This is a genomic window from Paenibacillus taihuensis (genome assembly GCF_003386535.1).
GTDB classification, from domain to species: domain Bacteria; phylum Bacillota; class Bacilli; order Paenibacillales; family Paenibacillaceae; genus Paenibacillus_Z; species Paenibacillus_Z taihuensis.
Genome location: NZ_QTTN01000047.1, coordinates 1 through 48,815, shown reverse-complemented (window position 1 = coordinate 48,815; position 48,815 = coordinate 1). Strand labels below are relative to the sequence as shown.

Annotated in this window: 48 protein-coding genes and 1 riboswitch; of the genes, 11 read left to right on the top strand and 37 right to left on the bottom strand. The window is 50.6% G+C overall.

What is annotated here, in order from left to right:
- Positions 1 to 140: 140 nt before the first annotated feature.
- The 12 genes from A8990_RS27025 to A8990_RS26965 form a co-directional block, all read right to left on the bottom strand.
- Complete coding sequence (locus tag A8990_RS27025) at positions 141 to 524, bottom strand: DUF302 domain-containing protein (RefSeq protein WP_116192143.1); 384 nt, start codon at positions 522 to 524, stop codon at positions 141 to 143.
- Between the two features lie 346 nt (positions 525 to 870).
- A complete protein-coding gene (locus tag A8990_RS27015; protein WP_116192141.1) occupies positions 871 to 1,131 on the bottom strand; it encodes a metal-sensitive transcriptional regulator in 261 nt (86 codons plus the stop codon).
- A 51-nt stretch (positions 1,132 to 1,182) separates the two neighbouring features.
- Positions 1,183 to 1,665 (bottom strand): DsrE/DsrF/DrsH-like family protein, encoded by a 483-nt coding sequence (locus A8990_RS27010; protein ID WP_116192140.1) that lies wholly within the window; start codon positions 1,663 to 1,665, stop codon positions 1,183 to 1,185.
- Between the two features lie 68 nt (positions 1,666 to 1,733).
- Entirely contained in the window at positions 1,734 to 1,961 is a 228-nt protein-coding gene (locus A8990_RS27005; protein WP_116192139.1) for a sulfurtransferase TusA family protein, read from the bottom strand.
- Between the two features lie 12 nt (positions 1,962 to 1,973).
- Positions 1,974 to 3,110 (bottom strand): MBL fold metallo-hydrolase, encoded by a 1,137-nt coding sequence (locus A8990_RS27000; RefSeq protein WP_116192147.1) that lies wholly within the window; start codon positions 3,108 to 3,110, stop codon positions 1,974 to 1,976.
- 19 nt (positions 3,111 to 3,129) lie between these two features.
- Positions 3,130 to 3,711: a sulfurtransferase TusA family protein gene (locus A8990_RS26995; RefSeq protein WP_116192138.1), complete on the bottom strand. Its 582-nt coding sequence runs from the start codon at positions 3,709 to 3,711 to the stop codon at positions 3,130 to 3,132.
- A 12-nt stretch (positions 3,712 to 3,723) separates the two neighbouring features.
- Positions 3,724 to 4,503 carry a sulfite exporter TauE/SafE family protein gene (locus A8990_RS26990; protein WP_116192137.1) on the bottom strand — a complete coding sequence of 260 codons (780 nt, stop codon included), beginning with the start codon at positions 4,501 to 4,503 and terminating at the stop codon, positions 3,724 to 3,726.
- A gap of 272 nt (positions 4,504 to 4,775) precedes the next feature.
- A complete protein-coding gene (locus A8990_RS26985; protein ID WP_220376846.1) occupies positions 4,776 to 5,480 on the bottom strand; it encodes a VIT1/CCC1 transporter family protein in 705 nt (234 codons plus the stop codon).
- A gap of 88 nt (positions 5,481 to 5,568) precedes the next feature.
- On the bottom strand, positions 5,569 to 5,943 hold the full coding sequence (locus tag A8990_RS32360; RefSeq protein WP_245996250.1) for a hypothetical protein: 375 nt from the start codon (positions 5,941 to 5,943) through the stop codon (positions 5,569 to 5,571).
- Between the two features lie 290 nt (positions 5,944 to 6,233).
- On the bottom strand, positions 6,234 to 7,079 hold the full coding sequence (locus tag A8990_RS26975; RefSeq protein WP_116192135.1) for an RnfABCDGE type electron transport complex subunit D: 846 nt from the start codon (positions 7,077 to 7,079) through the stop codon (positions 6,234 to 6,236).
- Between the two features lies 1 nt (position 7,080).
- A complete protein-coding gene (locus A8990_RS26970; protein WP_245996249.1) occupies positions 7,081 to 7,947 on the bottom strand; it encodes an FAD:protein FMN transferase in 867 nt (288 codons plus the stop codon).
- Positions 7,948 to 7,978: 31 nt separating this feature from the next.
- Positions 7,979 to 8,443: an FMN-binding protein gene (locus tag A8990_RS26965; protein ID WP_116192133.1), complete on the bottom strand. Its 465-nt coding sequence runs from the start codon at positions 8,441 to 8,443 to the stop codon at positions 7,979 to 7,981.
- A gap of 144 nt (positions 8,444 to 8,587) precedes the next feature.
- On the opposite strand from A8990_RS26965, the gene A8990_RS26960 reads away from it, so the two are divergent.
- Complete coding sequence (locus A8990_RS26960) at positions 8,588 to 9,271, top strand: response regulator transcription factor (RefSeq protein WP_116192132.1); 684 nt, start codon at positions 8,588 to 8,590, stop codon at positions 9,269 to 9,271.
- Entirely contained in the window at positions 9,264 to 10,523 is a 1,260-nt protein-coding gene (locus A8990_RS26955) for a sensor histidine kinase (RefSeq protein WP_116192131.1), read from the top strand. Before A8990_RS26960 ends, A8990_RS26955 begins: the two co-directional genes overlap by 8 nt.
- 141 nt (positions 10,524 to 10,664) lie before the next feature.
- Here A8990_RS26955 and nasC read toward each other — a convergent pair whose 3' ends face one another.
- The 11 genes from nasC to A8990_RS26900 form a co-directional block, all read right to left on the bottom strand.
- The gene (gene nasC, locus A8990_RS26950) at positions 10,665 to 12,803 is read right to left on the bottom strand and encodes an assimilatory nitrate reductase catalytic subunit NasC (RefSeq protein WP_425463935.1); all 2,139 of its coding nucleotides are present in this window, start codon (positions 12,801 to 12,803) and stop codon (positions 10,665 to 10,667) included.
- A 43-nt stretch (positions 12,804 to 12,846) separates the two neighbouring features.
- On the bottom strand, positions 12,847 to 15,234 hold the full coding sequence (gene nirB, locus A8990_RS26945; RefSeq protein ID WP_116192130.1) for a nitrite reductase large subunit NirB: 2,388 nt from the start codon (positions 15,232 to 15,234) through the stop codon (positions 12,847 to 12,849).
- A gap of 89 nt (positions 15,235 to 15,323) precedes the next feature.
- On the bottom strand, positions 15,324 to 16,505 hold the full coding sequence (locus tag A8990_RS26940; protein ID WP_147306881.1) for a nitrate/nitrite transporter: 1,182 nt from the start codon (positions 16,503 to 16,505) through the stop codon (positions 15,324 to 15,326).
- Between the two features lie 34 nt (positions 16,506 to 16,539).
- The gene (gene nirD, locus A8990_RS26935; protein WP_116192129.1) at positions 16,540 to 16,875 is read right to left on the bottom strand and encodes a nitrite reductase small subunit NirD; all 336 of its coding nucleotides are present in this window, start codon (positions 16,873 to 16,875) and stop codon (positions 16,540 to 16,542) included.
- Positions 16,876 to 16,898: 23 nt separating this feature from the next.
- A complete protein-coding gene (nirB, locus tag A8990_RS26930; protein WP_116192128.1) occupies positions 16,899 to 19,331 on the bottom strand; it encodes a nitrite reductase large subunit NirB in 2,433 nt (810 codons plus the stop codon).
- 767 nt (positions 19,332 to 20,098) lie between these two features.
- Positions 20,099 to 20,686, bottom strand: coding sequence for an MMPL family transporter (locus A8990_RS26925; protein WP_116192127.1), 588 nt, complete (start codon positions 20,684 to 20,686; stop codon positions 20,099 to 20,101).
- Positions 20,687 to 20,713: 27 nt separating this feature from the next.
- A complete protein-coding gene (locus tag A8990_RS26920) occupies positions 20,714 to 21,127 on the bottom strand; it encodes a hypothetical protein (protein ID WP_147306880.1) in 414 nt (137 codons plus the stop codon).
- Positions 21,120 to 21,341 carry a hypothetical protein gene (locus tag A8990_RS32355; RefSeq protein WP_245996246.1) on the bottom strand — a complete coding sequence of 74 codons (222 nt, stop codon included), beginning with the start codon at positions 21,339 to 21,341 and terminating at the stop codon, positions 21,120 to 21,122. The genes A8990_RS26920 and A8990_RS32355 overlap by 8 nt, the downstream gene beginning before the upstream one ends.
- 23 nt (positions 21,342 to 21,364) lie before the next feature.
- The gene (locus A8990_RS26910) at positions 21,365 to 22,198 is read right to left on the bottom strand and encodes an SDR family oxidoreductase (protein ID WP_116192125.1); all 834 of its coding nucleotides are present in this window, start codon (positions 22,196 to 22,198) and stop codon (positions 21,365 to 21,367) included.
- A gap of 111 nt (positions 22,199 to 22,309) precedes the next feature.
- The gene (locus tag A8990_RS26905; RefSeq protein ID WP_116192124.1) at positions 22,310 to 22,843 is read right to left on the bottom strand and encodes an NAD(P)H-dependent oxidoreductase; all 534 of its coding nucleotides are present in this window, start codon (positions 22,841 to 22,843) and stop codon (positions 22,310 to 22,312) included.
- A 106-nt stretch (positions 22,844 to 22,949) separates the two neighbouring features.
- Entirely contained in the window at positions 22,950 to 23,507 is a 558-nt protein-coding gene (locus A8990_RS26900; RefSeq protein ID WP_116192123.1) for an NAD(P)H-dependent oxidoreductase, read from the bottom strand.
- A 242-nt stretch (positions 23,508 to 23,749) separates the two neighbouring features.
- On the opposite strand from A8990_RS26900, the gene A8990_RS26895 reads away from it, so the two are divergent.
- The 6 genes from A8990_RS26895 (at position 23,750) to A8990_RS31730 (ending at position 27,535) form a co-directional block, all read left to right on the top strand.
- Positions 23,750 to 24,172, top strand: a complete 423-nt coding sequence (locus A8990_RS26895; RefSeq protein ID WP_116192122.1) for a MarR family winged helix-turn-helix transcriptional regulator — start codon at positions 23,750 to 23,752, stop codon at positions 24,170 to 24,172.
- 437 nt (positions 24,173 to 24,609) lie between these two features.
- Positions 24,610 to 24,750, top strand: a complete 141-nt coding sequence (locus tag A8990_RS31735; protein ID WP_181909800.1) for a hypothetical protein — start codon at positions 24,610 to 24,612, stop codon at positions 24,748 to 24,750.
- Between the two features lie 59 nt (positions 24,751 to 24,809).
- Positions 24,810 to 26,171: a cytochrome ubiquinol oxidase subunit I gene (locus tag A8990_RS26890; RefSeq protein ID WP_116192121.1), complete on the top strand. Its 1,362-nt coding sequence runs from the start codon at positions 24,810 to 24,812 to the stop codon at positions 26,169 to 26,171.
- Entirely contained in the window at positions 26,168 to 27,193 is a 1,026-nt protein-coding gene (locus tag A8990_RS26885; protein WP_116192120.1) for a cytochrome d ubiquinol oxidase subunit II, read from the top strand. The genes A8990_RS26890 and A8990_RS26885 overlap by 4 nt, the downstream gene beginning before the upstream one ends.
- 21 nt (positions 27,194 to 27,214) lie before the next feature.
- Positions 27,215 to 27,316 carry a cytochrome bd oxidase small subunit CydS family protein gene (cydS, locus tag A8990_RS32845; protein WP_425463934.1) on the top strand — a complete coding sequence of 34 codons (102 nt, stop codon included), beginning with the start codon at positions 27,215 to 27,217 and terminating at the stop codon, positions 27,314 to 27,316.
- 72 nt (positions 27,317 to 27,388) lie between these two features.
- Positions 27,389 to 27,535 (top strand): DUF6254 family protein, encoded by a 147-nt coding sequence (locus tag A8990_RS31730; RefSeq protein ID WP_181909799.1) that lies wholly within the window; start codon positions 27,389 to 27,391, stop codon positions 27,533 to 27,535.
- Positions 27,536 to 28,102: 567 nt separating this feature from the next.
- Here the strand turns inward: A8990_RS31730 and A8990_RS26880 are convergent.
- The 6 genes from A8990_RS26880 to A8990_RS26855 form a co-directional block, all read right to left on the bottom strand.
- Positions 28,103 to 30,886 carry a bifunctional diguanylate cyclase/phosphodiesterase gene (locus A8990_RS26880; RefSeq protein WP_181909798.1) on the bottom strand — a complete coding sequence of 928 codons (2,784 nt, stop codon included), beginning with the start codon at positions 30,884 to 30,886 and terminating at the stop codon, positions 28,103 to 28,105.
- Positions 30,876 to 31,043 (bottom strand): ATP-binding protein, encoded by a 168-nt coding sequence (locus A8990_RS32840; RefSeq protein WP_425463936.1) that lies wholly within the window; start codon positions 31,041 to 31,043, stop codon positions 30,876 to 30,878. The genes A8990_RS26880 and A8990_RS32840 overlap by 11 nt, the downstream gene beginning before the upstream one ends.
- 17 nt (positions 31,044 to 31,060) lie before the next feature.
- Positions 31,061 to 31,168, bottom strand: coding sequence for a histidine kinase dimerization/phospho-acceptor domain-containing protein (locus tag A8990_RS26870; protein ID WP_116192117.1), 108 nt, complete (start codon positions 31,166 to 31,168; stop codon positions 31,061 to 31,063).
- A 109-nt stretch (positions 31,169 to 31,277) separates the two neighbouring features.
- Positions 31,278 to 31,379: riboswitch (cyclic di-GMP riboswitch) on the bottom strand.
- Positions 31,380 to 31,562: 183 nt separating this feature from the next.
- Positions 31,563 to 35,585 carry an S-layer homology domain-containing protein gene (locus tag A8990_RS26865; RefSeq protein WP_116192116.1) on the bottom strand — a complete coding sequence of 1,341 codons (4,023 nt, stop codon included), beginning with the start codon at positions 35,583 to 35,585 and terminating at the stop codon, positions 31,563 to 31,565.
- Positions 35,586 to 35,636: 51 nt separating this feature from the next.
- Complete coding sequence (locus A8990_RS26860) at positions 35,637 to 36,818, bottom strand: S8 family serine peptidase (RefSeq protein ID WP_116192115.1); 1,182 nt, start codon at positions 36,816 to 36,818, stop codon at positions 35,637 to 35,639.
- A gap of 203 nt (positions 36,819 to 37,021) precedes the next feature.
- Positions 37,022 to 38,101 carry a Gfo/Idh/MocA family protein gene (locus A8990_RS26855; RefSeq protein WP_116192114.1) on the bottom strand — a complete coding sequence of 360 codons (1,080 nt, stop codon included), beginning with the start codon at positions 38,099 to 38,101 and terminating at the stop codon, positions 37,022 to 37,024.
- A 166-nt stretch (positions 38,102 to 38,267) separates the two neighbouring features.
- Here A8990_RS26855 and A8990_RS26850 point away from each other — a divergent pair, with 166 nt between their 5' ends.
- Entirely contained in the window at positions 38,268 to 39,137 is an 870-nt protein-coding gene (locus A8990_RS26850; RefSeq protein ID WP_116192113.1) for an AraC family transcriptional regulator, read from the top strand.
- A gap of 11 nt (positions 39,138 to 39,148) precedes the next feature.
- Here A8990_RS26850 and A8990_RS26845 read toward each other — a convergent pair whose 3' ends face one another.
- The 5 genes from A8990_RS26845 to A8990_RS26825 form a co-directional block, all read right to left on the bottom strand.
- Entirely contained in the window at positions 39,149 to 39,913 is a 765-nt protein-coding gene (locus tag A8990_RS26845) for a sugar phosphate isomerase/epimerase family protein (protein WP_116192112.1), read from the bottom strand.
- Between the two features lie 83 nt (positions 39,914 to 39,996).
- Positions 39,997 to 40,716, bottom strand: coding sequence for a response regulator transcription factor (locus tag A8990_RS26840; RefSeq protein ID WP_116192111.1), 720 nt, complete (start codon positions 40,714 to 40,716; stop codon positions 39,997 to 39,999).
- 122 nt (positions 40,717 to 40,838) lie between these two features.
- Positions 40,839 to 42,647, bottom strand: coding sequence for a two-component system histidine kinase PnpS (pnpS, locus tag A8990_RS26835; protein WP_116192110.1), 1,809 nt, complete (start codon positions 42,645 to 42,647; stop codon positions 40,839 to 40,841).
- Between the two features lie 47 nt (positions 42,648 to 42,694).
- A complete protein-coding gene (locus tag A8990_RS26830) occupies positions 42,695 to 43,612 on the bottom strand; it encodes a bile acid:sodium symporter family protein (protein ID WP_181909797.1) in 918 nt (305 codons plus the stop codon).
- Between the two features lie 88 nt (positions 43,613 to 43,700).
- The gene (locus A8990_RS26825) at positions 43,701 to 45,245 is read right to left on the bottom strand and encodes a fumarate hydratase (RefSeq protein ID WP_116192108.1); all 1,545 of its coding nucleotides are present in this window, start codon (positions 45,243 to 45,245) and stop codon (positions 43,701 to 43,703) included.
- A 161-nt stretch (positions 45,246 to 45,406) separates the two neighbouring features.
- On the opposite strand from A8990_RS26825, the gene yfbR reads away from it, so the two are divergent.
- Positions 45,407 to 46,018 (top strand): 5'-deoxynucleotidase, encoded by a 612-nt coding sequence (yfbR, locus tag A8990_RS26820; protein WP_116192107.1) that lies wholly within the window; start codon positions 45,407 to 45,409, stop codon positions 46,016 to 46,018.
- A 91-nt stretch (positions 46,019 to 46,109) separates the two neighbouring features.
- Here the strand turns inward: yfbR and A8990_RS32350 are convergent, their stop codons facing one another.
- The gene (locus A8990_RS32350) at positions 46,110 to 46,664 is read right to left on the bottom strand and encodes a WGxxGxxG family protein (protein ID WP_116192106.1); all 555 of its coding nucleotides are present in this window, start codon (positions 46,662 to 46,664) and stop codon (positions 46,110 to 46,112) included.
- Between the two features lie 152 nt (positions 46,665 to 46,816).
- Positions 46,817 to 46,999, bottom strand: a complete 183-nt coding sequence (locus A8990_RS26810; RefSeq protein ID WP_116192105.1) for a hypothetical protein — start codon at positions 46,997 to 46,999, stop codon at positions 46,817 to 46,819.
- Between the two features lie 197 nt (positions 47,000 to 47,196).
- Here A8990_RS26810 and A8990_RS26805 point away from each other — a divergent pair, with 197 nt between their 5' ends.
- A complete protein-coding gene (locus A8990_RS26805) occupies positions 47,197 to 48,408 on the top strand; it encodes an oxalate decarboxylase family bicupin (RefSeq protein ID WP_116192104.1) in 1,212 nt (403 codons plus the stop codon).
- Between the two features lie 162 nt (positions 48,409 to 48,570).
- Here the strand turns inward: A8990_RS26805 and A8990_RS26800 are convergent.
- Positions 48,571 to 48,815: transposase (locus A8990_RS26800; protein ID WP_147306879.1), on the bottom strand; the 245-nt coding region annotated here is incomplete at its 5' end.

Below are 48,815 nucleotides of genomic sequence, written 5' to 3'. Positions count from 1 at the left end.
GACACCCTTGCTCTTGGCTAGTGGTTGGCAACTACAAGCCCCCACAGCGGACTTTCACCGCCTAGTTAATCGCCATGCGTGGCACACAACAAAAGGAGCCCACTGTTTGCAGGCTCCTACGAAAAAGGTTATAACTTCGCTCATATACTTTTATCTACACAAGCTGTAAGTCGCTTCTCGATATCGGCAGCAATAACCTTCAAGACTTCGTTTTCAACAAGTTCAATTAACGCTGATGGCTTCGGCATGCCAATCTTAGTAACACCGCGCTCTATATAAACGACCAACTTACAGGGGAGAAAGTATCCAACTAGTGCGTTCTCGGACAAGACTCGTTTGGCTTCCTCCGGATTGCATACCTCCAAAATATGATAAGGCATATCAAAATCGACGCCTTTCTCCCGGAGCTTCTCCTTCAAATCCAGCTCCCATAGAACGCCGAACTTCTCCGCCTTCAGGTTTTCCTTAAGGGCTTCGATCGCTTGCTCAAGTGTTTTGCTCGATTCCACCGTGTAATGAAACATTTATGAACCGCTCCCACGTTTTATTGACTGGTTCCTTATTTTGCTCATTAACTTATTTACTATACATGGATTTCATCATATAATACACAGTATACAAGTCGGTTTTAAGGGGTTTTAGTTTATGACACTCTTAAGTAAATTAACACAAGAAAAATGCCCGATCTGCAGCGAAACACTTTCCACCGATAAATCCAACTCGCTTATTTCTCATATCGTAAAATCCTGCCCAAATGAACACTACGAAAAAGAATTTATCCCAGCGTTAGAGGGATATATCGAGCATTACAAGGCAAAAAATCATTAGCCCATTGGGCTAATGATTTTTTATTAATACGCCATATGCGTTTTAGCGGCTTTTGACCAATAACTCCACCGCTTGTTTGACCAGTTTGCTCGTATCTCCACCAGCTTCTTTTTCCTCGGTAATACACTGCTCCAGGTTTACTGCAACGATGTAAGCGATCGCTTTATCCGCTGCGCTTCTGACCGCGGATAACTGGGCTACGACATCTTTACAATGTTGTTCTTCGTCCATCATCTTCAAAACTCCGCGAATTTGCCCTTCAACTCGCTTTAATCTTCGTTTTACATCATCATCGTATTGCATTGGATTACCTCCGAATCCGAATAAGGTGCGATTATTATATCATCGATCGCATTAAATAAATAAATTCACTTTTGCATCTGTGGCATCTCCCAAATATGCAGCGACACCTGCGAATTCGATGCCTTCCATTAGTTCTTCCTTTTGCAAACCGAGCAAGTCCATAGTCATCGTGCATGCCACTAATTTAACCCCCTGCTCTTTAGCCAATTCAATGAGTTCCGGGAGTGACAGCGCATTGTGTTTCTTCATGACATGCTTGATCATTTTAGATCCCATTCCGCCAAAATTCATTTTCGATAGACCCAGTTTATTGGGCCCGCGAGGCATCATTTTCGCAAACATGGTTTCCAGGAATCCTTTTTTGACCACTGCCTGTTCATCTTTACGAAGTGCGTTCAGTCCCCAGAAGGTAAAGAAAATGGTTACTTCATGGTCATATGCTGCCGCTCCATTAGCGATAATGAATGCAGCAATAGCCTTATCTAACTCTCCGCTAAACAGTACAATCGTCGTTTTTTCATTATTTTCAGTCAAGAGTTTATCGTCCTTTCTTGATTATACACATACGAGTATGGGTATTCAATCGGTATAAAAAAAAGACATTATGCTTTTCTGATCCAAAACTTATATACGCCATTTTCCTCATTGCTGCTTAATAATTCATGTCCTGTGCTTTTAGCCCAAGCCGTAAGATCATTTTTAGCGCCTTTATCTGTCGCGTGAACTTCTAATACTTGACCTGATTGAAGTTCAGCAATCGACTTTTTTGTTCTTACAATCGGCATTGGACAAGCCAAGCCTTTAGCATCCAACACTTTATCGCTATTCATTGTTCTTCCTCCTTATTTATCGTGAACTGCACAACGGTTTGGGCCGATCTCCATTTCGCGCTGTTCTTCTATATTTGGAGCTATTTTCCCCATATTGACTTGGCGAATTTCTTGGTAAGAATTCGGTTGAGGCGGCAAGTTCTCAGTTACAGTTCGGCGGAATTCGCTCTCATCTTCAATATTCAGTCCTGGATTTTCGCTATATAGGGTACCTAAGCGACCAGCTACAAGTCCGCCTATCCCAAGTTCGGTTACTTTTCCGAAATGAGCTGGAAGTACAATTAATTCTTCAGATAGTACTTTATAGCGGCTGTACAAGGTATCGCGAAGATCTCCTACCCAATCTTCCGCAAGTCCTGCCAAATCGGGACGGCCAATCGAATCGATGAAGAGAATATCTCCAGTCAAGATGTACGTATTATCGATAAGGAAGGATGTTGATCCGATGGTGTGTCCCGGTGTATAGATAGGCTGTACCTTAATGGTTTCTTGACCAACCGTAATGTCTCTACCTTCCACCAGTTTTTCATACTCAAACGTTACTTCCGTTGCATCTTTGGGCGGCAAGTGATAAGCAGCACCGTATCTCTGTGCCAATGCTCTCCCTCCGGAGATGTGATCGGCATGAAGGTGCGTGTCGATCGCGTGGATGAGCTCTACTCCTTTTTTCTGCATAAATCGCTGGTATTGATCAATCATGCGGCTTGTATCGATAAGTGCTGCTTCGCCGTTCGAGAGCACCATATATGACAAGCAGCCTTTTCCGATACGTACAAATTGATAAAGCTCACCTCCGCCGGACAGATCAGCTACCTTAACTGGCTCCAGGTATTCGCTCCACGATTTCATACCACCTTCAAGATAGGAAACGTGGTTTAAACCAGCTTCAGCGAGTTGTTCCGCGACGAAAATGGACGAACCCTCTTTTGCACATACCACTACAACCGGTTTATCGGCTGGGATTGCATCCAAAGCGGGAGCAATATCATCCAATAAATCAAAGTAAGGAATATTGATGATATCTACGCTGATCCCTTCAATTTTCCAATCACTAAAATCAGACTCATTTCGAACATCCAGGATAAACAAATCTTCTTTGTTAAGAATTATTGTTGTTAGTTCTTTTGCGGTTACTTTCTGAGTCCCCATAGCTGTCATTTTCATCCTCCTAATTTACTTCGTCCTTTTCAATTTCTCCTGTCCATACAGCCATGCCTTGAACCGCATTTATCACGTTAATAAAGCCTTTCTCCATTAACAATTGGCAAGCCATATCACTTCGGTTGCCACTACGGCAAACTACAACATAATCCTGACTAGGATCAAGCTCATAAATCCGCTCTTCAAGGTCTCCCAATGGGATAGACTTAGCTCCAGGTATCCGACAGAAAGCAAACTCAGCTGGCTCACGCACATCTACAATGTGTAACGCTTCACCTTCCGAAAGTTTTTTCCGGAGTTCCTCATTGTAAATCGTATGCGGAAATTTACGTTCTTCTTTGGTTTCTGTTGGATCCGATTTTCGGATGTAATGTCTGAATACACCGTTTTCTTCCTTCAATCCGATATATTGCTGGCCGGTGCGCTTTGCCCAGCTTTGTAGATCAGCTACAGAACCGCTGTCGGTTGCGCGTATTTCTAACACTTCACCTGTTTTCATCTCTTCCATCGCTTTCTTCGTACGAACCACCGGCAGCGGACATGCCAGACCTTCGCATTCCAATGTTCGGTTGACCTTCATAGTAGCCATTCAAATGACCTCCTAGAATAATATTGAAATCCAAATTTTGAGGACGGTAGCTGTAATTAATCCGGCCAAAATCCATTGAAGAATCTTTGTGTTGATATTTTTACTTATTTTCGCTCCAATTGGTGAAGCAATAGTGCTGGCAATGATCAGAACTAAAGATGGTAACAATAACATATGTCCACCCATTAGTTTTCCTGTTGTTGATCCAATTGAAGAAATAAATGTAATTGCGAGCGAAGAAGCAATTGCAACTCTTGTCGGGATTTTAAGTACAACAAGCATGACAGGGACCGTTATAAATGCGCCAGCTGCCCCTACAATGCCAGAAACAGTTCCGATCAATAAAGCTAAAGTAATGGCTAAAGTTTTTTTAAAGTTCACTTGGCTTAAATCTCGGACGTCATTCCCTTTTTTCGGCAGAAACATCATAACAGATGCAATCAGAGCTAAAATGGCATATACGATATTGATTATGGGACTTGGCAGTGTATTAGAAACAAAGCTTCCTAAGAAGCTTCCAGTGATTATGGGAATGCCCATGTAAAGAACTAAGGTTTTATTTACAAGTCCTCCCTTTCGGAAAACGAGCATTCCCATGAAGCTCGCGAAGAAAACTTGAACTGCACTGATTGCTGTTACTTCCTGCACGGTAAAAGCCGCAAATCCGAGAGCTGATGGAATAAAGAGCAGCAGCGGGTAGTTAATTATTGAACCGCCGATCCCCACCATACCGGAAATGAATGAGCCCAAGAAGCCTATAAAGAATATGGTCATAATCCACGCCAAATCCATGGGGCTCCTGCCTTTCTAATTTAAAATCCCACATACTATTCACATACCCCGCGGGGTATATTTTTGAGCAAAAAAAAATTCTTCCCACTATCCGATCAAAAACTTTGAATACTCCCCCTTTTTAATCTAATACGTATACCCGTATGAGTATAATAGTACTATAATAAACTTTTTCTTTTTAGTCAACACTACGCGATGAGAAAGTTATAAACTCGGAAAAACCCGGACGATCTGAAATCGCCGGGTTTCTTTACCAATGTCTGTTTGTTTGTTCACGAAATGATCTTGGCAACCAAGAAGGCGATTCCGGCCGCAACACCGCCAACGAGCGAGGTTTGAATGGCACTTTTGAGCGGTTTTGAGCCTGTGAATTTTCCTTTGACGTAACCGAATATAAACAAAGCCATTAAGGTCGCGACAACGGAGACTAATAAAGCTGAAACGGCACGATGGATGAGCATGTATGGAATTAACGGAATAACTCCACCCACAATGTAAGATAAACCGATCGTCAAGGAACTGTTCCGGGCTCTCTTGGGCTCGGGCTTTTCAAGTCCAAGCTCGAGTCTCATCATGAAGGCAACCCATAAATTCGGATCAGCGCTTATCTCATTTACCGCTTGTTCAACATTTTGCTCCTGCAGCCCCCAGCCCCGCAGAATCTCGGCTACTTCTTCCCTTTCACGTTCCGGAACTTCAATGATTTCTCGTTTTTCTCTCTCCAATTCGTTCAAATAATGCTCTCTGTCTGTTCTCGCAGCCAAATACCCTCCAAGTCCCATGGCGATCGAACCTGCTGCGATCTCAGCAAGACCGGCGATGACGACGATATTAGTGCCGGAAACGGAGCCAGAGAGTCCGGCGGCAAGTGCGAACGGAACCGTCAGCCCATCTGACATCCCGATCACGATGTCTCGAATCGCATCGGATGCTGTGAAGTGATGTTCACTATGCGTTGAATTTTCCAAATGGTTCAAATCGATTCCTCCTTACATTAGCGCGCTGGTTATCAAGTTTAGCCCAATTTGAATTTCTTTTATTTTACGCTGCTTAGGTCCTTGCTATTTATCGCTCTTGCACGGTCTGATTTGCACTATTCGCCGACTTATCAAGCAAATAAACGAGACCGCCGACTGCGAGTGCTGCCGCTGTGGCAAGAAAAGCCGAGCCTCCGGCATGCAGCCAGAGCACCGGCACCCAAAGTACGCCGAGCATTCGGTGCACAGTCCGCATCCATTTGTTCCGGATCTTATTAATAAAGTAACCGTAACCAGCCAAAGCGAGCAAAATTGCAAACCCCGCAAGACCCGAATAAATATGCTCATCGTTTATTTTTGTAAAGATGAAGTAGATGCCGTGAACCGCAACCAGGATAAACGTTCCCCAGCCAAGCAGCTTGTGGAGCGAATAAAACAGCTTTCCAGCCTGCCTTACAAGCATTGACGGCGACTTCCGCTTTTTCTTAAACCAAAACCAGGAGAAGCTTGTTGCTCCCACAAATAAAGCAATCGTCCCGAATGTCGAAAAATAACCTTCTAATGCGCCTCCTTCTCCTCTATTCGGCCGCTCCCCCCCGCCGGGAGGCATTCCACCGCTACTGCCTTGTGGAAAACGCGGGTGGAATTCACCCCTGGAAGGAGCGTAAACGTAATAGCAGACGACAAGAATTACCGCTGCGACGAGAGCAATGGCCGCAGGAATCCAAACTTTTTTGCTTTTGCTCATGGCAGTCACCTCTGTAAAGTGGATATAGGTTTCGATTTCTGTTGTGATGACGGTTTCGAGGACGATTTCGGACGGTTCGCAGTTAAGCGCTGCATCAGCAGATGAAAAACATTTCCGGCCAGCAGACCGATAAAGAGATACATTAAGCCTCCATAAAGCCCATATATGACTGATCCCGTTATTGCAGCAATTACGCCGAACACGACTTGATCCCTTATCTTGGCCGGAGATGTCGGAGGATCGGTCAGCATAAAGCAGCCGAAGAACAAGGTTGCATTAATAAACGGCGGCCGGAGCGCATCGAAGGCGTCACCTTTATGGAAATACGCCATCGCTAATGTCATTGCGAATGTGATCAAGAAGAAAGCGAATACTTGCGGATACTTATTCACGCGATTCGTTACTGCATATCCTCCGATCAGCAACAGCGGGATATACCAACCGGGAAGGTCCCCGAAAGCGCCCCACCAGCTCTGTTCAGCGTGAAAGATCGGGATAGACAAGAACAGTCCGATTGCTGCTGGATTGAATATAGCTTTTTTCTTATAAACAAGCAGATGTTTAGAAATAATCGAAAGGGCTGCCGTACATGCAATGATAAACCAAGCGGTATTCAAGCTTAATATCATAGCGACAAGCAGTCCTGTAATCGCAGCGCCGTCTGGCATTATGCGTTTCCGCTTTTTGATGAGCGCGAATAAGACGTCAACGACTATTGCCGTGCCCGCTGCGATTCCTCCATTTTCAATACCGGCCATGCTGCGCGTCGCCCAAGAAGCGATCGAGAGATAGACCACGATGGCAATAAGAATATAAGTTTTAGGCGTTTTGATCCATTGGGCCATTTTCATATTAAATCCCTCCGATCTTCTTGATTCGTGAATCTGCCGTCAGGATCAAACCTTGAAGGCCAGCGTCCTCAATCAGGGCGATCCCCTCTTCTCCACCTATCGCAAAAGCTGCGGTAGAAAACGCGTCTGCCATCATGGCGTAAGGAGCGATAACGCTGCAGCTAATCCATTCGTTTGGCGATTTCCCTGTATCGGGGCGAACGATATGGTGTTCACCTTCGACTACTTCGCTTCTTCTCTCATAGCTTCCAGAAGTACAGACTGCGGCGTCAGTTATGAGGAGCGATTGCAGGATTCCGTTTACTTTAGCCGGATTGCGGATACCGATTGTCCACTTGTCATCTTGATCGTTAGTACCGCCCGCATACAAATCGCCCCCAGCGTTCACGACGAATCCTGCGCAGCACTTAAGCTCTCGTGCGGCCAAGTCGATGGCGAAGCCTTTGGCAGTCGCACCTAAATCCAGAATGAGCGGTTTATGCAAGCATAAGGTTCGATTCGCTTCACTCAGCTCAATGTCCAGGTAAGTGGCCGAGCCATCGACATTGCTGTTCGTCCTTTCACCCGTCAAATAATGACGGTTGAACCCTTTCGACTCCAATAGCCGACCGATGGCGGGATCGAATACCCCTTCCGTCCATTCCGCCATTTCCAGTGCAAACCGGAGTGGCTCAAACAAGTAAGGGCTGATAGGAGTCGCTTCTCCAATCTTGCGGCATGCTTGCATCAACTCGCTCTCTGGGCTGAAACGGCTGCACGCCCTTTCAACATGCCGGAAGGCTTCGAATGCTTTGACGATGCAAATATCGAGTGCATCCTCCGACATTTCGTTTCCGCTGCGGGCTTCGATTTGGACCATTGTGTCCATGAATAATTTAGCTCTTTTCATCGGTGCTGCCTCAAGCTCGAAGCGCCTGATCCAGAGCATCCTGAACGGCGTCCGAGAATGCACGAGTGCTGTATGTCGCACCTGAGACGTTTTCAACATTCGCACTTTGAATTTGTAGGACCTCGTCCGGCATACCGACAACGTCGTCGATGGAATAGTGCATGGCGAAGTCACTGATCTCGACATCTGTAATTCGGTCATTTTCGATGGCAACACTCACTTGAATCGTGCCTCGGCGATTGCTTCCCATTCCGACATAGGTTCCGTCGTTATACTTTGAGGATACCTGGCTTTGGGAATCGAGCACCTGCGCCGTTCCGGATCCCGAGGTGCTGCTTGTTGCAGACGGACTACTGTAGACCGCATTGACGGGTATGTTAGACTTATCGCTCTCCGTCGCCCAATAACCAGCGGTATAGACGGCAGCAATTGCTGTCGAACATAGCACCACCCACTTTTTTTTCATTTTCGCCATCGCAAGGCCTCCGTTCGGACAAGGTTTCATAACTTCACATTGTTCAATGTAAGACTTATTATAAAATGGCAAGCTTAAAATAATTTTAAAAACCAGCCATATACAGTTAGGCACATAACCATAAAAAAGGAGGCTGATAGTTGCATGAGAATTCTCGTGGTGGAAGATGATCCATCCCTGCTCGGCATAATTCGAGGCGTATTCGAAAGCGAATCGTTTCAGACCGATACAGCGGAAACGGGCGACGACGGATATTTCATGGCGCAGCAAGCCATCTACGATCTTATTGTGCTTGATGTCATGCTTCCGGGAATGAGTGGCGTTGACATCGTTCGAAGTCTTCAAAGCAGTGGTCATTCAGTTCCAATCATCTTACTGACGGCCAAAGACGCTGTGAAAGATCGCGTGGCAGGATTAGACGCAGGCGCAGACGACTATATCACGAAGCCTTTCGCCGTAGAAGAGCTGCTCGCTCGTTCAAGAGCCGTTCTGCGACGTCGTGGCACTCTTGGAGCGGAGGGGGATCTTATTTACGGTCCCTACCGTCTTTCGCCGGCGACGCGCGAAGCTTTTATCGGTGAAACTCTACTCGCGCTCACATCAACCGAATTTGTGTTGTTGGAATTTATGGTTTGCAATCTAGACCGAATTCTTACACGCGAGCAGATTTTTGACCGAGTATGGGGATTTGAATCGAGAGCGGGCATCACGGCGGTCGATGTCTACGTCCACCATCTCCGCAAAAAGCTGGCTGCCGCTGGAGCTGAGCACTGTATACGAACAATACGGGGAATCGGGTTCATGCTGAAAGGAGAAATTGATGTTTAATAATGTCCGCGTTCGATTGGTTGTTCTGAATGCAGCTGTGCTCTTTCTCGTCCTCGTTGTGCTCAGTTCCACCCTCTATTTACACATGCGGTACAGATTGTACAAGGAAACAGATGAGGTGCTGCGTAACGCTGCCGAGCAGATCGACTCTGCTCGGGATGCGGAAGCGATTCTGAGACAGGAACATCATGTACTGGAGCAAGATGACCGAATGATATACATCTTTCGGGATGCTGAGGGTCAAATTCAAGGCCAGTCTCCCGCCGAAACTTTCACACAAGCACAGATCGCCCCTCTTCTCTACCATAAAGATAGTTCCTCATATGAAACGCTCAAAGTCGGTGGAGACCGTTATCGCGGTTTTCTCATGCCCTTTCCTCAAGCGCCTTGGGGTGAAATAGAATCGCTCACAGTTCTCACGAGTCTCGAGGACGACGATAGCACGCTCCACTCCCTGCTGCTCGACATCATCACGGGAATAGGCTCCGGCGTCCTAATTTCGATCTTCGTTGGTTTTTTCCTTGCAGGTCGAGCATGGGTTCCGATTCGAAATGCCTGGGACAAGCAGCAACGATTCGTTGCGGATGCATCCCACGAGCTCCGTACACCGGTTTCAGTCATTCGAGCACAGACCGAGCTGTTGCTCCGTTATCCATCCCATTCGATCGAGAGAGAAAGCGACAATATTGCTGTCATTCTGAAAGAAAGCACCCGCATGAGTAAACTGCTTGAAGACTTACTGACGCTAGCTAGGTCTGATTCCAATCAATTAGAACTTGAATGCTCGGTGTTCTCGTTGGATCGCGTGCTGCTGGATTTGACGAAGCAATTCAAGCTGCTTGCGGTCACCAAAGAGATCGATATCGATTTATCGCTTCAGGAGCCGCTTCCTTTTTGGGGAGACGAAAGCCGTATCCGGCAACTGCTTGTCATCCTCTTGGACAATGCGCTTAAATATACCCCTTCTAACGGAAGAATCGAGGTGTCCGGCAAGTCTTCCGCACATCACGTAACCGTTATCGTTTCGGACAGCGGCAGAGGTATACCGAAAGAAGAGCTCCCTTATCTGTTCGAGCGATTCTATCGAGGAGACAAGTCACGTTCACGAAAAGAAGGCGGTACGGGCCTTGGGCTTTCCATTGCCAAATGGATCGTCGACGCCCATGGAGGTACCATCCGTGCCGAATCCCAGACCGGCGCGGGATCGCGCTTCGAATTGCGATTTCCTCGCAAAAATAAGGCAGCCTTGTAATCCAAGGCTGCCTTTTTGCTGGTTTTAAGGAGTTGGTTTTGGATAAAAGTGTCCCGTTGCTGAAACACTCTATTCTCCGCTCACAAACTTTAATTCCATTCACAAGCTCTCGTCGTCGTGATGAGGGAAATTATCAATATCTTACGCCTTGATCGTAAGCGGCTCGATTGCCACGGCGCATACTTTGAAGCCGGGCATACGACATGTCGGATCGAGTGCCTGATTGGTAATTTTATTCACGCATTGGGAATCGCCCCAATGCATCGGCACGAATACGGTGTCCTGCCGGATGTCTGTCTTCACCTTGCCGCGAACGACAATGCTGCCGCGGCGCGAAGTGATCCGCACCAGCTCGCCATCCGAGATCCGGTAAGCCTTCGCCGTCTTCGGATGCAGCTCCACGAACGATTCCACATCACGTGCTGCCAGAGAGTGACTGCGCCGCGTCTGTACGCCGGTCAAATACTGCGACAGCACGCGGCCTGTCGTCAGATACAGCGGGTACGCCTCATCCGTCAGCTCGGCCGGCATATGATTGTCGACCGGAACAAGCTCCGCTTTGCCATCCGCATGGGCGAATCGCTGCTCGAACATCCGGCCGGTATTCGCAACGCCCTGGGACGGACAAGGCCAGTAAACCCCCTCCTCCGAGCGAAGCCGCTCATACGTAATCCCGTAATAATCGGCGATGCCGCCTTGGCTTGCGACACGCAGCTCTTCGAAGATCGCTTCGGCTCCGTCAAATTCAAAATACTGCCCGCGGCCGAGCCGGCTCGCAATATCGCACAGAATTCGCCAGTCATCACGCGACTCGCCGAGCGCCGGACGGCTCGCTTCGCGCAGCAGCACGCGTCCCTCTAAATTCGTCAGCGTCCCGGTATTCTCCATATAAGAGGTGACCGGGATGACGAGGTCTGCCAGCCGTGCCGTCTCCGACATGAACATATCTGCAACAACGAGGAAATCGAGCTTGCGCAGCCCTTCCTCGACGAAATTGGCGTTCGGATTCGATACGACCGGGTTGGAACCCATCACGAGCATGCCCCGAATCTCCTGCGCATGCACCTTCTCCATCATCTCGTACGCGGATACCCCTTTTCCAGGCAGCTCCTCCGGCTCAATCCCCCATACTTTCGCGATATACGCCCGGTCAACCGGATTCTCGATCAGCCGATAGCCCGGCAGCTGGTCGGCTTTCTGCCCGTGTTCGCGTCCGCCTTGCCCGTTGCCCTGACCGGTCACAGCGCCATACCCGGAGCCAGGTTTGCCGATCTGGCCGGTCATGAGCACCATATTGAGGAAGCTGCGCACTGCCATGTACCCATCTGTCTGCTGTTCAACACCGCGTGCGGTGAATACCATCGCGGTGCTCGACTTTCCGTACGCGATTGCAGCCTTACGGATGTTTGCAGCCGATACCCCCGTCAGCTGCGCAATCTCTTCCAGATCAAGCGTGTCAAGGTGTGCCTTCAGTTCGGCGAAGCCTCTCGTCCGATCCTGCACGAACGCTTCATCAAGCAGCCCTTCCTCAAGCAGCACCTTCTGCAACCCGTTCGCGAGCGCGGCATCCATGCCCGGCTTCACCTTCAGATGCAGATCGGCGATCCGGGTCGTTCCCGTCTCGCGCGGATCGATCGCGATGATGAAAGCGCCGTTCTCTTTCGCCCTTGTAAAATAAGGCATGAGCGTCGGCTGACACTCCGCGATGTTCGTTCCGGCGAGAATGATGCATTTGGCCAAAGGGATATCGGACAGCGGATTGGTCAGCCCCCGGTCGATGCCGAACGTCTTGTTGCCGGCCGAAGCAGCGGCCGACATGCAGAATCGTCCATTATAATCGATATATTTGCTCCGCAGCGCAACGCGTGCGAACTTGCCGAGCAAATAAGCCGATTCATTCGTCAGCGAGCCGCCGCCATACACCCCGACCGTATCGCGGCCGAATTGCTCCTGCAGCTTGGCGAACTGCTCTCCGATGAGCTCGAGCGCATGATCCCAGGAGATCGGAACGAAGCGCTCTCCTTCTCTGCGCATGGGCACTGTCAGCCGTTCCCGGTGAAGCGAATGCTGATAAGCATTCATCCCTTTAATGCAGAGCCGCCCTTCGGAAGCCTTGTTCAGCTTCGGCTCCACGGTATAGACCGGTCTTACGGCTCCGGTCTCCCAACGCTCCGTAACCACTGCCTTGCACTGAACGCTGCAGAACGGGCATTGCGTATCCATTACTTTCAATACAGGAGCAGCGCCAGTCATCTGATCCTGCTGCTGCATCATTTTCATTGCCATTTCCTCCCGATCAATAGGCAGCTGCCGGTTATTCATGTTAGATGGATCCGCTTAACACTTCAACTACAGGGCTCACATGTTCCGCGGCAGGCATATTCGCCAGCAGCCGGTCCCGAAAATCCCCATTGAAAAGTCCTTCACGGAGCGGAATAAGGCCTATGCGATCCATCCACTGCCATGCATATTCTCCATACTCCGCCTCTTCGCGGTACCACAGTGCGAAAGCGGCCGCGATGTCGATTGCCTCTTCGTCGCTGCAGCATACCCCGATCAGCTGCGGCGTCCGCAGCTCCTTGACCCGGCTGCCGCCGGCGTAGACCTCCCAGCCTGCCGGCGTACCGACAAGACCGAGGTCGGCGGTCAGCGTTCCCGCGCGATGCTTCGGACTGCCGGACACCGCCGCTGAAAATTCAGCCGGGAAGGCAAGACCTTCGAGCATCCATTCCAGCCGTGCGCCCATCTCCACCGAATCGCGCCATGCCCCCGAATCATACTTCGGAACTGCACCGGTAATGACTGTTCCAACCGGATTTCCATAACGCGATGCCGCCAGCGGCATAGCCAGCGCCGCACCGACGGCGGCAACCTGCTCGGCGGCAATTCCCTGCAGATCCAGGCCGCCCGCGCTCGTCAACTTCACATGCGGGATGCTGAAACGATCCACGACTTCGGCAATGCGTCGCAGCTGATCTGCATTCGTAAGCCCGCCATACATGCGCGGCATGATCGAACATGTGCCGTCAGCTAGCTGCGAGAACGCAAGGCTTGCGCCATTATGCCCCGAATCAGCAGCAGACGAATTCTCAGCCTTCGTCTTCCGCAAGAAAGCAGTAACTCCCATATAATACGATACCGCTGATTGACATACGTCGCAGCCGTTCTCCGTCTGCCAGCCGAGTGAACGTCTTACCGCAGCCGCATCCTTCTCGCCGCTGCCGGCAATCGCCTCGCGAAGCTCGCTGCGGCTTAGATCGGTACAAGCGCAGACCGTTACCTTCGGCGGCTCCGGCTGTTCCTCGTTCGCAAGCGTATAATCCAGAATCGAGCATACGAGCGGTTTGCAGCCGCCGCATGAACTGGACGCCTTCGCGCAGCTGCGCACTTGCTCGAACGTCTCCAGACCGTTCTCGCGGATTGCCGATACGATTGCACCCTTGCTTACGCCATTGCAGGAACAGACCGTATCTTTGTCGGACATGGCGGCGATCGCCGCCATATCCGCATCGCCGCCTGAACCCTGCGCAGCATCCTGCTCTAATATAGCCGCATCCGATTGCTGCTTAATATATCCAAGCAGCTTACCGCCTTCTGCGCTGTCCCCGAACAAGACCGCGCCGACGACTTTGCTGTCTTTGACGAATACCCGCTTGTACGTGCCTTTGATTCCATTGGACAATTTATAAGACGCATCGGTCGCGGCGTCGCGGATTTCACCGGCCGAGAATACATCGACGCCCGATACTTTCAGATGGGAAGCGAGGATCGAGCCCTCGTATCCTTCTGTCTCCATGCCGCAGATGTGCTTGGCAAGCACCTTCCCCTGCTCATATAGCGGAGAGACCATGCCGTAAACCATGCCGCGATGCTCTGCGCACTCCCCAACCGCATATACGTCCTTGATGCTCGTTTGCATATAATCGTTGACGAGGATCGCCCGATCAATCTCAAGCCCCGCTTCGGCCGCCAGTCTGACGTTCGGGCGAACGCCGACCGCGATCACCACCAGATCCACGCTTATCGTCGTGCCGTCCTTGAACAGCAATCCTTCGACCCGCTTCTTCCCGAGAATCTTCTCCGTCTGCTTGGTCAGCAGGAAATTCATCCCCTGCTTCTCCAGCTCCCTGCGCAGCATGCTCGACGCTTCGCGGTCCAGCTGACGCTCCATTAAATACTCGTTAATGTGGATGACGTCGACCTGCATGCCAAGATTGAGCAAGCCGCGCGCCGCCTCCAATCCGAGCAAGCCGCCGCCGATTACGGCAGCGCGGCGGTACGTTTTGGAAGCCTCCAGCATAGTGTTGCAGTCTTTAATATCCCGGAATGCGGTAACGCCGGGCAAGTTGGCGCCAGTCAACGGAAGCATGAACGGCAGGGAACCCGTGGCGAAGAGCAGTTTATCGTACGGGGCGGTTACCCCGCTGCTGCTGACCACCTGCTTGCGCTCGGTATCGACCCGGACAACGGGATCGCCAGCATGCAGCGTAATGCCATTGTCTTTATACCACTGCCAATCGTTGATCGTAATGTCAGCCAGCTTCGTATCTCCCTGCAGTACCTTCGACAACATAATCCGGTTGTAGTTCGGATGCGGCTCGCTGCCGAAGATCGTCACCGAGAATCCGTCCGGTGCCAGCTTCAGGATTTCCTCGACACAACGTACACCAGCCATACCGTTACCTATGACAACGAGCTTCGTTTTCCTCATTACCGATCCCCTCCACAGTCCAGACCAAAACCTTCACCCTATCGCGGCATCCCCCTCTTGCTCTCTTGCTTTACTGAAACGCGAGAGCGCTATGCCGCGCGAGTCGCCCTTTTCTCTATGGCAGGGCGTATCGTCCACGCATTGAATCCAAAGCATACAGCCGTAAAAACCAATAACAAGACGAAGCCATTTACGTACGACCCGGTCGCGTCATGAATGAATCCGAGCAGCATCGGCGGGAAGAAGCCGCCAAGGCCGCCTGCGGCGCCAACGATGCCGGTTACGGCACCCGTATCTTGCGGCGAAACCTCCGGTACCAGTTTGAACACGGCGCCATTGCCGATGCCGAGGAACATTGCGCCAGTCAGACAGCCTGCCGTGAACAGCGGGAGCCGTTCCAGCGACAAGGTCATGAGGAATGCGGCTATGGCGAAGCCGCTGAACACGACGGCCAGCACGCGGCGCGAGCCGATGCGGTCCGCCCATAAGCCGCCGAGCGGCCGGACGAGTGTCGCGACCAGGACGAACACCGCCGTCCGCAAGCCCGCTTCCGTCGCCGTAAGCGCGAATTGCTCTTTCAGAAGCGTCGGCAGGTACACACTGAACGCAACGAACCCGCCGAACGTCAAGAAGTAGAATAAGGAGAGCAGCCAAGTCGACTTCTTGCGGAGCACCGCCATGGACTGCTTGAATGATTTGACCGATGCCGGCTTAGGCTGATCTTTCCCCAGCAGCCAGAAGCCGATCGCCACCGCGCCGATCATGACCGCCAGCATGCGGAATGTTGCGCTCAATCCCATCTGCGCATGCAGGACCGGAACTCCGTAGCTTGCCGCCGCCACGCCGAGATTGCCGAGACCCGCAAGGCCAAGCACGAGACCTTGTTTCTGGGGCGGAAACCACCGGGAGACATAGGTCAGCGAGATCGCGAAGGTCGAGCCGCCCATGCCGATGAACAGCGCGCAGAGCAGCAGGACCGAATAAGACGAAGCGAAGCTGGCTGCCAAGAGCGGCACGATCAAGAACAGCATCGTTGCGGAGAATACGCGCCTGCCGCCATAGCGGTCGGCGTAGATGCCCATCGGAATGCGCATGACGGAACCGAGGAGCACCGGAGCTGCGACCAGCATGCTCGTCTGGAAACCGGTCAGGTGGTACAGCTCCTTGAACTTGACGGCAAGCGGAGAAAACAGATTCCATATGATGAAGGACGCCGCCATGGCGATCGTCGATAACAGTAACGCCTGAATCGGCCTGTTCTTAGCTGGCATGCTCATGACTCCCCCTTCTTCCTGCCCATCCATACTAGGATGCGATCGTCTGCCCTTGCGGGAGGTGAAGCCAAACATCTCCGCTCTGCCCGTCGATCTCGAGCTGATAGGTCGTTACGCAGCCTTCATCCGGCGCCTGAACGAGCCCGTTCTGAAGACTGATCTTCCAATCGTGCAGCGGACAAAATACGTGGTGATCGCACACGATGCCTTCCGAGAGCTTGCCGCCTTTGTGAGGGCAGCGGTTCTCGATTGCTTTCAGCTCGCCGCCGGTCAGCTTGAACACGGCGATCTCGAGCTCGCCGACCCGTACGACCCGCGCACGTTTCTCGGCAATATCGGTTTCTTTGCCAATGTGGATTCTATTCATCTCTCCAGGCTCCTTCACTGTGCTTATCGTGCGGACATCGATATTTCTTCGCTCATGGGCGAGAAGGTCTTCTTCAGTTCGTCCTGCTCGATAATTTCTTTCCATGGGTCCTTGGTCAAGCTGAGCGAGTGTTCGACGCGCGATACTAACGCCAGACGATCTTCCTGATTCTTGAGTGCGTCCTTTACCGTATCCAGGCCGATACGTTCCAGCCACTCGCTGGTCCGTTCATTGTATTTGCCAGTCTCGCGGTAATATTGGATGAAAGCCCCGCACCATTCCATGACCTCGTCCTCCGTCTTCACTTTGGTCAGCAGATCGCTGCCGCGCAGCTTCGTTCCGCCGTTACCGGAAATATGCAGCTCCCAGCCGCCGTCGATCGCGACGACGCCGAAGTCTTTGATCGTCGCTTCCGCGCAGTTGCGCGGGCAGCCCGAAACGGCCATTTTGAACTTAGCCGGCGTTGCCAAACGCTCGAACTTCTTCTCCATCTTGATGCCCATGCCCATCGCATCCTGCGTGCCGAAACGGCAGAAGGTTTCGCCGACGCAAGTCTTCACCGTACGCAGCGTCTTGCCGTATGCATAACCCGAAGGCATATCGAGATCGGCCCACATCTTCGGCAAGTCTTCCTTCTTCACGCCAAGCAAGTCTATCCGTTGTCCGCCCGTCATCTTCACAAGCGGCACTTCATATTTAAGCGCGACGTTAGCGATCTTCTGCAGATCCGCCGGCGTCGTCACTCCGCCATACATCCGGGGCACGACTGAATACGTGCCGTCTTTTTGAATATTGGCGTGGTTGCGTTCGTTGACGAAACGGGATTCACGCTCGTCCTCATGCTCATCCGGCCACAGCAAGCCCAAGTAATAATTGAGCGCCGGGCGGCATTTCGAGCAGCCTTCCGTATTCGACCAGCCGAGGACGTTCATCACTTCCTTCGACGCCGTCAGATGCATATTCTTGATCGCTTCGACCACTTCGTCGCGGCCAAGCGTCGTACAACCGCAAATACCTTCCTTAACCGTCTTCACGCCGTCCGCGCCAAGCACGTACGTCAAAACATCTCCCACAAGAGGTTTACAGCCGCCGCAGGAGCCGCCCGCTTTGGTGCACGCTTTAATTTCGTTAACGCTGCTGCAGCCTTTCTCGTTGACGGCATTCACGATCGCGCCTTTGGACACCCCGTTGCAGCCGCAGACGATCTCGTCGTCCGGCATCCCTGCCACCAGAGCCGCGCCGGATTTCTGAGCGCCGCCTCCGGATGCGCCGAGCAGCACTTCTTTCTCGCGTCCCGTAACGTCTTCGCCGGTGCGGATCATTTTGAACAGACTTGAGCTGTCCGAGATATCGCCGAACAAGACGGCGCCGATTACTTTGCCGTCACTAATGACGACCTTCTTGTAAACCCCGCCAAAATCATCCTGCACGCGTACCGAACGACTTCCCGGACGATCGTTGTACACGCCGGCCGAGAATACGTCGACGCCCGATACTTTCAGCTTCGTCGAGACGACCGAACCGTGATAGCCATCCGTCTCGAGTCCTGCCAGCCGCTTCGCGATTACAGCGCCTTGCTCGTACAGCGGTGCGACAAGGCCGTAAGCGACTCCCCGGTGTTCGACACATTCGCCGACGGCATATACGTTCGGGAGATTCGTCTCCAGGAAGTCGTTAACGACAATCCCTTGGTTGATGGTAATGCCTGCTTGACGCGCCAGAGCAACGTTAGGACGAATACCGACGGCCATGACGATCAGATCCGCCTCTTCTTCCGTGCCATCCGTGAATCTCAGGCCCGCTACGCGCTTCTTCCCATAAATGCGTTCCGTATTTTTGCTAAGCAAGAACTTCATGCCCTGCTGCTCCAACTCGCTGCGCAGCATCGTCGATGCCGTTTGATCCAGCTGGCGCTCCATGATGTAAGGATGCTTGTGCACGACCGTTACTTCCATATTGAGGTTAAGCAGCCCGCGCGCTGCTTCCAGTCCGAGCAAGCCCCCGCCGATAACAACCGCTTTGCGGTATATCTTCGCCGTCTCCATCATCGTCTCGCAGTCTTTGATATCCCGGAATGCGATTACGCCCGGTTTGTCAGCGCCCGGAACGGGGAGGATGAACGCGCTCGAGCCTGTCGCAATGATCAGCTCGTCGTATGGCAGCTTAAGACCGTTATCTATACCGATCTGTTTACGATCGGAATCGATTGACGTCACCGTCCGCCCCGTGTGCAGCGTAATGCGGTTCTCTTCATACCAGGACCATTCGTTAATGACGATGTCCTTCATATCTGCGTCCCCTGCCAGAACGGAGGACAGCAGGATCCGGTTATAGTTGGGATGCGGCTCACTGCCGATGATCGTAATGTCATAAAGGTTCGGCGCCAGCTTCAGCAGTTGTTCGATGCAATTCACGCCGGCCATTCCGTTTCCTACCAGTACAAGTTTCTTCTTCATGAAACACACTCCAATCCTTATCTAACATCAATACGTGAGGTTAGTGCAGAGATTCCAATTGCTTGCCAAAACAATTCGTTTTTTTGTGTTATGTTTTCTGACATATATTATTGATACTGTAACGCAGAATAGCTGTTTTGGCAATGGTTAACTAAAATTTGAAGATTCCATCCGCCGGAAGCTGATCTTTGGCGAATAATTTATCTAACATACCTTGTCATTGTTCGTTATTGATTTGAGAACAGTAACAGTCACGATCACTTAAACTCAACATCTCAGGTCTTGTTACACCGTGAGTGTCGTCGGGCACGTTTCACGGAGGTCCCCGAAGCAACCGCCTCGCAGCTGTAAGGCCGCACTTGGAGTATGACAACGAAAAAAGCCTCGGCAATTGCCGAGACCACTGGAAAGTTCATAAGGAGCAAAATAGTCGCGTCATCGTCATGGTCGCCGGTCGGTCGTCGTCGGTGGTATCGTCGTCGTTGATGAGGGAAATTAAAGTTTATTAGTGGAACATCAGTATTTACGCGACTTATTAAACTTACTTATATATGATAAACAAAGGGTAAGTTCGTTAGTGGCAAGCGAAGTAGGAAGATTCTGTACGGAAGTGTGGAAATAAAAGTTTGTTAATGGATACAAATATAAAGACCACTTTAACTTCACTGTGAACTGTTCAAGTGGTTTTTATATTTGAACCGTTAAGGGCTATGGTCCTCTTCTTTCCTGTCCTCTTACATTTGTCTATAGGTGGTCTAAATATAGCACTATTTCAGCCAACTCGGCCCCCACCAGTTCCATTTGCCAAACAATCGCATTAATGAAGGAACCAGAATCATCCTAATAACCGTTGCATCAATAAAAATTGCAGCAGCGATGCCGATCCCCAATTGTTTTACCCCGGCGACATCACCGAACGCAAACGGAAGCGTAACTGCAATCATTATGGCAGCCGCTGAATTGATGATCCTGCCGATGGAAGCCAGCCCTTCGAGAATCGCGAGACGATTATCCCTCGTCATTCGATAAGTCTCATAAATGCGCGATACCAAGAACACGCCGTAATCCATGCTGATTCCAAAAACAAGTCCGAAAATAAATACAGGAATCATGATTACGATGCTGCCTGGTTCCATTCCAAAATGACCATCAACAAAAATCAGAACTAATATCCCGAAGGCCGCCCCGAGGCTTAGAACATTCATCAAAATCGTCTTTATAGGAATAAGAATGGATCGAAAAGCTATAAGCAAGACGACAAAATTGCTTCCGAGTATAAACAAAAGCACATATTTGATGTTTTGAAAGATGTCATCAAAGACCTCCTGCTGGTATTTCGCTTCTCCCCCTAACAAATAATGAAGATCCGCTGATTCTCCTTCCTACTCTTGGATTCTAAGCCAGCTCCTGACTGTCTTTGATGATGGTTCGCCTTTTAGCGTTACTTGTATAAGCTTTTTATTCTGATTGACATAACGTTGAACAATCGGCTCTGACTTTGCTTTCAATCCTGGGTCTTGCGATAAGCGAGCAAACTGTTCAGGCGACAATCGCAATCTAGAGAAGATCGAATCCACGTTGCGTACGAGCGGGTCTTGCGCTAATTTCTGATTAAGCAGATAAGCGTTCATCCAATCCTCTTTCATCAAGCCAGATGTTTTACCTTGTGCAATGATATATACGACGGAGTGCGTTGGCGAAGCGAAATGGGTCTGAAAAGTTTCGAAGACCATACGGGATTGATAGCTTTCCGGTAAGGAAGCTGCATCGGGTATGGCAACTATCATTCTATTCAAAGGCAGGAATGCGCTCATAATGAAGAAGGAAGCCAGGATAGTCATACGGCCAGGCCGTTTCATGACGAATTGCGATACACGATACCAAAATGATTCCGCCCCTGAAGATTTGCTCTTCTCTTGTAAGTGCGGCCACAACAAGCTTTCCAAGCTGTTTGACGATTTCAAAGCCAATGCCTCGATTTGCTCCGGTCACGATTACGACTTTTTTCATACCTCTTCTCCTTTGCTATAATTTTAGTCTCTTAGACCTGCAAGTTTCATGCTCATATCCCAGAACCTTTTGTTGGTTGCTTCATCGTCAGCTCCAGGAGAGGTTTTCCGTGGCTTGCATTTCTCAAAATACTGTCCGCTTACGCCTTGCACTTCAGATGATGTCGCGAGATAAACCGGAGTTTCTGCCCCTTCTGCAGGGCTTGAGGAGATGATAGAAAACAACAATTGCATAGGGAGGGGCATTTGCTTCAGAAGCGTCGTCTTGATCAAGCCGGGATGCAGACTGTTGATCGTTACATCCGTACCTTTGAGACGTTTAGCCATCTCCTTCGCGAAAATGACCAAGCCAAGCTTAGTCGGACCGACTGCTTTGAAAGTGGAATATTTGGTTTTCTCAAGCATCAGGTCATCCAAATTCAACTTAATTCCGTAATGCTTGGAAGCTACGTTAATAATGCGCGCCCCACAGCTTTGCTTCATCAGGTCAAGAAGCAGGTGAGTGAGCAGGAAATGCGACAAATAGTTGGTGGCAAACGTCTTTTCAATCCCGTCTTCAGTCACTTCCCGCTTCGCCAGAAACACTGCTGCGTTATTGATCAACAAGTGCAGCTTGCCATACTTGGCATTGAACTGTTCAACCGCTTGTCGAACCGATTGCTGCGAAGAGAGGTCCGCGATGATTACATCCACTTTTTGGTTTCCGCTGTGTGCGATAATTTCTTTTGCGGCTTCCTCGCCTCTTTGTTTGCTTCGACAGAGTAATACGACCGTTGCTCCTCTTTTAGCCAATTCAAGCGCTGTTGCCTTCCCGATCCCAGCGTTCCCGCCTGTAATTAGACAGACTTTGTCCTTCATTGCAACATCTCCCCATGATTAAAGAATTTTCTACCCAAATCGTTATAAAGAAGAGCTCCCTGCCGCTGTTATTCAGAATTAGGGAGCTCTAGATTTGCAGGTTATTCAGCCTTATACCGTTACAGACTGCATTGTTACGTATTTAACATAGTCGGCAGCATTTTGTTTTAGTTGCTCCTCGCTTATGTGCATAACCCCATTCAAAATAAACGGTGTCATAAAGGTCGTGCCGATTAGATTGTTCGTAGCTTGAATCGGCTTCAACAATTCCTCCATCGTATAGCGGTTATATCCGGTATGCTGATAAGATTCCGCAGGACCGAACGTAGAAACTGCTACCCCCAGTTGTTTTCCGTGCATTTTGTCACCGCCTTCTCCGTAAGCCCAGCCATAAGAAAGTACGACATCGAACCATTCTTTCAGCAAAGACGGTGTACTGTACCAGTAGAACGGAAATTGCAGAATGATGCGGTCATGAGCTAAAATGAGCGATTGTTCTTTTGCAGCATCGATAGTTTTGTCTGGATAAGTTGCATATAATTGGTGAACCGTAACATTATCATGACCTTGCAGGGCTTCCATCCATGTCTTGTTAATTCTGGACTGTTCGATATTAGGGTGAGTAACGATAACTAAGGTTTTCAAATCAATCTCTCCTTTTTGTTTGTGCATTTAAAACTATTTTAATTTTTCCGCCAACATCCAATACTATGTGAACGGGAAGACTTGCAACCTTTCGAGCTGCGTATGATCATTCACCGAATACAACTTCGAAATTTTTTGCGTGATTATTCCTGTCTGTAATCACCTGCACAAGCCGCTCTGCACTCTCTTTAATTTGTTCATCCGACAACATACGTACACCGTGAAGGGCAAAATGCGGCAAATAAGTCATGTCGGTTAAATTTGCCATGCCTTGGAACGGCCTTGTATATTCTGAAATTGTAAAGACATTATAGCCTTCCTTACCATAGGCATGTTCAGGGCCGCCAGTCGAGAGCGCCAGCATAAAAGATTTACCTTTCAGCTTTTCTCCTCCGCCGTACGCCCACCCCCTCTCAAGCACTTGATCTTGCCAGAGCTTCAGCATTGCAGGTGAGCTGTACCAATAGAACGGAAATTGCATGACTATCCGATCATGTTCAAGCAGCAGTCTCTGTTCGCGTTCCACATCAATATTTAATTCAGGATAGCGGGCATATAGATCGTTAACGGTTATATCCTTCTCTTGTAAAAGCCTTTGTTTCCAAATGCTGTTGATCCTGGATTGCTCCATATGTGGATGTGCTACTAACACAAGTGTTTTCATTATTGTTATCCCTTCTTTTCGAAATACATTTGCATGCACAAACAACAATAAATAATCGAAATCACATTGTCAACATAAAAACCTTTGCTGGAAAAGATATTGATAGATATTTCAAATCCTCTCGACTTCTCGATAGGAATGCCACCGACTCTGCGATAGCGGCTCTTAGAGTTGACATTGATTCTGTGAACGGTGTAGAGTTGATTGTGCAACCATTTTGTCGAATAAAAGGAGGTGCGCAGATGTTAGAAAGCTATTTTCAAAACTGCATGTTCTTTGCATCAAATCTGCTGAATCGGGCAATTACCAAAATGGCTGAAGAGGAGTTCAAACCTACCGGCTTATCTCCGACGTATGCATTTATGATGATGGCCGTGCAGGAGCAGCCTGGCATCACCCAGAAAGAATTGGGCAAAGCGTTACATGTTACTCCTTCGACGATTACCCGTTTCATTGAAAAGTTGGCTTATAAGGGTCTTGTTATAACTCGGAGCGAAGGAAAGATGTCGCGAGTTGAGCTTACAACTTTAGGAATTGAGCGTATGGAAGTCATCAGAGAAGCATGGAAGAGTCTATTTCGCCGATATGTTGCAATTTTGGGTAAAGAAGAAGGCAGAAATATGACAAAAATGCTTTATGACTTAGGCAAACAATTAGAGGACTAAAAATAAGATCGCTTATTTAACTTTTTGGATGTGGAGCTAGTAACCGAGGGAAATAAAACATTACGCTTATAAATCTCTAGAATTCATTTTGCGTGAAATTTTTGATAAGAACAGCAGTCCTATTTTTAAGTGATCCTTATAAATCAAAGAGGTGACTTCATCAGAATTCATCTTTTGTTTATCTTTTTACAAAGTTCTTCACACAAATAGTTGCTAAAAACCACACTTTTGATTGTTTGTTGCCCCACTAACACACTTTATTTTCCTCTAACAAACTTTATTTTCCACTAACAAACTTTAATTTCCCTCATCAGTCGTTCAAACAATGTTCATCCCTGTCAAACAATTCATACGCTCGTCACAAATCATGTGAAAAAAATCACAAGTTCTGATTATAATAGAACCAGAAACTACTGTACGAAGGAAGGGATGCCCCTATGACCAGCAATGACTTTGATCCGAATGACCGAAGCCGAAGCCGCAATCGCATCGTCAAACAGGAGAAACGGCTCATTTTGCTTTGTATTGGCGTAGCGGTCATTATGCTGCTCTCGCTGTCCCGCTACGTGTTCGAATAGATTTTTCTCGCTCCACTTCATCACATTAACCTATCAATTATCCATGGGAGGGATCGCATATGCACACTTTGCTAAGCAGCTACGATCCGGTTATGTACAGCCGCATATTGACGGGGCTTACGCTCGCTTTCCACATTATTTTTGCCACGATCGGCGTTGGCGTGCCGCTCATGATCGGGCTTGCGGAATGGATGGGCATTCGGCGCAATGACGAGCATTACATGCTGATGGCTCGGCGCTGGGCACGCGGCTTCGTCATTACGGTCGCAGTCGGCGTCGTGACGGGAACGGCCATCGGTCTGCAGCTCAGCCTGCTCTGGCCAAGCTTCATGCGGGTTGCCGGGCAGTCCATCGCACTGCCGCTATTTATGGAAACATTCGCCTTCTTCTTCGAAGCTATATTTCTCGGCATCTACTTGTATACGTGGGATCGATTCAAGAAGAAGACGACTCACCTGTGGCTGCTCATTCCCGTCGTTATCGGTTCATCTGCTTCGGCCGCCTTCATTACGATCGTTAATGCGTTCATGAATGCGCCGGCTGGCGTTACGGTCAAGGATGGCAAAATCATCGATATTTCGCCGTTCGGGGCTATGCTCAGCCCTGCGATGCCAACGAAAGTATCGCATGTGCTCGTTACCGCTTACCTCACTTGCGCGTTCGTACTGGCCGCTATTTCAGCTTGGTCGCTCCTGAAAGGCCGCAATCATATCTACTATAAGAAAGCGCTCAAGCTGACGATGGTCGCTTCGTGTGTATTCCTCCTTGCCAGCGCGGTCATCGGCGATTTGTCAGGCAAGTTTCTAGCGAAATATCAGCCGGAGAAGCTCGCTGCGATGGAGTGGCATTTCGATACGACGACGGAAGCACCGCTCGTTCTTGGCGGGATTCTAACCGACAACAACGAGATCAAATATGGGCTCAAAATCCCTTACGCCCTCAGCATTCTCGCCCACGGCCTGCCTCATGCAGAAGTGACCGGGCTGAACGATATTCCGGCTGACGAGCAGCCGCCGCTCTATATTCACTACTTATTCGATCTGAAAATGGGCTTCGTTGCGCTCATGGTGCTCATCGCAGGTTCATTCATGGTGCTGCTCTGGCGGCGCCGCGAACGGGTTTTCGAAAACAAATGGATTCTGCGCGGCATTATTCTCGCTGCTCCTCTGGCAATGATGACGATCGAGCATGGCTGGATCTTCTCTGAGGTCGGCCGCCAGCCTTGGCTGCTTCGCGGCATTATGCGCACATCGGAAGGCGCAACCGTCTCCGACCACGTCGATACGATGCTCTATGTATTCGCAGCGCTCTATGTCGTGCTCGCCTTCTCCTCCGTAACGGTGCTAATCCGGATGTTCCGCAGCAACCGTGCTGAGGATGAAATTGCCGCAAAAGGCATTGAAGGAGGCAGCGAGCTATGAGCATAGAAGTGCTTGGCATTACCGTACTCTGGACGTTTCTGTTCGGCTACCTGATTATCGCATCGATTGATTTTGGCGCCGGCTTCTTCAGCTATTACAGCACGATCACCGGCAAACGCCACCTGATCAACAATATTATTGAGCGCTACCTGTCTCCGGTGTGGGAAGTGACGAACGTCTTCCTGGTGTTCTTCTTCGTCGGCATCGTCGGCTTCTTCCCGGATACGGCTTACTATTACGGCACCGCCCTACTCGTACCGGGAAGCATCGCAGTCATCCTGCTGGCACTTCGGGGCTCTTACTATGCGTTCAACACCTATGGCGTGAACAAAAATAATCGCTTCTACATGCTGCTCTACGGCGCCAGCGGTTTGCTCATTCCAGCTGCTTTGTCAACGGTTATGACCATTTCCGAAGGCGGCTACATTGAAGTGAACAACGCGGGCAAAGTGACGTTCCTCGTGCGAAAATTGTTCACAAGCACGTACTCATGGTCGGTCGTTCTGCTCGCGCTCGTCAGCGTGCTGTACATCTCGGCGATGTTCCTCAGCTACTACGCGGACCGAGCAAATGACCGCGGCGCCTTCGAGGTCGTGCGCAAATACGCGCTCGCCTGGAGCGGTCCGACTATTCTGTGCAGTCTGCTCGTGTTCTTCGCCATCCGCGGCCATAACGCGGAGCACTTTGACCGGATGACTGCGCACGCACCGCTGTTTGTTCTATCGTTCGCCTGCTTCCTCGTCGCGCTTTATCATGTGTGGACGCGCAAACGGCTTGGGCTGTCGTTTATTTTCGTCATGCTGCAATTCGGCTTCGCATTCTATGGCTACGGCTCGGCACATTTACCGTATATTCTTTACCCATATCTCACGATTCATGACAACTTCACCAGCCAACCGATGGCGATTGCACTTGTGTCGGTCTTCATCCTTGGTTTGCTGCTGCTCATTCCGTCGCTTTATCTGCTGCTTCGTCTGTTCCTGTTCGATACGAAATATGTGCAAGGCAAACGAGGCAAATAAACCGCCAAGGAGGCATGCTGTATGGAAAATTTTCTGATCTTCGTCGCACCGGTGCTCGTAGTCGTATTATCCGTAGCCTTCCTGTTCTGGTGGGGCGCGCGAGTACCAAGGAAGAAATCATAACTATCTGCAAAATCGCACACGCTAACCAGGCAATCAGAACTTGAATCTGCTTAAGCAAAGGAGCCATTACCGATGACATCCTCGAAAAACCGCCGTGAAAACGCATGGAAAAGCCGCAAACAGAACCAAAAGCCGCACGGCGAAGTAAAGTCGCTCGCGGAGCTCGACCAAGAAGGCGGAAACAGCTCCACCGGCTACAGCAAGCCGGAGCAGTGGTAGCTTAAAGCGCTCCGTGAAGTGGCCAAAAACCCTTGCACCGTTGGTGCAAGGGTTTTTGGGTTGGTGGTGAAGTCAGCGGTGGTGGCGACTTTGGCGACCGTCTTGCCAAGCTATATTGGATATTTCCACGCATTTAGCTCGTTTTCAGCCGTTTCGCCACGCTATATTGGATTTCTCCACTCATTTTCAGCCATGTGACCGATTTTGACCTTTTTTCAGGTGGCAATGAGTGGATATTTCCAATATAGCTCATGCATTTGCCTGTTTGAGCCGTTCTATAATGGCTAAATCCATTATAGGCGCTGGGTGTTGTGAGAATGAAACGACCTTGTACCCCAACGGGCACAAGGTCGTTTCTCTGCTCACTTACCCGAACCGGTCGGGTGAGTTTTTGCTCTGCTGGGGCAAAGAGCGGAGAGGGCGGTATCGATTGTGGAGAAGCGGTAGCGGTCGCCTTTGTCCCCGAATTCCCACCGATAAGGTGGTAGTTAAAGAAATTCGGGGACAACAGCGAGCGAAACAACGATACCGAACTCGCAGCGGGAGCGCCCTATAGCTCACCAACGCTCACCCGATCCGGTTCATCTCCCCCAAATACATGGACTCAATCTGCTCCGCCGTCAGCGGATGCGACAGCCAGTAGCCCTGCATATCCGTACAGCCCTTCTGCGCTAGAATCTGCAGCTGCTGCTCCGTCTCCACGCCTTCGGCAAGCACGCACAGCTTCAAGCTCTTCGCCAGCGCGATGATTGCTTCCACAATCGCCGTATCGCTGCTCGATACGCACAAGTCATGCACGAACGACTTGTCGATCTTCAGCGTATCAACCGGGAAGCGCCGCAAATAGCTGAGCGACGAATAGCCTGTGCCGAAATCATCGATCGAGATCCCGATGCCGAGCGACTTTAGCTGCTGCAGCCGATCGATAATCGAGTGATTGTTGTTCATTGCCATACTCTCGGTAATTTCTAGAACGAGATATTCCGGCGCAAGGTTCGTTCGCTCCAGCGTCTCTCGGATCATCTCCACAATCCGCTCCTGATTGAACTGCACCACAGATAGATTGACTGCGATCGGCACCATAACCATACCGTCACAGTGCCACTGATGAAGCTGGCTGCACGCCTGATGTAAGATCCATTCGCCAAGCGGAATAATATGGCCCGTGCATTCGGCGATTGGAATAAACTCATCCGGCCCAATCGCTCCCATCGTCGGATGCTGCCAACGGACCAGCGCCTCCATGCTAATTATCTGCCGTGTCCGAGCCTGGAAGATCGGCTGGTATACCAGATGGAACTGCCGCTCCTCAAGCGCCGCGTGCAGTGCCTGCTCGATAGCCAGGCGGCGGTTCTTCGTGTGGTTCATTTTCCACTCGAAGAACTTGAACTGATTCTTCCCGTTCTCCTTCGCGGCATACATCGCCGAATCCGCATGCCTCAGCAGCACTTCAGGCGTCTCGCCGTCATCCGGAAACTGCGCGATGCCAATGCTTGTCGTAATGAAGATCGCTTGACCTTCCAGGTCGATTGGCGCAGCCACTCGTTTAATGATCGTCTCTGCAAGCTTCACCACATCGCTGCGGCCGCTGCCTGGAACAATAATGACGAACTCATCACCGCTTAATCGTGATACAAGACGATTCTCGCCGCCTGCACATTCGGATAGCAGTTTTGCGAAACGCTGCAGCAGCCGATCGCCCATCAGATGTCCCATCGTATCGTTGATCAGCTTGAACCGGTCCAGATCAAGGAACATGACAGCAACCGAGTAGCCTCCTTCCTTCGCTTTATGCAACAGCTCCGGGAAAAACATATTGAACCAGTTCCGGTTCGGCAGCCCTGTCAGCATATCGAAATAGGCGAGCTTCTTGATCGTATTCTCGCTGAGCTTCTTATCTGTAATATCCCGGGCAATCGTCTGAATCAGCGTTTCTCCACCATACTGCACCAGGATGGATTTTGCCTCGATATCGATCGCATTCCCGTCAGCTCGAACGACTTTCATCTCTATCGAATCTGTTCGCGCTACACCAGCTTCTACATCTGCGATCCACAGACGAGCTTTCTGCCGGTATTCGGCTTGAACCAGCTCCAGAATACGCGTGCCGATTAATGCCTGCTGCTCCACGCCGCCTAACGTCTGCAGTCCCGCATCATTGATGAATGTAATAATCCCATCTTTGTGGACGATTATCGGCTCCGGCGAGAAATCGATCAGCTTGCGGTAGCGCTCTTCACTCTCACGCAGCGCCTCTTCCACCTGCTTGCGGGCAGTCAGATCGCGCAAGTACATCGTATACACCGGCAGCTTGTCCTTCTTAATCCGGGTCACCGTGATTTCCACCGGAAACCCACTCTGGTCACAGCGCGACAGAACCGTTTCGATCCGCGCTCCGAGCACCGACTTACTTCCTTGAGCCAGCATCCGATTGACCGGCTCATGAACCTCGATATGTGCCGGTAGCAGAAACCGGCTTATGGACTGCCCGATAACCTCACCGCGCACGACATCGAACATCCGCTCTGCGGCTGGGTTAAACTCAAAAATTCGCCCCTTATGGTCGAACATGATTAGGCAGTCGATGGCCGACTCCAGAATTGAGCCCTTCAGCATCATTTGCTCAGACAGCTTCTTATCCGCATTCATCGACCCGATCAAGCTGACCGCGAAGATGACAATCGTCCCGAACGCCACATAGATCGCAATTTCAAGAAAACTATCTGCCTGCATATCCGAGCGCATATCCAGCATGTCCGTCGGTATGGACATATTTGCCGCTGACATCCCTGTGTAGTGCATTCCAGTAATGGCAATGCCCATAATAAGACCGCTCATCCAATAGCGGGTATTGTTGCGGAAGGCGAACAGCAGCGCTGCAATTGACGTCAGCACCGCGATGATAATCGAGAACGAGAGCAGCAACGGATTGTAGGTAATGGCCACTCCTGTAAGTGCGTACATCCCGATATAATGCATGCCGCTGATGGCAAGCCCCATGAAGAGGCCGCCTGCAATTAGCATCGACAGCTTCTGTTTACCCAGGCTGGCAAAGCCGAAGCCCACTAAAGAACCGATAAACGAAGCTCCGATCGAGACGAGCACTGTGATCAGATCATAAGTGACTCCGCTAGGCAGCTTGAATGCCAGCATCGCAATGAAATGCATCGACCAGATGCCTGTCCCCATGATGAATGCACCGCTTGCGAGCCAGCCCTTCCTTTTCCAACCGTCAGACAATACGACCCGTCTTGCCAGATTAAGTCCCGTATAGGAAGCAAATAATGCGATAATGAATGACAAACAAACCAGAAACCAGTTGTAGCTTCCATGAATGTGATTATATGCCACTTGGATTACCTCCCGGAAGAATAGCCTGGAATGTAGTAACTTCGCCCTCTTTGCTGTCAATATGAATCGAGCCGCCATGGTTCGTAATGATTTTATTGCTGATCATAAGCCCATGGCCTGTCCCTTTAGATTTCGTCGAGAAGAATGGTCTGCCGATCTGGTTGAGCAGCTCCTTCAGTATGCCGCAACACCGTTCTGAAACAGCTTCATTAATCCATTAATCGCAGTAAGCGGATTTCGAATCTCATGGACGATACCGGCAGCAGCTGCGCCCTTTCTCATTCATCGGCGTCACATGGTCCTCCACCTGAAACGTTGTTCCATCCTTTTTCACAAACTACGAAAAAAGGCAATAAAAAAACCATCCCGAATAATGGATGATTTCCATTACCCTGGTAACCTTGTCTACCATAGCATCGATTCGATCGATCGAATGATGCCTTAGGCCACGGCTTTGCGTCCTATTGTTTCCAATAGTTTGCCTTTGTCAAGAGCATTAAGTTTGAATTGAAGCAAATTACTTCCAATATCTTCAATTATATTCTTTTTTTATTCGTTGTATATAGCAAAATTGGTTGGATGTGGACTGTTTTTGTCGAACATGTCGATATAAAAACAAAAGACCTTGCACCGAATAAGGTGGCAAGATCTTTTGTTGTCCAGCTAGATTACAAACTTACGATTTCCAATTCTCTTCTCCGCTCTCATACTGCTCAAACATGTGCGGAATCGAAGCTTCCATCACAGCATCATAGCCCCAATACGTGGAATCGACATCTGTCCAAATTGGCTTCGTCTGCACTTTCCATGGATGACGGCCAAGCAGTTCATTGAAGACAACATCGGCTTCTACACGTTTGATCGACTGATTCGGACGGAAGGTTCCGTCTGGATATCCTTGAAGCAGCCCTTGCTTCGCCAAAGTAGCGATAGCTGTTGCTGCCCAATGTCCTTTAGCATCTTCAAATACGTTGCCAGACACCGGGTTCCACTTCTTCACATTCAGCAAAATCTGTGCAAACTCTGCACGAGTCACCTGCTGATCTGGACGGAAGTTGCCGTCTGGGTAACCGACCATCCATTTCTGCGCAGTGACAGCTGCAATTTCCTTCGCTGCCCAGTGTGTTTTCTTGACATCGGCGAACGAAACCGCAGCCGCTTGATCGCCAGTGAACAAGCGACTAAGAATTGCCGCAATCTCCGCACGCGTGATGCCGCGTTCAGGACGGAACGATCCATCCGGATAACCCAGCATGTAAGGCTTATGCTCGCCGGAAGCAATCACTTTAGGATGCATGGCAAAGCTGTATTGTACAATGGATTGGCCAACATGGATGTTGCCGTCCTTAATGTAGCTATCTACGCCTTGCTGCTCATTACGTGTATCTTTACGGCTGTCGAAAGTCTCGTAGCCATCTTTCTCAGCCGTAATATAATAGTCTCCGTCTGGGAATACCATCCAGCCGTATTGTCCGCCGTTTACCGTAGTCTGCGGATCATGGTTCTGATTTGGCTTGAAATCAGGAAGCTCCGGCAAGACGACAAGATCGCCGGCCTTTCTGCCTTTGGAACTGTTCAGCTTGGTATCCATCCAGTGCAGCGTAACTTTAGCGCCCTCGATCGTCTTGCCTGTAACTGCATCAGTCACAATACCATAAGGGTCGATCAGGCCGGCTTCAAGCTTAGCACTACCATCGCTATTCACGGTCAGCTTCGCAATCCGTCCTGCCAGCTTCTCGCCAGTTGGCGCAATGACGCTTAGCGCGACAGTATACTGGCCGGAAGGTACGCCTTGCAGACTGAAGGATCCGTCCGCGCCGAGCGGAATTTCCGGAATGTTCAGTGCCTCACCGTTTGCATTCATCAGCTGTGCAGACATTTTCAAATCTGTGCCTACAATTTGCGTCATTGCTGTTTTCGCAGATTCATTCGTCGAATTCGGGTTGGAATCCAGAACGAGCACTACGCTCGGAGGCGGTGTCGGTGCAGATGACTGTGGAGCCGCATCGCGAATAATCGTGATTGCGAATTTTCCTGAAGCACATGGGCCCACAGGTGCAGCTGAAGCTGGACTTGCGAATTCTGGAGTGCTCACGCACACTATCGTCGAGTCAGCTTCAATAGCCACTGTATGCGTGCTCGAGATAATGCTGCCAGAAACTGTTTGCCACGGTTCCGAGGACGTGCTGCCGCCTACTGAGAAGCCCAAATGTATAGGCGTCGGAGCTGTTCCACGATCCACCGTTTCGACTACGCTTACGTTCGTTGTGCTATGTGGAACATGCACGGTGTACGCTGTCGTTAAGTAACCGAACGCAGAAGGCGATTTCGTTAACGTTGTGCCGCTGTTCTTAACATCAATGCCGGTAATAATAGCAGTCTTAAAGGAAAGTGTAGCACCATACACCTTCACGCCGTCTTCTTCAGCGTAAGCGCGATAGTAGTATGTCGTGCCACGGTTCAAGTCTGAGAGCGAGCTATAGATTGAGCTGCCCGACAATGCTTCCGTTGTGGTAGCGCTTGTTCTGAAATCCTCGTATTCCGAATATTCGAATCCAACCTGTGTGGACGAATCAAACTCATCCGCTGTGCCGATCAGAAACGCCGTCGTATCCGTAACGTCTGCGCGTGTCGTTGTGACAGTTCCGGGATCGCGAGTAATTGTAACTGCAAATTGTTCTGAATTACACGTAGCAGTTGTATTCGGGCGTGTGAATACTGGACGGCACACGTACACGATCGTCGTGTCAGCTGTGATAGCCACTGTATGCGTGCTTGAGATATTGCTGCCAGAAACCGTTTGCCACGGTTCCGTGGACGAGCTTCCGCCTACTGTAAAGACCAAATTCATTGGCGACGGAGCTGTTCCACGGTCCACCGTTTCGACTACGCTTACGCTCGTTGTGTTATGTGGAACATGAACGGTGTACGCTGCATCATTGTAACTGAACGAAGCTGGTAATTTCTCAAGCGTAGTGCCGCTGCTGTTCTTCACATCAATGCCCGTAATAATGGCAGTCTTGAAAGATAGAGTAGCACCATACACCTTCACATCGTCTTCTTCAGCATAAGCGCGATAGTAGTATGTCGCGCCACGATCCAAGTCTTCGAGCGAGCTATAGATTGAACTGCCCGCCAATACTCCTGCTGTGGTCGTGCTTGTGGAGAAATTCTCGGACTTCGAATATTCGAAACCAACCGGTGTGGACGAATCAAAATCATCCGTTGTGCCGAACAGAAACGCCGTCATATCCGTAACGTCCGCGCGTGTCGTTGTCACTGTACCGGAATCGCGGATAATTGTGATCGTATATTGTCCTTGAGAACAAGGGCCTGGCAGTATTCCCGGGGCTGCGAATGTCAGACCGCCTACGCACACGGTCGTCGTATTGGCCGAGATGCTCACCTCATGTGAAGCTGATAAGCTGCTGCCTAATCCCGCTTGCCAAGGCTCATAAACTGTGTTGCCACCGTCCACAGCAAAATCCAAATCCGCCAGCTCTGCAGCTGTTCCGAGATCCGCAGATTCAACGACACTCACGCTCGTTGTGCTGCGTGGAACGTGTACAGTGTACGCTGTCTCATCGTAGCTAAATGCAGAGGGTGATTTGTCAAGCGTAATACCGCTATTCTTCACATCAATGCCCGTAATAATGGCAGTCTTGAAGGTTAGGATATTACCATACACCTTCCTGCCGTCTACTTCAGCATAAGCGCGATAGTAGTATGTCGCGCCACGATCCAAGTCTGAGAGAGAGCTATAGATCGAGCTGCCCGACATTGTTTCCGTTGTTGTTGTTGTGTTTGTCTCGAAATTCTCGTCTTCCGAATATTCGAAACCAACCGGTGTGGACGACCCAAATCCGTCCGCTGCTCCAATTAGAAACGCTGTCGTATCAGTAACGACTGCATTCGTCGTTGTCACCGAGGTGGAGAGACGATTGATTGTGACAGCAAACTGACCTGCTGAACATGGGCTTGGCGTAATAGTATCGACGGCAAATGCCATTGTGCCTACACACACCACCGTGGAATCCGATGTAAGATTCACCGTATGCACAGCTTCAATATTACTGCCTAGTGTAGAGTGCCAAGGCTCGGTAGAAGCAGACGAGCTATCGCCTACGATTGAGAAACCCAGATTGAGCGGCTGCTGCGCTGTCCCCAGATCCGCAGATTCAACGACGCTCACGCTCGTTGTCCCGTACGGAACATCCACCTCATATCCAGTCTGAGTATAGCTGAACGCAAACGGTGTTTTACCCAGTGTTGTTCCACCGCTATCTCTAACGTCAAGACCTGTGATGATTGCAGTCTTGAAAGATTCAATCTCGCCATATACTTTATCGCCGCCAGAACTAGCAAAAGCGCGATAGTAATAGGTCGTGCCGCGATCCAGATTCCACAAATACCCATAAACATAAGTTCCCGACAACGGGTAAGGGGCAGTCGATACGCTATCGGACATATCCGAATTCTTCGAGTATTCGTACCCTACCTGTGTTCCAGCGCCAAACCCGACGGCTGTTCCCAACAAGTAAGCCGATGTATCATTCACGGTTGTCCCGAATATTGCAGATGTAACGGTAGGCTCAACGATATTTGCAGATGCGCTGTCGCTGTAGAACGGTATGCTCGTAAGCAGCATGCTGGCAATGACAACCCATCTTAGAACTGCTTTCAACGTTTGTTTATTCATTGATGTCTTCTTCCTTCCCAAAGCTTATGTATGATTTCTCTGTATTGCCATTCACTTCATAGACAAACCGAATGCTGCCGCCATTTCATAGGCATTCACACTCCCAAGGCCCGCAGCCATTGAATATGCCTCACCTCCCTCAAAGCTGCCAGTTTTGTCGCTGGCATCTACTTTGTTATAGGCAGGCTTATTCATCTGTTTGTACAACCTCTCATGAATATCGCCTAATCCGTTATGCAGTCCACCGGCAATATTGGCAAAGATACCTGCCATGTAAGGCGCAGCGACGCTTGTTCCGATCGCAGGAATCCACGCCCCTGTCCCTGTCTTCGGATCCGTCACATAGATCGGAATGCCGTCGCGATCAGCAGTTATCGAGCCAGCTTCCGTCACGATAGACGGCCCAACGATGTCCGGCAGCATGCGATGCTGCTGGCTCTCTGCACGAAGCTTCATGGATGACGCCGCCTCAGCTTGATAGTTCGGCGATTGATAATCGCTGCTCCAACCGCTTACGGAGAGTGGCCAATTGCGCTCGGTCACGGTTGTCTGCGCTTGATCGATGGTTACCACCGTGCCGCCTACCGCAACGACATTCGGCAAGTACGATGGTGCCATCAGCGTGGTATTATCAGCCCGAGTGCCCGTATCGCCGGTTGAAGCAAATACCGTCATGCCTTGTTTGTTCATCGCTTCAATCACGTCATACGCGCGCTTGTCTTCCGCCAAGTTAGGTGCGCGGCCCCACGAAATCGTAACGATTTGCGCGTGCCCTTCATTCAATATCTGCTCCAAGACGACAGAGAACGGTACAGGTGGAGGTACGGTGTACACATCCAGTTCAGCATCCGGTGCTACTGCATGGACAATGTCAATATCCAGCGTCGATTCAACATGGCCGTTGCTTGCTACCCCTTGATGAATCGCCCCGCCAAATAGGGGAATGACATTAACCTTCGGCTTTGGCAGCCCGAATTTATCCGAGAAACGCTGGATATCCGACACGGTGAAGGTGTCGAACGTCACAATCGCAACTCGAACGCCTTTGCCCTTCAAACCTCGTTCATTCAGATCATCGACATGGTAATAGTTATTCACCCATTGCAGTTTACTAGTTGGTGGCTGATCGGGCAGCGGACCAGCCGAATCATGCTTGCAACCCGTAAACAGCGTCACAAAACAAAGACCTAAAAGTAGAAAAATCATACGTTTGCCGATCATGCTGTTCTTCATTGATGTGCCTCCAACATTCCATGCTGTCTTTTTATTCTAGTCCGATCGTCGCTATATTTCGACATATTATATCATTATTTTCTCTCAAGTAGAACTTTTTACCTACAAATAATAGATTTGACAATACATGAAATGGGCTTAAGTGAACAAAAAGAAGCCGAGGATGGTAAACCATCCTCGGCTTCTTCACATATGTTAGTCGATTATTCGAAGTAAACAGCCTTGCCAGTGCGGGAAGACTCGTAGATTGCTTCAAGAATTTCGGAAACAACGAGCGCTTGCTCTGGTTTCACGAAAGTTTCTTTGTCGTTCAGAACAGCGTCAATCCACATCGATGCTTCAAGCACCTCTGCTGTTTCGACTGCGCCTTCGTAGAAGGCTACGCCGCCGCTGTTCAGCTCTACTTTGTTTACATAGAGACGGCTGTTCTTCTCGCCGTTGATGCGAAGACCGTCTTTCATGTCTGCGCCAGCTTTAGTACCGCTGAGGGATACTTTCGCTTCGTCAACTTCGAGGGAGTTCAGCGCCCAGCTGGATTCAAGGATAACAGTTGCACCGTTCTCCATTGTAATCATTGCGAAAGCGGAATCTTCAACCGTGAATTGCGCTGGATCCCATGGACCCCAAGCGTTTGCAGCATTCTCAGTTTGAGAAAGCTTGTGGTAAGCACGGCCAAGAACTACCTTCGGCTTGTAGTTGTCCATCATCCACAATACGAGGTCAAGCGCGTGAGTACCGATATCGATAAGCGGTCCGCCGCCTTGTTTCTCTTCATCGAGGAATACGCCCCAAGTTGGAACGGCACGGCGACGAATCGCGTGTGCTTTCGCGAAGTAGATTTCACCAAGCTCGCCCTCTTCGCAAATTTGCTTGAGGTAACGGCTGTCAGCACGGTAACGGTTGTTGTAACCGATGCTAAGCTTCTTGCCAGTGCGTTGTGCTGCTTCCAGCATCAAACGAGCGTCAGCAGCTGTCTTAGCCATTGGCTTCTCGCAAAGCACGTGCTTGCCAGCTTCCAGAGCGTCGATGGAAATTACTGCGTGGGAATCGTTCGGCGTGCAAACGTGAATAACGTCGATCGAGCCGTCTTTCAGAAGCTCTTTATAATCTGTGTATACTTTTGCATCTTCAGTTCCGTAGTTTGCTTTTGCTTGCTCAGCTTTCTCAACGATGATATCGCAGAATGCTGCGATCTCAGCTTCTTTTACTTGAGCCAAGCTTGGGAGATGTTTGCCGTTAGCGATACCGCCGCAGCCAATAATACCAATACGTGCCTTAGTCATTAATTTTCTACCTCCATGAGCCGTGAAATGATATAATTTGAGTTATGCATGTCCACTAAGATAGAGCGGCACACATTAAGATTAGTATAGTTCAACTGCTTGCCAAAAATATAGTTGCCTAATAGGTATGCTTTTATGTGATTTTGCTCTCGAAAGGGTGTTACCCGTGGAATTCTATAATGAGAAGGTTGTTTATGAAAACCCTCTATTGTCTATAAAGGTGTATCAGTCCAGCCGCGACAACGATTTGTTCATCAATTGGCACTATCATCGCGAGATCGAATTGCTGCTCATTCTCGACGGCGAACTCGACGTCAATATCGAAGATGAGTGCATAAAACTTCAAAGTGGCGACATTGCCCTCATCGGCGCGAGACAGCTTCACCGCGACCGCAGCTTGGGCGGTCCGCTCAACTATATCGTGCTGCAATTCGACCTCGAACAATTTATCGACCAAAGCTCGATGCCGTATATGCGATTTTTCTCGGAAACGAAAAATCCGCTCAGCCGCGCGAACTACATATTCCAGGAAAATCCGGCGGCCAGAGCGGAAGCTGCTGATTCTATCCGTACCGTGCTGCATGAAGTGACGACGAAGCAGAACGGTTATGAGCTCGCCGTCAGCATGCTGATTAAGAAGCTGCTGCTCTTGCTTATCAGGGGCGACTCGCGCAAAGTGCTTGCCGATCATGAAGACTTCGACCGTGCTCGTCTTCGCGGCGTTATTGATTATGTAGAGGAGCATCTGGAAGGCCGCATTCAAGTTGAGGAAGTGTCCAAGCTTGCGAATATGAGCTATTACTACTTCGTGAAATTTTTCAAGAAAGCGATCGGGCTCTCATTCACCGAGTATGTGAACTACCGCAAGATCAAGTGGGCGGAACGCATCCTGCTGACGAAGGATCTTAGCGTCTCGGAGGTCGGCGACCGCATTGGAATGCCGAATATGGCGCACTTCTACAAGATGTTCAAAAAGTATAATGATTGCTCGCCGAAGCAGTTCCAGAAGCGCATGCTGGAGTGGAACCGGGCATAGCGTCCTTTGCTCTAACCGAATACCCGCTTCATGAACGCAAGGCTCGCCGGCAGCTCTTCCTCCGGCTTATGGACCGTACATTCTGCGGAGATCATGCCATTATAGCCGGCATCCTTCAGCTGCTGCGCGAACGCCGCATACGGATATTGTCCCGTTCCTGGAGCTAACCGGCCGGTATCGGCGATATGAATATGCGCTAACCAATCCTTGTGCTGCGTGATTGTATCAAGCGGCTCGCTATCTTCGTCCATATGGTAGAAATCTGCCAGCACGCGCACGGTTGGATGGTTGATTTGCTTCGCGAAGCTGACGGCTTCTGCGACACTGTTCATGAGGTTCGTTTCCTTCTTGTTCAGCGGCTCTATTGCAAGTGTCACGCCGGTACCGGCAAACTCCTCGGCAATCCAGCTCAGCACATGCAGCATCTGGTCCTCCGCTCTCTCCTGCTCGCAGCCTTCCGGAATATGGCGCGACCTCCCGCTGCCAAGCACCGCAATGCGCGCACCGATCCGGTTCATCGCCTCCGCTCCGCGGTGGATATACCGGCGTACCCGTTCCGGGTCCAGCTCCGGCCCAACGATACGCATATCTCCCGGGAAGAACAGATTGAATGCCCGTACAGGCAGCGGGCTGTTCAAATAAGCAGGCAGCGTCTCGCGAAACAACGCTTCATTCTCCAATTGCAGCTGCTGCAATCCGCATTCGATGTACGCGAACCCATGCTCCCCAAGCAGCTCTGCATCCTCAATTCCTCTACACCAACCGAAAGCGACCACTTCACTTGCACCTCCATACCGTAGTTATGGTCATCTTACCACTTTGTGGAAAGCCCGTGAACAAGAAAAAAAGCCCGGTCACCTTATTTCGGTGAACCGAGCTTTCTTGGCATCACAAGCTTGTAGCCGACGCCGCGGATGGATTCAATTTCAACGGACTGCTGCCCGAGCTCAAGCTTCTTGCGCAGCGAGCTGACATGCACGTCAACGGTCCGCTGTCCGCCGATATAATCAAACCCCCAGACGACATTCATCAAATCATCGCGTGTGACAACTACGCCTGGACGCTGCACCAGATAGAGCAGCACCTCGAATTCCTTCGGCCGAAGCGGTACCGTCTCGCCATTCAGAATGACCTCGTAGCGTTCCGGATAGATGGACAAGTCGCCTGCAGTGATGACTTTATCATTCGATTCCGTCAGCTGCGTGTCATCTTGGCCGGTTCTGCGAAGAACAGCCGATACACGCGCCAGCAGCTCGGCAACGCCGAACGGCTTGGTCATGTAATCGTCTGCGCCGCGCTTCAGACCTTGCACAACTTCCTCTTCCGCATTGCGTGCGGTCAGCACAATAACGGGCGTCCGATTGCCGCTTTGGCGCAGCCGTGACAAAATTTCAAACCCATTCATTCCAGGCAGCATAATATCGAGAATAATAAGATCAAACGACCGCTGCAGCGCGACCTGCAAGCCCTCAGCCCCATGATCAATAACTGTCGTATCATAACCTTCCTGCGACAGGTTGTACGATAACAACCTGGCCAATGTCGGCTCGTCTTCGATGACCAACACTTTCTGTGACATGTTGACCCCCAAACTACCATGTTCTTATGTCTGCATGGTTTTCACGTTCTACAATTCCTTAATTATCATAGCACTGTTTCTATTGAAGGGTAAACCCCTTCGGTAGAACTACCCGTCATCCATTACTGAATGACAGGAAGTTCGATCGTAAAGGTGGAACCGATTCCGACTTTACTATCAACCGTAATCGTGCCTTTATGAAGCTCCACGAGATGTTTGACGATCGATAAGCCAAGTCCGGTACCGCCTGAGCTTCGGGACCTGGCTTTATCGACCCGGTAAAACCGTTCGAAGATGCGCGGCAAATCCTTCTTCGGAATCCCCATCCCCGTGTCCGAAATATGAATGCGAATATGTTCATAATTATCTTCCAGCGTCTGCCCTGGTCCGAGAACAGGTTCAACCCGAATCGAGACGGAGCCGCCTTCTGATGTGTAGTTTATGCCATTCGCTAACAAATTCATCATGATCTGTCGCAAACGATCCTCGTCCACCTCGACATAGACGCCAGGGTCCACTTTCGTCGAGAGGCGAATATGCTTGCGTACCGCCTCCGGACTCATCATTTCCATCGTTTTCTCCATGAACGAGGACAGCTCGACGGGCGAGTACTGCAGCGGCACGCGGCGCGACTCGATCTTCGACAGCTCGAGAATGTCGCCGATCAATCGGTTCAGGCGGTCACTCTCGTCATAGATGATTTGCAGGAAGGAGCGCGCTGTCTCCGGATCGTTCACCGCACCGCCCATCAATGTCTCGGCGAAGCCTTTTACCGCGGTTACCGGCGTCTTTAGCTCGTGAGAGACGTTCGCGACGAACTCGCTGCGCATCCGTTCCAGTCTGCGAATCGCGGTCACGTCCTGCAAGACGAGCAGTACGCCCTCGAACTTGTTGTCCTCTTCTTCATCGAAGATCGGAACAAGGTTCAGATCCAGCAGGCGCTCTTCTGGAAAATAAAACGTAATCTCATCGCGCAGATGTTCTCGGCGCTCCAACGCTTCTTGAATGATCTGCGACAGCTCGTACTGCTGCTTTGCGGAAGCGAAGTGATGGCCGACCAGCTCCTTGGCGGAGAAGCCGAGGAACTCTTCAGCTTTCCGGTTCAGCAGCAAAATATTGCCGTTCGCGTTAATGCTCACGACGCCGTTGATCATGTTATCAAGCACGCTTGCGAGTTGGCTCTCATTCTGATGAATGCGCGACATCTGCTCCTGCAAGCTTTCCGCCATCGCATTAATGGCAAGCCCCAGCTCCCCAATCTCATCCTGGCGCGACACTTCGACGCGTGCACGGTAATCGAGATTCTTGATTCTCTTGGATACGCGAGTAATCTGTTCCAGCGGACGGGTCAAGCCTTGCGCAACGCGGAAGCTGATCAGCGCTGCTGCAATGAACAGAATCAATAAGCCAACAATGAGTGCGGCCCATACCCGCTGAATGCTCTCGTCAACCTTCTGCAAGCTGAGCGCCATCCGAATAACATCCGAATGCTGCGGATTGTTCGGATTGACCAGCATCGCGACATAAAGCAAATTTTCATTGATCGTATCACTGTGACGGGTCGTCCAGCCGATGCCATTCTTCTTCGCTTCTATAATCTCTTCGCGCGTCGAATGGTTGTCCATCGTCTTCGAATCATGATCGGAATCGCCAAGCACGACACCATCGCTGCGTATGAAGGTGATACGCGTATCTGTGATGGCTTTCAAACGCTGCGCTTTTCCCGTGTAGTACATGTATAGCGAATCAGGGTCTCCTGTGCGCCATTCCATCGAATCCAGAATGATATTCATCTCGCGCTTCATATTATCGCGCAGTGCGTCGAGATGATTGTCCCGATACGTCTTGCCCATAAATAATCCGGCTGCTAATACTGCAAGTCCAATCATGGCGATCAGAATGAGTGTGAGCCGCATTCGAAAGCTGTTCATTTTCCTACCTCCATGCCGAATCGTTCATTCTCCATCCTACCCTGTACTTAGCTGCCTGCGCCAGCCGCCTTTTTGTTAAGTTTTTGTAAAAAATAATGATGCAATGTAGCAAGCGGCTGCTGAATTAATATCGACAGTACAACCGGAACGGCAGCGAGCGGGCTGAAGTAGCTCATCGCCAGGACTACGCCAAGCGAAATATTCCGCATGCCCGTCGCGTAGGACACGGTTACCTGAACCTCACGGCTGCGATAATGCGACGTGCCGAAGTAACCGACCGCGTAGCAGATGCCGACCAGCACGAGCGCCGACGGCACAACGCGGAACAAATCGCCGCGGAGCGCTTCAGTCGATGGCGCAATTGCTGCCGCATTCAACATCACAACTGCGGTGAAGCAGAGCTTGGACACCGGCGCGGCATAGGGCTGTACCGCCTTCTGGATGCGGCCCTTCGACCATTCATGGAGCAGCACGCCTACAATCGTCGGTGCAACGATGATGAGAAGCAGATCGCCCACCATGGCTGTTGTATTGGCGCTTACAGAAGTATGGAATAAGAGCTTAATGCCTGCAGGCACGACGATTGGGCTTAGCGCCGAATCAATGACGACCATCGCCAGCATAAGCGGCACGCTGCCTTCGGACATGCCAACCCACAGCACGGTCGACACGCCAAGCGGTATGATCGTGAATAATACGAGTCCGACTACGTATGGCGAATCGAAGCTGAATAGCAGCCCGCCTAACCAGTATGCGAGCAGCGGCGATATGACATGCGCGAGCACGAACGTCCATAGCATGACGGCCGGCCGCTGGATAACCGTTCTCAGCTGCTGCAAGCCGCAGCCGATCGCCATCGTTAGCGTCACGAATGCGAAGCAGTACGGCACCGCAGGAACGAGCCGCTGCAGCTGCGCAGAAAAAAAGAATCCCAGGACGAGGCATCCAGGGATAATTAGAAACATCCATTGTTCAAACCTTCGATTAAAGGCGAGTCCGAAGCTGCGTATAACGCATCCCTCATTTTATCTCTATAATGACCGCACGTAACGCTTATTTAAATACCGGCTCCTTGAATTGGGCAAGCTTAGCAAAGGAATCCTTATCGACGTCCGCATGCAAGCTGTTGCCGTGGGAATCCATCGTTACGACAGCTGCGAAGCCTTCTGTTTGCAAGTGCCACATTGCTTCTGGAATACCGAATTCCATGAAGTCTACGCCGTTCACGTTCTTGAAGCATTCCGCGTAGTACTGCGCTGCGCCGCCGATAGCATTCAAGTAAACGCCGCCGTGCTCTTGCAGTGCGGCAAGCGTCTTCGGTCCCATGCCGCCTTTGCCGATAACAGCGCGGATGCCGAACTTCTTCATGATGTCGCCTTGGTATGGCTCCTCACGCGCACTTGTCGTAGGTCCTGCTGCTTTTACCTTCCAGCCGTTCTCATCCTTCAGCATAACCGGACCGCAGTGATAAATAACGGCACCGTTCAAGTCGATCGGTGCGTCATGATCCATCAAGTGATGGTGAATCGCGTCGCGGCCTGTATGGATTTCACCGTTAATGATAACGATATCGCCAACTTTAAGGCTGCGTACTTGCTCTTCCGTGAGCGGAGTTTGCAGCACGACTTCACGGCGCTCTTCGTTCGCCGTTACCGCTTCAGCCGCTTCGTCAGCTGCTTGCGACTTCATAGGCGTTTCCGAGCCGCTTGGGTAGATCCACGATTTGATCTCGCCGGAGTCCGCGGAGAGCAGCACGCCTTGGCGGCGGTATGCCCAGCAGTTATATGCTACGGATACGAAGAAGCTTGCAGGCAAACGATTCATGACGCCGACTTTGCAGCCGAGCAGCGTAACTTGGCCGCCGAAGCCCATCGTACCGATACCGAGCTTATTCGCATTCTCCATTACGTACTCTTCTAGCTTCGCAAGCTCTGGGATTTCGTTCGTATCGTCCGTATGACGGAACAGCTGCTGCTTCGCAAGCTCGTAGCCTGTCGTACGGTCGCCGCCGATTCCAACGCCGATGAAGCCAGCGCTGCAGCCTTGGCCCTGCGCTTGGTAGATCGCGTGCATAATACATTTGCGGATGCCGTCGAGGTCACGACCTGCTTTGCCGAGTCCCGGAACTTCCATTGGCAGGCTGTACTGAATGTTTTTGTTCTCGCAGCCGCCGCCTTTCAGAATGAGTCGAACGTCGATATCGTCTTTCTCCCATTGCTCGAAGTGGATGACCGGCGTGCCTGGTCCAAGATTATCCCCTGTGTTCGCGCCAGTCAGCGAGTCAACGGAGTTCGTCCGCAGCTTGCCGTCTTTCGTCGCACGGGCAATCGCACTGCGGATTTGCTGCTTCATAATGATTTGGTTCGCGCCAACCGGCGTGTGCACGACGAATGTCGGCATTCCCGTATCTTGGCAGATTGGAGATACATTGCATTCCGCCATCTCAATATTCGTAGCGATCGTCGAGAGCGACAGGCCAGCGCGAGTTGCGCGGTCCTCCGCTTCCTGCGCCGCTTGAATCACTTTGCGGACGTCACCTGGAAGATTAGTAGAAGTTTCAACAATAAGATCATATACGCTCTGTTCAAAATGTTGCATAACGCCTTTGTGGCTCCTCTCTCTATTCGCTTTTCGTCTTTCAGATTATACTTATTATAAACATATAACCCTATCATACCATATCATTACGCGGCGGGCATCCCGCTTTCCAGCGGCATTGCATCCTCCTATTTCCAGTTGTATAAAGGAGCACTGAGATCATGAAAGACAGTCCTTTTATCGCTTATATGTACCGGCTTCGCTATATCGAACGATGGAGCCTCATGCGCAATACGACACGCGAAAATGTAGCTGAGCACTCTTACCATGTCGGCCTGCTCGCCCATATGCTGTGCGAGATCGGGAACCATGTGTTCGGCCGGTCGCTGAACGCCGACCGCGCGGTAACGATGGCGTTGTTCCATGACGCCACCGAGGTCTTCACCGGCGATATTCCGACGCCGGTCAAGCATCACAACCCGAAGATGCTCGCGAATTTCCGCGAGATCGAGGCGCTTGCAGCCGAGCGGCTGCTCAGCATGGTGCCGGAGCCGCTGCAGGCTGCATACGAGCCGCTGGTGGTCACGTCGGCACCAGCAGCGGGCAGCGAGCGGGCAGAGCTGCTCGCCATGGTCAAAGCCGCGGACCTGCTCGACGCGTACATGAAATGCCTGTCCGAGCTGTCCTCGGGCAACCGCGAATTCGCCGTCGCCAAAGGACAGATCGGGCAGAAGCTGGCAAACCTCCATATCCAGGAGGTTGACTGGTTCCTGACCCATATGGCAGACAGCTTCACGAAGACGCTGGATGAACTGTCTGAGAATGAAGCCTGATCTGTATAAAAAAGCCCTTTGGGGCAAGAGTATAGTCATCTAGAAGAAATGACTTGTCTTGCACCCAAAGGAGCATTTTCAAACTAGTCGATTAGATTCTTTCGCGGTCGCGATCGTGATCACGACTCCGGCTTCGCATGCCCGCCAAGCCGATCAGGCCCAGCAAGCCAAGCCAGCCCCAGTTGGAGTGGTTATCATTATCTACAGCTGTTGCGCGAACGGTGTTGGCCCGCATTGCGCTTGTGGTGTTGTTAAACTTGTTAACAGTGGGATTGTAAGCATAGGCGTTAAAATTCCCGCGCGCTGGCGTACCGTACGAATAGCTGTTCATATTGTTCATATTCGTGTTTCCATAACGATAATAGGCATTCGTTCCAAACGTATTCGTTCTGCCGTTCATATCGCTATAGGTTTTTGTGGTGCCTGGGATGCCATAGACGTCAGGTGTGCCGGTCGATCCGGGCGTGCCGAACGCGTTCGGTCTGTTGAACGTGGTCGTGCCGCCAAAGGCATTGTTAGTCGTCACAGTTGGCTGGCCATTAACACCGCTGCCGGTACCGTTCATTGCGGTATCAGCCATTGCTGGAACTACGAGCAGTGTCGATAAGGATAACCCCACAACAGCACTTGCAATTGTTTTCTTCATCAAATCGTCAGCCTCCATTTGGATGTGATGATTGCGGAAGTACTCCTATGGTTTCTCCGATAAGCAGCTGCTTCATCCTAGCGTTCAAGTGGTAAAAGGAGCAGCAGTTGCTACAAAACAAAAATCCGCGGAGAGACCGCGGATCTTTGTTTCTATTCATTATGAAGATCGATAATATCTGCTAATGCGGATGAAGGCTCTTGACTTGCTGCCAGCACCTCTTGATCGGTATGGTTCTGACCCTGTATTGCTGCTGCAGCCTCTGCCTGACGATGCAATTGCTTCTCCACTTGACCAATACCGTGCGCACCTTGATGTCCGCGGCTTGAAGTCATTAATATTCCTCTCCTTTCTTACTTGAAGACAACCCCTAAGCTGTCCCTAAAAAATGATGCCCCGAATGTATTTGATTATGCGCACTTTCCGGATACCTACTGCTGTGAGCTGTGGCGATTACAGGCAATGAGACATACATTTCAGCACCGCGAATACATTTAAGATGATTCTTTCAAGAGAGGAAGAGGATCATCCGATGGTATACGATCCGCAATACTTTCAACACCTGCAGAACCTGCAGAACTTGCGCAATCAACCGACTCCAAATACACATATTCCGCAGCCCATACGCAATGACGGCACTGGCTGGTGGGATCTCGGTCCGCGCGACGTCATGCGGGATCTGGAGAATCCCGACATGTTCGTTCCGCCTCCTACCGATGCCGGGACGATGCCAAATATGAAGTTCTCGTTCTCGGATGCGCATATGCAGCTCAATCGCGGCGGCTGGTCCCGCGAGGTGACGGCACGCGAACTGCCGATTGCGACCACTTTAGCTGGCGTTAACATGGCACTTACGCCAGGCGGCGTCCGCGAAATGCACTGGCATCAGCAAGCGGAATGGGCCATCATGCTGGTCGGAAGGGCTCGCGTGACGGCAGTGGATCAGAACGGCAAGAACTACATCGCAGATATCAGCGTGGGCGACTTGTGGTTTTTCCCGCCTGGAGTTCCGCACTCCATCCAAGGTCTCGAAGGCGGCTGCGAGTTTCTGCTCGTGTTCGACGACGGCAACTTCTCCGACCTTAACACGCTCTCGATCTCCGACTGGTTCGCGCATACGCCGGTTGACGTACTGTCCGCGAATTTCGGCGTCCCGATGAACGCCTTCTCGCACATTCCGAAGGAGCAGGTTTATATTTTCCAAGGGAGCATGCCGGGTTCAATCGAGAGTCAGCAAGTAACTGACCCGCAAGGAACCGTACCGAATCCGCTCACCTACCGTCTGCTGGCGCAAAAGCCGATCGTCACGCCCGGCGGTACAGTCCGCATCGTCGATTCGACCAACTTCCCTGCAGCGACCAGCATTGCAGCGGCGCTCGTCGAGATCAAGCCTGGCGGCATGCGGGAGATGCATTGGCATCCGAACAATGACGAATGGCAGTACTACATCTCAGGTACGGGCCGGATGACCGTTTTCGGCGGCGAAGGCACTGCCCGCACGTTCGATTACCGCGCCGGTGACGTTGGCTATGTTCCTTTTGCATTCGGGCACTATATCCAGAACACCGGCAACACGAGCCTCTGGTTCCTTGAGATGTTCAAGAGCTGCCGGTTCGAGGACGTGTCGCTCAATCAATGGATGGCGCTTACTCCGAAGCAGCTCGTGCAGGAGAATTTGCGTGTAGGACCGGAGCTGATGAACGCGCTTCGGAAGGAGAAGTGGCCGGTGGTGAAGTACTGCTGAGTAAGTGCAGATACTTCCGATGCTGATGCTTTATAGTGGATTTATCCATCGTAGAACGGTACTATAGGGCGAATCTCCAAGCTATATTGGATAAAGAGTCAATTTCATAAGTCTATGATCGCTAGGTAGCACTCACTCAAAACCCAAGGATTTTAAAAAAAATCAGGCTGCACAGCGTGTCCTTCTCAATTCTTGGTTCAGTTTATCAAGGGCGAACTTGCATAATGTATAGGTCAGACAAGTAAGGTCCATCTCAACGAAGGCCCGCTTTTTGCGTTTGCGTGTTGCCGTTAGTCCAAAGTAGCTTTTTAAATAGGCAAATACACGCTCGACAGCTGTGCGACGTGAATACAGTGTTGCGAACTTGCTGCTGCCGCGAGCCGGGACCGTGTATTTGCGGATGTCTT

What these genes read in the sequence shown, in the direction of transcription:
- A8990_RS27025 (WP_116192143.1), bottom strand. Translation starts at nt 524, where the DNA reads ATGTTTCATTACACGGTGGAATCGAGCAAAACACTTGAGCAAGCGATC.
- A8990_RS27015 (WP_116192141.1), bottom strand. Translation starts at nt 1,131, where the DNA reads ATGCAATACGATGATGATGTAAAACGAAGATTAAAGCGAGTTGAAGGG.
- A8990_RS27005 (WP_116192139.1), bottom strand. Translation starts at nt 1,961, where the DNA reads ATGAATAGCGATAAAGTGTTGGATGCTAAAGGCTTGGCTTGTCCAATG.
- A8990_RS27000 (WP_116192147.1), bottom strand. Translation starts at nt 3,110, where the DNA reads ATGGGGACTCAGAAAGTAACCGCAAAAGAACTAACAACAATAATTCTT.
- A8990_RS26995 (WP_116192138.1), bottom strand. Translation starts at nt 3,711, where the DNA reads ATGGCTACTATGAAGGTCAACCGAACATTGGAATGCGAAGGTCTGGCA.
- A8990_RS26990 (WP_116192137.1), bottom strand. Translation starts at nt 4,503, where the DNA reads ATGGATTTGGCGTGGATTATGACCATATTCTTTATAGGCTTCTTGGGC.
- A8990_RS32360 (WP_245996250.1), bottom strand. Translation starts at nt 5,943, where the DNA reads ATGCTTGTAAGGCAGGCTGGAAAGCTGTTTTATTCGCTCCACAAGCTG.
- A8990_RS26975 (WP_116192135.1), bottom strand. Translation starts at nt 7,079, where the DNA reads ATGAAAATGGCCCAATGGATCAAAACGCCTAAAACTTATATTCTTATT.
- A8990_RS26970 (WP_245996249.1), bottom strand. Translation starts at nt 7,947, where the DNA reads ATGGACACAATGGTCCAAATCGAAGCCCGCAGCGGAAACGAAATGTCG.
- A8990_RS26965 (WP_116192133.1), bottom strand. Translation starts at nt 8,443, where the DNA reads ATGGCGAAAATGAAAAAAAAGTGGGTGGTGCTATGTTCGACAGCAATT.
- A8990_RS26960 (WP_116192132.1), top strand. Translation starts at nt 8,588, where the DNA reads ATGAGAATTCTCGTGGTGGAAGATGATCCATCCCTGCTCGGCATAATT.
- A8990_RS26955 (WP_116192131.1), top strand. Translation starts at nt 9,264, where the DNA reads ATGTTTAATAATGTCCGCGTTCGATTGGTTGTTCTGAATGCAGCTGTG.
- nasC (WP_425463935.1), bottom strand. Translation starts at nt 12,803, where the DNA reads ATGAAAATGATGCAGCAGCAGGATCAGATGACTGGCGCTGCTCCTGTA.
- nirB (WP_116192130.1), bottom strand. Translation starts at nt 15,234, where the DNA reads ATGAGGAAAACGAAGCTCGTTGTCATAGGTAACGGTATGGCTGGTGTA.
- A8990_RS26940 (WP_147306881.1), bottom strand. Translation starts at nt 16,505, where the DNA reads ATGCCAGCTAAGAACAGGCCGATTCAGGCGTTACTGTTATCGACGATC.
- nirD (WP_116192129.1), bottom strand. Translation starts at nt 16,875, where the DNA reads ATGAATAGAATCCACATTGGCAAAGAAACCGATATTGCCGAGAAACGT.
- nirB (WP_116192128.1), bottom strand. Translation starts at nt 19,331, where the DNA reads ATGAAGAAGAAACTTGTACTGGTAGGAAACGGAATGGCCGGCGTGAAT.
- A8990_RS32355 (WP_245996246.1), bottom strand. Translation starts at nt 21,341, where the DNA reads ATGAAAAAAGTCGTAATCGTGACCGGAGCAAATCGAGGCATTGGCTTT.
- A8990_RS26910 (WP_116192125.1), bottom strand. Translation starts at nt 22,198, where the DNA reads ATGAAGGACAAAGTCTGTCTAATTACAGGCGGGAACGCTGGGATCGGG.
- A8990_RS26900 (WP_116192123.1), bottom strand. Translation starts at nt 23,507, where the DNA reads ATGAAAACACTTGTGTTAGTAGCACATCCACATATGGAGCAATCCAGG.
- A8990_RS26895 (WP_116192122.1), top strand. Translation starts at nt 23,750, where the DNA reads ATGTTAGAAAGCTATTTTCAAAACTGCATGTTCTTTGCATCAAATCTG.
- A8990_RS31735 (WP_181909800.1), top strand. Translation starts at nt 24,610, where the DNA reads ATGACCAGCAATGACTTTGATCCGAATGACCGAAGCCGAAGCCGCAAT.
- A8990_RS26890 (WP_116192121.1), top strand. Translation starts at nt 24,810, where the DNA reads ATGCACACTTTGCTAAGCAGCTACGATCCGGTTATGTACAGCCGCATA.
- A8990_RS26885 (WP_116192120.1), top strand. Translation starts at nt 26,168, where the DNA reads ATGAGCATAGAAGTGCTTGGCATTACCGTACTCTGGACGTTTCTGTTC.
- cydS (WP_425463934.1), top strand. Translation starts at nt 27,215, where the DNA reads ATGGAAAATTTTCTGATCTTCGTCGCACCGGTGCTCGTAGTCGTATTA.
- A8990_RS31730 (WP_181909799.1), top strand. Translation starts at nt 27,389, where the DNA reads ATGACATCCTCGAAAAACCGCCGTGAAAACGCATGGAAAAGCCGCAAA.
- A8990_RS26870 (WP_116192117.1), bottom strand. Translation starts at nt 31,168, where the DNA reads ATGAGAAAGGGCGCAGCTGCTGCCGGTATCGTCCATGAGATTCGAAAT.
- A8990_RS26865 (WP_116192116.1), bottom strand. Translation starts at nt 35,585, where the DNA reads ATGAATAAACAAACGTTGAAAGCAGTTCTAAGATGGGTTGTCATTGCC.
- A8990_RS26860 (WP_116192115.1), bottom strand. Translation starts at nt 36,818, where the DNA reads ATGAAGAACAGCATGATCGGCAAACGTATGATTTTTCTACTTTTAGGT.
- A8990_RS26855 (WP_116192114.1), bottom strand. Translation starts at nt 38,101, where the DNA reads ATGACTAAGGCACGTATTGGTATTATTGGCTGCGGCGGTATCGCTAAC.
- A8990_RS26840 (WP_116192111.1), bottom strand. Translation starts at nt 40,716, where the DNA reads ATGTCACAGAAAGTGTTGGTCATCGAAGACGAGCCGACATTGGCCAGG.
- pnpS (WP_116192110.1), bottom strand. Translation starts at nt 42,647, where the DNA reads ATGAACAGCTTTCGAATGCGGCTCACACTCATTCTGATCGCCATGATT.
- A8990_RS26830 (WP_181909797.1), bottom strand. Translation starts at nt 43,612, where the DNA reads ATGTTTCTAATTATCCCTGGATGCCTCGTCCTGGGATTCTTTTTTTCT.
- A8990_RS26825 (WP_116192108.1), bottom strand. Translation starts at nt 45,245, where the DNA reads ATGCAACATTTTGAACAGAGCGTATATGATCTTATTGTTGAAACTTCT.
- yfbR (WP_116192107.1), top strand. Translation starts at nt 45,407, where the DNA reads ATGAAAGACAGTCCTTTTATCGCTTATATGTACCGGCTTCGCTATATC.
- A8990_RS32350 (WP_116192106.1), bottom strand. Translation starts at nt 46,664, where the DNA reads ATGAAGAAAACAATTGCAAGTGCTGTTGTGGGGTTATCCTTATCGACA.
- A8990_RS26810 (WP_116192105.1), bottom strand. Translation starts at nt 46,999, where the DNA reads ATGACTTCAAGCCGCGGACATCAAGGTGCGCACGGTATTGGTCAAGTG.
- A8990_RS26805 (WP_116192104.1), top strand. Translation starts at nt 47,197, where the DNA reads ATGGTATACGATCCGCAATACTTTCAACACCTGCAGAACCTGCAGAAC.